Here is a 57671-nt window from a genome sequence, read left to right as displayed (position 1 = left end):
ATGTAGAAGTTGACGAATAAGATTATAATCAAAAATATAAGTATATAGAATATGGCAGTAACAATGGCGGATATCCAGCATCTACGCAAAATGACCGGTGCGGGGATGATGGATTGCAAAAATGCACTGAATGAAGCGAACGGGGATTTCGATGGAGCCATGGAAATAATCCGTAAAAAAGGACAGGCTGTAGCTGCAAAACGTGAAGATCGCGAAGCATCTGAAGGTTGCGTATTGGCAAAGACAGAAGGTGATTTCGCTGCGGTAGTGGCGTTACAGTGTGAAACAGACTTTGTGGCAAAGAATGAAGAATTCATCGCTTTGACACAGCAGATACTTGATGCGGCCATCGCCCACAAACCGGAGAGTCTTGAACAACTGCTTGCAGTGGAACTTTCCAACGGTACGGTGTCACAACTGATTACCGATAAGATCGGGGCTACAGGTGAAAAAATGGAATTGGGTTTCTACGAATACATTACTGCTCCCTATGTTACCTCTTATATCCATATGGGTAACAAGCTGGCGACCATCGTCGGTTTTAATAAGGCTGATGTGGATGAGCACGTAGCGAAAGATGTGGCAATGCAGGTCGCTGCCATGAATCCGATTTCTGTTACACCCGAAGGTATTCCTGCCGAAGTGAAGGAAAAGGAGTTGGGAATTGCACGAGACAAAGCACGCGAAGCCGGTAAACCGGAAAACCTGCTCGACAGGATTGCGGAAGGAGCATTGCAGAAGTTCTACAAGGAATCGACTCTTCTTCAACAGGAATATGTGAAAGACTCCAAGAAGACCATTGAACAGTTTCTGAAAGAAAGCGATAAAGAGTTATCTGTTACTACATTCAAACGTGTATCGTTGAACGTGTAAGATATATTTTTGCGATTTAATAAATAGAGCGCTCCGGAAGTTTTTTCGGGGCGTTTTTGGTAATTACCGGTTAAGAGTGAAAAATTAAAAGTGAAAAGTGAAGAACTTCTAAATCTGAAATCTGAAATCTTCAATCTTGAATTTTGAATCTTGAATCTTGAAGTCATCCTGCGACCCATGTAAGCACATAGTCGGGATGTACTTCATAGTGTATATTGAAAGTACGGTTAAGGTCGGTTTTGGTTTCCGTGGCTGTTATAATTCCTTTGGATACGGGAGTGAACGGCTGGATATGGAGATGGTGCTTGAAATGGATCTCATTCTCTTCCATCAGCTTGAACATACTCTCTTTGGCAGACCAATGCAATAGTTGATGTACTGTTTTCTGTGAAGGATCTATGTACTCAGTATCCCCGATAAATTTGTCGGCTACCTTTCTGACCCGTTCCGACCGGATCTCGATATCAATTCCTATTAGATGGGTCTTATGTAGATAAATGGCCGCATAATCTTTTGTGTGGGATATGCTGATATGGTGGGTCCCGTCTTCCAAATAAGGTTTACCGTCCGGATGGTTAAGAATGGTTTTTTCCTCGTTTAACAGCATGAACAACAGGATACGGGTGGAGAGCCATTCGGTGGTGCGTCTTTCGGAACGAATGGTCTTTATATGTTCAACCGCGTCGGATCTCATATGTTCCGGAAGAAGTTGTAAAAGTTCTGCACGAGATTCATCCATCTTCCAAATCCCCAACAATCCTCCGTTATCGGTATGTTCTCTTCTGATCAGCATTTATTCCTCATTATTTACTGTTGGAGGGATGTAACGCACTTTGGTAATCCGTTTCTTGCTCAGGTCTTCTGCCTGGAAAGTATGCTTTTTGTAAATGAAACTCTCTTTCCGTTTCGGAAAATCGCCTTTCAATTCCAACAGTAACCCGGCAAGGGTGTCCACCTCTTCCGACATCTCCTCGAAATCTTTTGCCGGTAATTGGGTGATCTTGATAAAATCCTCTAACTGGGTTTTTCCTTCGAAAATATAAGAGCCATCTGCTTCAATAGTGTAAAAAGGCAGTTCCTCATCATATTCATCACTGATATCGCCGACAATTTCCTCAAGGATATCTTCCATCGTGACCAATCCCGACGTGCCTCCATATTCATCCACTACGATAGCCATATGGATCTTCTGGGTGCGGAACTCTTCCAGCAGGTCGTCGATACGTTTTGTCCTCGGCACAAAATAAGCCGGTCGGATCAACGTTTGCCATTTAAAAGAGGGTGTTTTCCCCAAGTGCGGTAGTAGATCTTTTACATAGAGGATTCCTTTAATATTATCAGCATTTTCCTCAAATACAGGAATACGTGAAAAACCGGCATCTACGATAAAATCAATCAGTTCTGTAAAAGGTTTTTGTAACTCAATAGCCACTATATCGCTTCTGGAGACTAATACATCATCTACCAGTTTATCCTTGAAACGGATAATTCCCTCTAACATCTCTTTTTCCTGTTCATGCGTAATCTCGTTAGACCTGATTTCAAGCGCCTTGGATAGGTCATTTGCCGAGATCTCATGCTGCCGTTGCGATGGAGTACGGTTAAAGGCGGCGGCATTTTTTGCGAGCAACGAAGAGAAGGGGCTTGCCAGTGCATTTATTAATCTGATAAATAGGATATTGTTTTCTACGAAACGGAGGGGATATTGAGAAGCATAGAGCTTGGGAAGGATATTGCTAAATAAAAGAATAAGAGAGATAATGACAATTATTCCCGCTACAGAGAGATCAATGCTGTTCCCTCCGAAAAGGGTCGGACGGCTCAGCAGCCAAATGAGCAGCGCGGTGATGGAGACTTGCAGGAATAACTGGGCAACCACAAGGGATGCCAATAATTTTTCCGGTTTTTTGAGTAGGTTTGAAATGCGGATATTTTTTGGTTCTTCAGACGTGTGGAGGTCGTCGGCAAATTTCTTTTCCAGTGTAGTAAAAGCTACTTCAGCACCTGAAGCAATTGCATTTGAGATAATAAGCAGGAGAAGCAGTACCGCAATGATATAATCGGGCAATGCATGCAGGCTTGCCGTCAGGTATACGTTTAATAACGATAAAGGGTCAGGGTCCAAGTGGCAATTTTTTAGTGAAACAAAGAGAGAATGTTTTAGCGCTTGATTTCCAGAAGGGAAGCGATAAAACATTCTCCCGCAAAATTACAATGTTTTATTTAAAATGGCAAATCATCTGCGTCTGAGATTTCGTCCTGCTCGTCGCTAAGGGCACTGCCCGACGAAGCGGCGTGATTTTGTTCATTTTCATTTTCCCTATTTCCAAATCCCTCGTCACTACCTCCCCTGCGGCCCAGAAGTTCCAGATTATCTGCCACAATTTCGGTAATGTACCTTTTCACCCCATTCTGGTCATCGTATGAACGGGAGCGGATTTTTCCTTCCACATACACCAATGTACCTTTCTTTACAAATTTTTCAGCAACTTGCGCCAATCCTCTCCAACATACAATGTTATGCCATTCCGTACGTTCAGGCACCTGCGTGCCGCCAGAAGTTGTGTAACCTCTTTCGCTGGTTGCCAGCGAGAAGTTCGCTTTAGCAACATCATTGTCAAAATACTTCATTTCCGGGTCTCTTCCCACATTCCCTACTAAGATTACTTTGTTTACCGACATAATTTAAAAATTTTTGGGTTTAGAATAGCTATCACTGTAAAAACAAAATTAAGCATTTATTTGTAATTAGCAACAATAAATATTCATTAAAATAGTCATTTTAAGTCACCTTTACTCCTCCATTTTTAATTCTCACAATGATAAAGTTCAACTCATATTGCTTAACTGATTAATTTAAATTGTCTCGAGATATTTGTGGGTTAATCTTGATACCGGATATTCCAAAAGTTGTTCATCATCAATTCTAAATATCTCCTTGGGAGGATTGAATGGAATCTCATCGGGAATAATTATCCGGTAAAAGTGAGTGTGTATGGCCTGGTGGGTAAGTTGATGTTTGATTGCCAGCCGGTGGTCGACTGAAAAAGTGGATATCCCGGCGAAGAGCTTCCTGAAGGGTTCTCTCTTTTCCAATTCTGTAAAATCGGATGGCAAAGTTGTTTCAATCAAAGGGAATTCGAACAGGTTTTTCCAGATATCCGAACCGTTACGTTTTTGCAGAAACGTGCTGCCGTTGTGTAATATATGGAAGTAGTGGAAATACCGGTTCCTGATGGAGATTTTCCGATCATTCACCGGAAGTTCACCCACCCGGTTCCCAGCAAAAGCGGTGCAGTAATCCTGAAGTACACAAGCTATGCATTTGGGCTGGGCAGGGGTACAGATCAAAGCTCCGAAGTCCATCACTGCCTGATTATATCTTCCGGGATCTTGTGTGTCAAGCAGTGACTGGGCAATCTCTCTGATCACTTTTTTTCCTTCCGAGCTATGTATCGACAATGAAATGCCGAATAGACGGGCAATTACCCGGAATACGTTACCGTCCACTACGGCATAAGGCTCGTTGAATGCAATCGATGCAACAGCCGCCGCTGTGTATTCACCTACACCTCTCAGTGAAATGATATTAGAGTAAGTCGAAGGAAATACACCGTTAAAGATGCTCTTCACCTGTTTTGCTGCGGCATGTACATTGCGGGCACGGGTATAATAACCCAGACCTTGCCATAGTTTCAATACTTCATCTTCTTTGGCGGCAGCCAGTGATTCCACAGTAGGGAATCGCTCGATGAACCGAAAATAGTAATCCCTTCCCTGTACGACCCTTGTTTGTTGTAAAATTATTTCCGAGATCCATATTTTATATGGGTCAGTAGTTTCCCGCCACGGTAGATCACGTCCTTCTTTTTCGTACCAGCTCAGTAAAAGCGATGTAATCAATGAGTTCCTGTTCTTCTCTTTCATTTCTTCTCCGTTCTGTTCTTCTTTGTTCCGGCAAAGCTAATGAAAAAAGTGGAAAGGTGGAAAAAGGTGGATAATGGGAAGGTACCTGAGTACCTGGGTGGTTAAGTGCCTGGGGGTGACTGGGGGGATTGGGGAAAGTAGCTGGCTGGGAAACGGGATGATTGGAGGTGAAGAATTGAAAATAGAAAGAGGGATAGAGGGAAAGTTGATTTTAATCTTGAATTTTTTAGATATTAAATCACAAATCTGAGGAAATTCGGAAAAATTCCATGCATTTATTTTTCGTGTTGAAAAAAAAGCTATATATTTGCAATCCAAAATTTTACTATTCAATTACCCCAAGGTATTATTATTAATATTAAAATATAGATAAAATGACTAAAGCAGACATTGTAAATGAAATTGCGAAAAAGACCGGCGTAGATAAGGCATCGGTATTGGCAACAGTGGAGTCTTTCATGGAAGTGGTAAAAGACTCTTTGGCAAATAACGAAAACGTATACCTCAGAGGTTTCGGAAGTTTCATTGTGAAAAAAAGAGCACAAAAAACAGCTCGTAACATTTCCAAAAATACAACTATCATCATCCCCGAACATAATATCCCCGCTTTTAAGCCTGCCAAAACTTTTGTAGGCCAGGTAAAAGGTGATAAATAACATATAATAAAAATAGGAGAAAAAGCATATGCCAAGCGGAAAAAAAAGAAAAAGGCATAAAATGTCTGTACACAAACGTAAAAAAAGACTTAGAAAGAATAGGCATAAGAAGAAGAAATAGCCGTCTTACTTTTTTTACTCACTAATAGAGGAACAAACTTAAAAGAACCAATTGGCTATTAAGTTTGTTCTTTGTGTATAAAACAGGGTGAAGGTTCTGGCGAGAGCCTCCTTTCTGTTGTGACGACAGAAGCCTAAAGTATTGAAAATTAATTTATAAAACGAACAATTGTGACAAGCGAACTTGTTGTGGATGTTCAATCCAAAGAAATTACCATCGCGGTTCTCGAAGACAAGAAACTGGTAGAATTGCAACAGGAGAGCCAGGATGGTTCATTTGCGGTTGGAAACATCTACTTGGGCAAAGTTAAGAAACTGATGCCCGCCCTCAACGCTGCATTTGTGAATGTGGGACATAAAAAGGACGCTTTTCTTCACTACTTGGATTTAGGGGTTGAATTCAACTCTGTTCTCTATTTTCAGAAACAGGTTGAAGACAAAAAGAAGATACCGCAGCTCCAGAAGATGAAGCTGCAGCCCGAGATCGAGAAAGAAGGGTCAATCGCGGATATATTGAAAGTAGGGCAGGAAATATTAGTGCAAGTAGCCAAAGAACCTATTTCAACGAAGGGTCCGAGATTGACGGCCGAAATCTCCTTCGCAGGACGATTTATGGTGTTAATACCATTTATCAACAGGGTATCGGTATCACAAAAGATTAAATCGCGCGAGGAGCGTGCCCGGCTGAGACAGTTGATGCAGAGTATCAAACCGAAAAATTTCGGAGTGATCATACGCACCAATGCTGAAGGTAAACGGGTAGCCGACCTCGATGCGGAACTCAAGGTGCTGCTAAAGAGATGGGAAGATAATATCGGCAAGATACAGAAAGCCAAGGCCCCCTCTTTGATTTATGAGGAAACGGGACGTACAGTAGCACTGTTACGCGATATTTTTAGTCCCTCTTTCGAGCAGATCCATGTCAATGACCAGGAAGTAGCCCGGCAGATTGCCGATTATGTGAGTGTGATTGCCCCCGACCGTAAGAATGTGGTCAAGGAATATAAAGGAGCACTCCCCATTTTAGATAACTTCGGCATTACCAAACAGATTAAATCGCTCTTTGGAAAAACTGTTACGTTTAAAAACGGTGCTTATCTCATTATTGAGCATACCGAAGCATTGCATGTGATTGATGTGAATAGCGGAAACCGTAACAAATCAAAACTCGGTCAGGAAGAGAGTGCTTACGAAGTAAATGTGGCTGCCGCCGAAGAGATTGCCCGCCAGTTGCGTTTGCGGGATATGGGAGGTATTATCGTCATCGACTTTATTGACATGAATAAAGGGGAGCATCGTAATAAGTTGCTCGCCAAGATGCAGGAGTTGATGGCTAAAGACAGGGCCAAGCATAATATCCTGCCATTGAGCAAATTCGGATTAATGCAGATTACGCGTCAGCGTGTCCGCCCCGAAATGGAAGTTGCCACAAGCGAGGTTTGCCCCACCTGCTTTGGTAAAGGAAAGATAAAGTCGTCGATTCTTTTCACAGACACATTGGAAGGAAAGATCGATTATCTAGCGACCAAGCTAAAAGTGAAGAAATTCAGTCTGCATATACATCCCTATGTTGCAGCTTATGTTCAGCAGGGTCTCTTTTCGTTGAAGTACAAATGGAGAAAAAAATTCAATGTAGGTATGAAAATTATCCCCGACCAGAAGCTCGGGTTCCTGCAATATGAATTTTATGACAAAGAAGGAAACGAAATAGATCTGAAAGAAGAAATTGAAATGAAATAATATCCCGTACTAACGGGACGAAAAACTAATAAAAACCGGTATTCTGTATTGAGTACCGGTTTTTTGCGTTTTTACACCCAGTCCACATTATAATATAGAAGTATTTGTTTGAGATCGCCATTCCCCTTGAGGCGGGATTCTGCTGTTTTGATCAATTCCCTTACTTGGGAGGGAGAGAAGTGATGGTCGATTTTCAGTAGGACTTCACGAATATGTTGTTGTTGAATACGGCTGATTATAGGTTTGTTGGGACCTAACACTCTGTTCCCGAGTGATTGTCTTAGTTGTTGACAAATAAATGCTGCTCCGGATTCCACTTTCCGCTCATCCTTATGTTTTAGGGTAATGGAGATCAGACGGGTGAATGGAGGATATTTAAACAGTTTCCTCTCTGTGATTTGGGACTGATAAAAACTTTCGTAATCGTTACGGATGATAAACCTGTAAATCGGTTGTTGGGGGTCGACAGTCTGGATAATGACCACTCCCTGCTTGTCTCTTCGTCCTGCCCTACCTGCCGCTTGGGTAATCAACTGGAAACCGCGCTCGTGTGAACGGAAATCAGGGTAGTTCAACATCGAGTCTGTTGCAACAATACCTACCACACGCACATTCCCGAAATCCAACCCTTTTGAGATCATCTGTGTGCCGACCAGTATCTGAATCCGGTTCTCCTGAAAATCGTTGATGATACGCTCGAATGAATCCTTGCCGCGTGTAGTATCACTGTCCATTCGGGCCACTACTGCGTCGGGAAAGAGTTGTGCTACCTCCTCTTCGAGCCGTTCAGTACCGGTTCCGAGCGATTTCAACTCTCCTTCGTGGCATGAAGGGCATCCGGATGGCAAAGGGTAGGAGGTATTGCAATAGTGGCATATCAGGCTGTTAGCTTTCTTGTGGTAGGTAAGAGTGACATCACAGTGGTTGCATTTCGGTGTCCAGGCACATGATTTACATTCAACCATTGGAGCAAAACCGCGACGGTTACGGAAAAGGATGGCTTGTTCCCCGTTTTCCAGCGCCTTATTGATCTCGTCCATCAATACAGGGGCAAGTAAGTTCTTCATTTTCTTCCGACGACGCAGATCTTTAGTATTTTGCAGGCTGACCAGGGGTGCCTCTATATTGCCGAAGCGCTTATTCAGGGTCACCAGTCCATATTTACCTGTTTGGGCATTGTAATAGGACTCAATGGCAGGAGTTGCCGATCCCAACAATGTTTTTGCACCTGACATATGTGCCAGCATGATGGCCGTATCGCGTGCATGATAACGGGGTGAAGGCTCCTGTTGCTTGTAGCTGGTTTCATGTTCTTCATCCACAATCACCAACCCTAACCGCCGGAACGGAAGGAAAAGGGAGGAACGTACACCCAATATAATTTCATAGGGTGTCTCTGACAACATCTTTTGCCAGATTTCTGTCCGCTCCTGGTCGTCAATCCCGGAGTGGTAAATACCTATTTTATCACCGAAAACAGCCTGCAGCCGTTGGGTGAGTTGTGTGGTCAGGGCGATTTCCGGCAGGAGGTAAAGTATCTGTTTGCCTTCGGTAAGAAGTTGATGGATAAGATGGATATAGATTTCTGTTTTTCCGCTGGAAGTGGCTCCGTGTAAAAGGACAGTCTGTTTATCGGAAAAACTGCTTTGAATAGTGTCTAATGCTTTCTGTTGTTCTTCGCTCAGAGGGTAGGGGGTACGGGTCGGTGCTGTTTTTGGGTGGAGGCGGCTTCTCCCTACGGAAAAAAGGTGTAGTATCTCTTTCCGGAGTAGTCCGTTCAGTACTGCCGGGGAGTAGCCGGTCAGCTCTTTTACCTCTCTCTTGCTGATACTTTCCCTACCGGTTTCGGTGAGAAACCACATAATTTCGTCCAGCAGTAACTGCTGTTTGCGCGCCTTTCCAATGGATGCGCTAATAGCAATATCATCCAGTGTAGGATTGATCCGTAGATGTGTTTCACTTTTCGGGATGAAGCCGGGTTGTAGGTCGGCCGGCATCATCGGGGAGGGAAGTGCTGCTTTGAACACATCTCCTTGTGCGGAGAGATAATAAAAAGAGATCCATTCCCACAATTCCAACTGTTGTTCGGTTACAACAGGGGTCGAATCGAGAAGGGACTGGATCTCCTTGACGGTGAAATTTTCAGGCGATTGCCGGTGTATTTTTGTGACGATGGCTGTGTAATATTTTCGCCTTCCGAAGGGTACGGTTACCCTGAATCCTCTCCCGATCTTGTGTTGCATTTCCGCCGGAATGGCGTATGTGAACAGGCCGGAAAGCGGAAGTGGCAATATTACATCAGCATACATGCATTAAAAGTATACAGCTGCCGTCAGTGACCAGGTGCCTTTTTTCCCGTTGAACGCGTCGGTCCATTCCGGTTTGTCCACCGAATAGTTGTCGGTCATTCGTATCCCGTAGTTCACCCCTACCGCCAACCGGCTGAATAGTTCGGCGCCTAATCCGAGGTTAACTCCCGCTTCAAAGCTTTTCGCCTCCACTTCGCCTTTTATCGTCTCCCACGTGAAATCATCACTTGCAATCAGGAAACGCGCATAGGGACCACCCGCCAGATAGGCTTTTACGGGAAGAAGGAACCCTATCTTGTATTTCAGGTTCACCGGTACATCCAGATAGTGGTTGGATACTTTCTGTACTATGCTTTGGGCTCCCTCTTCTGAAACGTCTTTTACGTTCATCCGGTCGTTGCTGTACAAGATGGCTCCTTCCACTCCAAGGTTCACCACCGGCAGCATAAATTCAGCCGTAGGCCCTATCTTGAATGAATTCAGGTTCTCCACTTCGAATACTTCTTCCGAAAAAGATGGTTTGTTGAGGCCTACTTCACCCCTTAACCCGAAGCGTAATTGTGCGTTGGCTGTTGCTCCTATTAGGAGGAAAGCGGCCAGTGCACTTAAGAATAATGTTTTTGTTTTCATATCTAGTCTGTTTAGTAAAACATTGTGTTAGTTTGTCCAATTAGAAGGCAAATGTACACATATGATATTGGTAAAACAAAAAAGATTAGCGATAGGTTGTTAAATAAACCATAAAATGAAATAACAGTTCCTATGAATGAGATGCGGTTGTATATGTGAAAAAGCGTTTAACTCCCTTTACTACAGGAGAAAACGCTTTTTTGCAGTTATAAATTATAAGTTATGAATTATCACTCCTTGTCCCGATTTATCGGGATTGGCATATTAAAATCACTTCTTATTTCTAAGTTCTAACGTCAATCCGCAAACTTTGCTCTCAGGAACTCGCGGTTCAACCGTGCGATGTTGGTGATAGAGATGTTCTTCGGACATTCTACTTCACAAGCACCGGTGTTGGTGCAGTTTCCGAAGCCTAGTTCGTCCATCTTGGCCACCATAGCTTTGGCACGTTGTTTCCTTTCCACACGTCCTTGCGGCAGTAAAGCGAACTGGCTTACTTTGGCAGATACGAAAAGCATGGCCGAACCGTTCTTGCAGGCTGCAACACAAGCACCGCAACCGATACATGCCGCGGCATCCATTGCCATTTCTGCGTCGTCGCGTGGGATAGGGATCGCATTGGCATCAGGCACACCACCGGTATTGACCGATACATAACCACCTGCCTGGATGATCTTATCGAAAGCCGAACGGTCTACCATAAGGTCTTTGATAATGGGGAAACCGGCAGAGCGCCAAGGCTCTACAGTGATGGTGTCGCCATCGTTAAAGCGGCGCATATGGAGCTGGCAGGTAGTGATCCCTTGGTCTGGGCCATGCGGATGTCCATTGATATATAGGCTACACATACCGCAGATACCTTCGCGGCAATCGTGGTCGAAAACCACCGGCTCTTTACCTTCATTGATCAGTTGTTCATTCAGGATATCGAGCATCTCCAGGAATGAGCTTCCCTGTGAGATATTTTCCAATGGGTAAGTTTCGAAGTGCCCTTTGTCTTTCGGTCCGTTCTGGCGCCAAACTTTTACTTTTATGTTGATATCTTTATCCATGATCGTTTTGTTGTTTTAAAGTTTACCCGTTATTCATCAACAGTCTAAGATTTGTAATTCCTTTGCTGGCGAACCACAAACTCATAATTAAGCGGTTCCTTGTACATCACCGGATCTTTGTCTTCTCCCTGGTATTCCCAGCAGGAAACATAAGAGAACTGATCGTCGTGGCGTAAAGCTTCACCTTCGGGCGTTTGATGCTCCAGGCGGAAATGTCCTCCGCAGGACTCTTCGCGGTCGAGTGCATCGTGTGCCATCAGCTCGCCGATCTCGATAAAGTCAGCCAGGCGCAACGCCTTTTCGAGTTCCACGTTGAGCGTATCTTTGTTGCCGGGAATGCGTAAGTTGGTCCAGAAATCCTTTTTCACCTTTTTCAGTTTTTCGATCGCTGTCTTCAATCCTTCCGCGTCGCGGCCCATACCTACGAAGTCCCACATGATATGGCCCAACTCCTTGTGGATATGGTCAACAGAGTGTTTCCCTTTGATATTCATCAGACGGTCGATCCTCTCGTTGATCTCTTTTTCGACCTTCTCAAATTCAGGTGCGTCGGTCTTGAAGCGCGGCACGTTGATCTGGTCGGCCAAATAGTTTTGTATGGTGTAGGGAAGTACGAAGTAGCCGTCGGCCAATCCCTGCATCAGTGCAGATGCTCCCAGACGGTTGGCACCGTGATCGGAGAAGTTGGCTTCACCGATGGCAAACAATCCGGGAATGCTGGTCATCAATTCATAATCTACCCAGATACCTCCCATGGTGTAGTGGATGGCGGGATAAATCATCATGGGCGTCTCATAAGGATTATCATCCACGATCTTTTCATACATCTGGAAGAGGTTGCCGTAACGGGCTTCCACCACATCCTTGCCCAGGCGGTTGATCGCTTCGGCAAAGTCGAGGTAAACAGCCAGACCGGTATTACCTACACCATAACCTGCGTCGCAACGTTCTTTGGCGGCACGGGATGCCACGTCACGTGGAACAAGGTTCCCGAATGCCGGGTAACGGCGCTCCAGATAGTAGTCGCGGTCTTCTTCCTTGATATCGGTCGGTTTCAGTTTTCCCTCACGGATAGCTTTTGCATCTTCCAGTTTTTTCGGTACCCAGATACGCCCGTCGTTACGTAACGACTCCGACATAAGGGTCAGCTTCGACTGGAATTCCCCGTGTACCGGAATGCAAGTCGGGTGAATTTGTGCCATACAGGGATTGGCAAAGTATGCACCCCTTTTGTAGCACTGCCATGCAGCTGAACCGTTGGAGGTCATCGCATTGGTAGACAGGAAGAAAGTATTTCCATATCCTCCTGTACCAATAACTACGGCATGGGCGGCAAAACGCTCTAATTTACCTGTGACTAAGTTGCGGGCGATAATACCTCTTGCCCTGCCGTCGATGATGACCAGGTCGACCATCTCGTAACGGGTATAGAGTTTCACCTGTTTTTTGTGTATGGCACGGCTCAAGGCTGAGTATGCGCCCAAAAGGAGCTGCTGTCCCGTCTGTCCGCGGGCGTAGAAAGTACGGGATACCTGTGCACCCCCGAATGAACGGTTGTCGAGCAAACCTCCGTATTCGCGTGCAAAAGGAACACCCTGTGCCACACACTGGTCGATAATGCTATTTGATACTTCTGCCAGGCGGTGCACGTTGGCTTCGCGTGCACGGTAGTCACCCCCCTTGATCGTATCATAAAACAGACGGTAGACGGAGTCACCGTCGTTCGGATAGTTCTTGGCTGCATTGATGCCTCCCTGCGCTGCGATAGAGTGTGCACGGCGGGGAGAATCCTGGATGCAGAAATTCAGTACATTGAACCCCATCTCACCTAATGAGGCGGCTGCCGATGCGCCGGCCAGACCGGTACCTACCACAATGATATCGAGGCGGCGTTTATTGGCCGGGTTCACCAACTTTTGATGGTTTTTGTAATTGGTCCATTTCTCGGCGAGAGGTCCTTCGGGGATTTTGGAATTTATCTTGTTCATAATATTCAATTGCTTTTAGTTATCCTAATAGGTTAGAGTATCCGAGGTATATTGCTATGGGTACAATAAAAAATCCCAGACAGATAATGGTTGAAATTACATTCCCTAGCACTTTGAGGCGTTTCATCCATACGCCGTTGTTTACTCCAGCAGAATGAAGTGCGCTCCAGAAACCGTGCATCAGATGGAACCAGAGAGCAATGAAAGCTAGTTCATAAAAAATTACAACCCAAATGTTGGAGAATACTTCTGCCACCAACTGGGCGCTGTCATGCCGTGCCCCTTCAATCATGAATAGTTCCTTGAACTGCATCTGATACCAGAATTGAAAAAGATGTGCGATTAGGAACAGCAGTAAAAACAGTCCTAGGACGAACATGTTCTGCGATGACCAGGTGGTCTTGGTCTTGCTCGAAGACTCATACCTTTCTTTCCCGCGAGCTTTCCGGTTCTGTATCGTGAGGATAATCCCCCAGATAATGTGGATCACGAAACCTGCCGCGATAACTCCCGTCCCGACAATAGCCCACCAGTTCGCACCAAGGATTTCATTGGCGAGAAAGTCGTACGTCTCATAGTTGAAGAGCAGTACCAGATTCATCGACATGTGGAATAACAGGAACAGAATCAGAAAGAGGCCGGAAATACTTTGGACAAATTTCCGCCCGATAGATGATTTGATTAACCAACTCATAAAGTTCTCTTTTTTAAATTATTTTGATGTATTAATTTTTTTATGTCCCGCTTTTACTGTTACCGAAATAAGATATTCTGTTCAGCACTGCAAAAGTACAACTTTTTATCTGTTTACCCAGAACTATTTGAGGAAGTTTTTCTTTAATTGGATTGGATGATGACTTCCCAAATTCTGCTGTGATGCTGTCTTCTCAGTGTGGGTGCAGGGTATCTGTCTTTTTTGCAGTCCTCCTCTGTTTTTTGGATTGTTTTGGTGAGAGGCCGGTCACTTTGTTGAATGCACGGGTGAAGTTGATACGATTGGAGAACCCAATGGCAGAGGCTATCGCACTTATATTCAACAGATCGTTTGCCGGATCGGAAAGAATGTTGACAGCCGGATGATTTCTTTGTAATCATATAATTGTGACCGTCGAGATTGATTCTCGGTTTGGAAAAAAAGGGTTATCTTTGTACTTTTAAAAAAGAATTGTAACGGATTATGGATATAGTATTAAGTGGTATTCGCTCTACCGGAAAATTACATTTAGGAAACTATTACGGTGCTTTACGCAACTTCATCAGGATGCAGGAGGAAAACAGGTGTTATTTCTTTATTGCCGACATACACTCCCTCACCACGCATCCCGACCCGAAGATGCTTCATGAGAATGTGAAGAACGTATTGGTGGATTACCTGGCTGCGGGGATTGACCCCGAGAAGTCGGTGATCTATGTGCAGAGCGACCTGCCTGAAACAGTAGAACTATATCTTTACCTCAATATGCATGCTTATCTGGGAGAACTCTCCAAAACCTCTTCATTCAAGGAAAAAGCACGAAAACAACCTGAGAACGTGAACGCGGGATTGCTTACCTATCCTACGCTGATGGCTGCCGATATCCTTATCCATCGTGCCGACAAAGTGCCTGTGGGAAAAGACCAGGAGCAGCATCTCGAAATGACGCGCCGCTTTGCCCGCCGCTTTAATCATTTCTATGGAGTGGAATACTTCAAGGAGCCGGTGGCCTATAATTTTGGGGAAGAACTGGTGAAGATACCCGGACTGGACGGTAGTGGAAAGATGGGGAAATCGGAAGGTAATGCCATCTACCTGGGTGAAAGCCCGAAAGAGATAGAGAAAAAGGTGAAAAGGGCGCTTACTGACTCAGGGCCGACCGAACCCAATTCCGTGAAACCAGATTATATTGAGAATCTTTTTATCCTCCTTCGTGTGGTCTCTACCCCCGAAGTGGTGCAGCATTATGAAATGCAATGGAATACCTGTGCCATCCGTTACGGTGACCTGAAAAAGCAACTGGCCGAAGATATTATTAAAGTTACAACTCCCATCCGTGAGCGGATCCAGGAGATTGAAAAAGATGATGCTTACCTGCGTAAAGTAACCCTTGAGGGTGCGGAGAGAGCAAGGGAAAGTGCCCGGAAAACCATTGAAGGTGTAAGGGAGATAGTCGGGTTCAAGCCTTTTTAAGAACTGTAGTTCCTTTTCAACAGATTCCTTTTTAAACTTTTCAGTCGATCGGTTGTTCACCCAAAGTAACAGGAAAAAGAAAAGTATGTCCTTATGCTGACATTTAAATCGCTTGAATTAAAAGACAAAGATATCATCAATTCCTATCTGCGGCATCAAAACTATAGGGCTTCAGACCTTTGTTTTACCAATTTGTATTGCTGGGGAAAAAAATTCGATACGCAATTTGCGATAACGTGCGATTGGTTGTTTATCAGGTTTAAAGATAATAATGTCCGGAATTCCTATCTTAAACCGGTAGGGAGAGGCAACCTGAAAGAGGCTATTGATCTCATCCTGGAAGATCATTCGTCATACAGCACCCCTTTTCAGATGAGAGGGTTGACAGAAGAGATGATCGGCGAGATTGAGGCAGTGATGCCCGGTCAGTTCGACTACAAACTCAACAGGTCGGTCTCTGACTATATCTATACGACCGAAAAACTGATTCATTTGAAAGGCAAGAAACTGCAGAGTAAACGAAATCATATCAACCGGTTCAAACGGGAGAATGTCTGGAAATACCATTCTCTAACCGGCAACCCGGCATTGGTGGAAGAGTGTAAGAATATGCTCGACAAGTGGATGGAAATGAATAAGGAGGAGAAAGACCCCTCGCTGATTTATGATGATTATGCCACTACCCTGATGCTTGATAATTTTGAATACTTTGGTTTGAAAGGTGGGTTGATTTGTGTGGATAACGAGATTGCCGCTTTCACTATAGGCGAACCACTTACCGAAGATACTATCGTGGTGCATGTGGAAAAAGCGTTTACCGCCATTCATGGTGCCTATACCATCATCAACCAGCAGTTTGTAGAAAACGAGGCATCTCAGTTTCTTTATGTGAACAGGGAAGAGGATATGGGGATAGAGAATCTCCGACAGGCCAAGCTCTCTTACCACCCTGATATCCTGCTCGAAAAATACAACGCGAGATTTAAATAATTCGTGCTTTGTACGTTATTCGCTTTGCGTTATTCAGCTTTGCTGTTATTCACTTCGTGTCATTATTTGTAACAACTGAACAGTAATTGGACAACAACCGAACAACAACTGGAAATCTATTGAATAGCAATGATCCAATTTGCCGACGAAACGATAAGGCCACAGGTCCGGGAGATATGGAAGACCGTCTTCGGCGATCCTGACAACTATATGGATGTCTATTTTCGACACAAGTACCGTGACGAAAACACCCTGGTATACGTGGTAGAGGGTAAAGCTATCGCATCACTGCAGATGTTGCCTTATCTTTTTACCTTTTGTGGAACGGAAATTCCCATCCTTTATATTGCCGGTGTTTCTACTCTTCCGGAATATCGAAGGAGGGGATATATAAATCAACTGCTGGTCAGAAGTTTTGAAGAGGCGGCCCGTAGAGATATATCGTTGATGCTGCTCGTTCCGCAGGAGGAGTGGTTGCTGGAATTTTATGACCGGTATGGTTTCGCACAAACATTTGATGCCGGAATAACGGAGTTACCTTCATTGAAGGCGTTAGTGGAAAAATATCCCGGCGACCTGCATGCGGCCTTCCGGGAATTCGATACCCTGTTCAGGCGGAAAGATATGACCGTACAGAAATCATTCGATGATTTCCGTGCTATCGTGGAGGAAGCGGCACTTTATGATTTTCCACCTGTGAAGAATTTAATGGGGATGGCGCGTGTGATTGATGCGGAAAAAATAGTTCGTCTTTTTTCTGAACGCCACAGCCGGAATTCTTTTTCAATTACGGTTAATGACGAGCTATTAAAAGAAAATAATACCCTATTCACGATTGAAAACGGAAAAGTGAAGAGGGGGGCTCCTATCGTTGAACCTCTACTTACAATTGATATAAGGGAGTTGGCTCAGTTACTACTTGGATACCATACCTCAAAAAAAGAAGAACCCTTTAACAAACTCTTCCCCGAAAAACAACCCCAAATGCATTTTATGTTGGAGTAACAATTCAATGTGCCAATGATAATAATATGCTGAATGCTAATAAATTTGAATGATATAATGCTTTAATGATTCAATTAACACATTACCATATTCGTAAATTAGCACATTCATTATAACCACTTCTTCTTTTTAAAGAAAATCAGCAGACCCACTACCGGAAGAACCATCAGCGCAATGGAAAAAGGATAACCTAGTACCCACTCATACTCGGGCATATTGGTAAAATTCATTCCGTAAATACTGGCAACAAGCGTCGGCGGCAGAAAGATGACATTAAAGATGGTGAATATCTTGATGATTTTGTTCTGTTCGATGTTTACATACCCGAGGAAGGTGTCCTGCAGATAGTCGAGGCGGTCGAAACTGAACTTGATATGCTCTACCAGCGAGTTGATGTCCTTGATGATAATGGTGAGCTTGGGTTGCAGTTCGGCCGGGATAAATTCACTCCGCAACATGCTGGATACGGTACGTTGCTTGTCGATGATATTTTCGCGGAGCATCATTGTCTTTTCCTGCAGGTTCTTGATTTCCGACAGTAACTCCTCATCGGCTTCTTGTAAGGTAAGCGTATTACTCAACTGGGTAATCTTCTGGGTCATATTCTCAATCATGTCGGCATCGAATTCCACGCGGGTTTCCAGGAGCGCCACCAGCACATGTGCTCCGGTGGGGTAGTTCCGCGGGTTGGCCGATATCTTCTTTACCGTCTCGTGGAAAGAGATCAGCTCTTGACTCCTGACAGTTACCAGAATGTTGTTTTTGAGGATAAATGATACGGGGTCGGTTTCGAAATTAGACAACAGGAAATTGGAGTTGACGACTAGCGTGTCGTTGGTTTCAATGTAACGCGACGACATCTCGATCTCAATCATCTCTTCCTCTTCCTGGATATATATCTTGAGAAAATCCTCGAGTTCGTTTTCAACCTCCTCATCCACGTCGTTGAGGTCGATCCATAAAAAATTGCCGATTGGGTTTGACTTTAGGAAATCGAGGCTGCGGCTCAATCTCACGATGCCGTCTTTATGATAAAAAAGTTTTACTTCCGCCATGGTGTCTCTTTTTTAATCGTGATTCAAATTAGTTCAAAAATGGTCTATTTCTCTTCCGGTTGGGCTCGGCTGATGAACGGTTCCAGTAAATTGGTCAGCTCTTCGAATTGCTCGATCGACAGTTGCTCCGGTCGTTTCATGAGCATCGGGTCGTCGGGCAAAGGATCCTCTCCGGACAGTAGTGACTTGACTGAGTTGCGGAGCATCTTTCGCCGCTGGTTGAATCCTGTCTTCACTACCATTTTGAATAACTTTTCATTGCAGTTGAGCCGCTTTCGCTTGTTACGGGTAAGCCGTATAACTGCCGATTTGACCTTGGGCGGAGGAACAAATGCCTGTTCACTCACCGTGAAAAGGTACTCTATATCGTACCATGCCTGCAGCAAGACAGTGAGAATACCATAAGTTTTGCTGCCCGGTGAAGCGACCATGCGTTCCGCAACCTCCTTTTGAATCATACCCGAACAACAAGGGACGGAGTCCTTGTTATCGAGCACTTTAAAGAAAATCTGTGATGAGATATGATAGGGATAATTGCCAATAATGCAGAAAGGGGTGTCGAAGTGGTTGGCAAAATCCATCCGCAGAAAATCCTGCTCCAGAATTTTACCATTCAGTGTAGGATAATGCTCTTTGAGGTAGGCGACCGATTCGCGGTCGATCTCTATCACGGTAAGTTCTCTCCGGTTCTCCAGCAGGAATTCCGTAAGCACACCTGTCCCCGGCCCCACCTCCAACACAGGTAGCGAGGGAAACTGATCGAGGGTGGCTGCGATACGGCGCGCTATTTCCTTGTCTTTAAGGAAATGCTGGCCCAGGTTTTTTTTTGCTTTTACCGGAAACATTGCAATATGGCGATTATTCCTTATCTTTACCGCCGCAAAGGTAACATTTTATTACGTAAAACAGGATAAATGCGTTCATAAAAAAAGAGATATGGCCGTCGGACGGCTTATGTCCGCATGCCTTTGCATTGAGGTGATAATCATGGTTGTATAAGACAATAACGGATTACAGGTGAAAATAAATAAGGATTCGTTCAAGAGCCTGTTAAAGATACTGTTTTCCTTGTCGCTCGGATTACTGATTTTTTGGGCGATGTATAGGAATACTGATATAAAGGAGTTATGGGCCATTATTAAATCGGCCAATATAGGTATCATTATACTCTCACTTATCTTTGGCCTGATAGGTAACACCATCAGGGGTTTGAGGTGGGAGTTGTTTTTGCATTCGCTCGGGTATCATCCCCCCAGGGCCAGTATAATCTATGCTACGTGGGGGAATTTTGCCGTCAACTTTGTATTGCCTCGGGCAGGAGATGTGTGGCGTTGCGGTGTGGTGAGCCGGTACGATAAGATCCCTTTCTCCAAAACTCTTGAGACCTTTTTGATCGATAAGATGATGGAGGTGGTCACGGGACTGGTTATTATTTTTGTCAGCGTATTGCTCTATATCGATTTCTTTGTCTCCTATCTGCGTGATAACCCCCAGTTTGCCGAAGGTTTTACAAATCTGTTTGCTTCAGCCTGGATCTATATGGGGTTGGCTGTTGTAGTGCTGTTTATAGTGCTTATGCTTACGGTTTTCAGGAAAACCGCACTAATGGTGAAGATTGATAAATTCATTAGTACGCTTAAGTATGATCTGAAACTGATCATGCAGATGAAAGAGAAAAAACGTATAATAATTTACACGATACTGGTCTGGTTATGTTTTTATTTGTATTTTTACATTTGCTTTTATGCGTTTGATTTCACGAAAGATCTTGGCCCTTTGGCCGGTTTGATCGTCTTCGCAATGACTATTATCGGTATTTCTGTCCCTGTACAGGGTGGAATAGGGCCGTGGCACTTTACAGTAATCTCTTCTCTCCTTATCCTGGGAGTGGCAGAGAATCATGCACTTGCGTTTGCCGGAGCAGTGTTTACCGTCCAATCGGTATGGCAGATACTCTACGGACTTTTTGGCGTACTCGCCATGCCGTATGTGAAAAGAGAACAAAAATTATAATGATATGGCTGCAGTAGAAATTTTGAATTTAGACCCGCAAAGAGTTTGGAAACATTTTTATTCACTTACACAGATACCCCGTCCCACCGGACAGATGGAAGAGGTGACCCGTTTCGTGACGGATTTTGGGAAATCGCTCAATTTGGAAACAAAACAGGATGGCGTGGGTAATGTGGTGATAAGAAAACCGGCTTCAAAAGGGTATGAAAGTAGTAAAGGAGTGATCCTGCAATCACACCTTGATATGGTACCTCAAAAAAATGCGGGTGTGGAACATGATTTTACTACAGATCCCATAGAAACATATATCGACGGAGAATGGGTAAAAGCCCGTTCTACTACGTTGGGTTCCGACAACGGCATCGGTTGTGCCATGATGATGGCTGTGCTGGAAGATGATTCCCTGCAGCATCCTCCGCTTGAAGCACTTTTTACTATCGACGAGGAAGTCGGGATGGATGGTGCGAATGGTCTGGAGAAAGGATTCCTGGAAGGTTCAATAATGCTCAACCTCGACACCGAAGAGGATGGTGAACTCTGTATCGGCTGTGCCGGAGGCAGGGATGTGAATGTCTCCTTCCGTTTTCAACCCGATAAAGAGGTTGAAGAAGGTGATGTGGCCTATAAAGTGAGTTTGCAGGGATTGAAGGGAGGACACTCCGGAGTACAGATACATCTGGGACGTGCCAATGCCAACAAACTGATGAACCGATTCCTGAAAGATGTCGTGGCCAATTACGAAGCCCGTATTGCCAGCATACAGGGTGGGTCGCTGCGTAACGCTATCCCACGTGAATCATTTGTGGTACTGACTATCCCCGGGCAGCTTTCCGACGACCTGATCGATCTGGTGGGTGAATATGAGGAACTCTTCAGGGAAGACTTTGCCGGTATTGAAGAGAATATCTCATTCAAAGCCGAGAAGATCGATATGCCTGAAGCCCTCTTCCCCGAAGAGGTGCAGGATGATATTATTAATGCGGTAGAAGCTTGTCCTAATGGTGTGGTCAGCTATCTGGCCGATTTTCCGGGGGTAGTGGAGAGTTCGCTGAACCTTGCACTAGTCCACTCTTCAGGTGATAGTGTCGATATAAAATTGTTGGTGCGTAGCTCTTCTGAAAGCCGTAAGGATTGGATCTGCTCTTCAGTAGAGAGCCTTTTCCATCTGGCCGGAGCAAAAGTTGATTTCGGTGGTGATTATCCGGGTTGGCAGCCTAATGCCGGTTCCGAATTGCTGCACACCATGGAGAAGATCTATCTGGAGAAATATGGTGAAAGACCTAAAGTGGTAGTGATCCATGCCGGACTGGAATGCGGTATCATCCAGTCGAACGTGGAACAAAAATTGGATATTGTCTCTTTCGGGCCGACTATCACCGGGGCGCACTCGCCCGATGAAGCGGTTCAGATATCTACTGTGGGGAAATGCTACGATTATCTTGTTGAAACGTTGGAGAATTTGAAATAGCCACCCATGGACAATACGCTGATTGTCTTTGCATCCAATCACGGCACGGTAGAAAAATGTGTACGGGAGTTGTTTAGGCGGATAGACGGTAAGGTGGATATCTGTAACCTGAACAGAAGGGATTTTCTGCCCGATCTCTCAGGCTATGAAGCCGTCATCGTGGGAGGATCCATCCATAGTGGAAAGATACAACAAGAGATATCATCTTTTTGCAACGACAATCTTGAATTACTCGCCACAAAACGGCTCGGCCTGTTTATCAACTGCATCTATTCGGGTGAGAGAGCACAACAGCAACTCGATGACGCTTTCCCGGAAATCCTTAACCATAAAGCTGTAGTACGCGATTACTTTGGTGGAGAGATTGACAAATTGAAACTGAGTTTCTGGGAACGTGTAGTCACTAGCCGGATGATAGAGAAGGGAGACCTGGTCGTTGCGATCTCGAAAGAGAAAATTGAACGTTTTGCGAATGTAATGTCGTCAGTCAATGAGCCGAAAGATTAAAAGACATATACTCTTCCCGATGGTCTTGCTGGCCTATTTTGCCATTATGGCCGTGATGGCTTATCCCCGATATAAGGCATCCGGAAACTGGAGCGAGTACTTCGGGATTATCGGGATCTGTTTGTTGATGGTAATACTGCTCTTCTTTATCCTTAAGAGGAGACAAAAAATAAGAGATCGATTCTCCTCCAAAAAAGATTTGAATCAATGAGGTATTTGTTCCTGTTTTTTTTATCCCTTTTTACACTCCTCGCTTCCGGGCAGACGCCGTACCATCCGCAATATTATAAATTCCGTGTCTATCTGAAAGACAAAGGAAATATTCCCCATTCCCCCGATAAGCCTGAAACCTTTCTCTCCCGACGCGCAATCGAAAGGAAAAAGAAAGAAAAAGTGGCGATTGATAAGTCGGATCTGCCTATCTCATCCGACTATTTTACACTGGTAGAGAAAGCCGGTGGAAAAGTTATCACATATAGTAAGTGGTTCAGTACCCTTGTAGTGGAGGTTAGCGACAGTGTTAGGATCGGAAATATCGAGTCTCTCTCGTTTGTCGATTCGGTGAAATATATCTGGCGGGGAACCGGTTTGCCTGCCGGAGAAAGGGCTCGTCCCCGTTTGTTGCCGGTGGATTGTGATGAATATGTGGTGGCTGATACCGAATATGGGGTTACCGATGCACAGTTCAGGATGCATAATGCTGTTGTAATGGCCGACGCCGGATTTAAAGGTAAAGATATGCTGGTAGGTGTGATCGATGCGGGATTTACCAATTTTGATGTGATCCCTCGCTTTGAGTCAGTCAGGTTGGGAGGTTATATGGATTTTGTGCCATCCGGAAGTATATTTGCCTCCAGTGACCATGGTACCAAAGTGTTATCCACAATGGCGACCGATCTGCCGGGAGTAATGATGGGTTCTGCACCGCAAGCGACCTATTGGTTGCTGCGGTCTGAGGATACTACGAGTGAGTTCCCGGTAGAGGAGGATTATTGGGTGCGTGCTGTTGAATTTGCGGACAGCCTGGGAGTGGATATTATCAATACATCACTGGGATACAATTCTTTTGACGACAAGTTATTAAATTATACGCATGCCGAACTGGATGGAAGTGTGTCGATTATGTCGCAGGCTGCCGATATAGCCTACGAAAAAGGAATATTAATAGTAGTAAGCGCCGGCAACGAAGGAAATAAGTCATGGCAAAAGATTACCCCGCCGGCTGATGCAAAAAATGTACTCGCAGTGGGAGCTGTAGGTACGGACAGTATTATTGCCTCTTTCAGTTCCCACGGGTTGACGGCTGATAACCGTATCAAGCCGGATCTGGTTTCCGTGGGGAGAGAAACCATTACCATTGGCCGGGATGGGGCAATAGTACACACGAACGGTACTTCCCTCTCATCTCCTTTTTTGACCGGGCTGATAACATCACTATGGTCGGTGAACCCTGCCCTGCACCGTTCGGAGTTGATAGATATTGTGAAGCGCTCCTCCGACAGGTATCTCACCCCTGATTCCATATATGGACATGGCATTCCTGATTTTCATCGGGCAATGAAAGAGGTATTGGGGAAATTGGAGATCTATCCCCAGAAAGTGGCCGACAACGGATGGGATATTCGTCCGGAGTTATCCGGCAATTATGTAGTGAGTCTGTCTGATCCGGTGTTTTCACCTTCTTCCTACTCCTTCAGGGTTCTCGATGAATCGGGCTATTTGATTTCTGCACATAGATTCAAAGATGAGAATACACTCCTTGTTCCACTTCAGGAAGGGATTCTCAAAAATAACCGATTCCTCTATTTCGTGACGGAAGAGCCGTTTAAGCAACGTATATATAAGGTGGAGATCTGATTATGAACGAATCTTCTCTTACATTATCTGAACTCAACCGTCAGGTGAAGGATGCTATCCGCGATCATCTGCCGGGAACCTACTGGATGCGGGCGGAGACAAGTGATGTGCGCCGTAACCGCAACGGGCATTGTTATCTCGAATTTATAGAAAAAGATGCTGTAACACAATCCATCATTGCAAAAGCAAGGGGGGTGATCTGGGCGAACGTCTTCCAGATGCTGTCTGCCTATTTCGAAGATGAGACCGGTCAGCAGTTCACGTCGGGGATCAGTGTATTGGTGCGTGTTTCGGTTGAGTTCCATGAACTTTACGGGTATTCACTTACCGTAGTAGATATCGATCCTTCATTCACCCTCGGAGAAATAGCACGTAACAGGCAACTCATATTAAAGCAACTGGAGCAAGAAGGGGTTTTAACACTTAACAGGGAGTTGGAGTTACCGGAATTGGCAAACCGGATCGCGGTCATTTCGTCGCCTACTGCCGCAGGTTATGAGGATTTTTGTGATCAGTTGGCAAACAATCCGGGGGGACTAGTTTTCTATACCAGATTGTTCCCGGCGATTATGCAGGGCGACAGGAGCGAGGCTTCTATTATAGCAGCCCTGGAAAAAGTCTTTCAATACAGGGATTTGTTCGATGCAGTGGCCATTATCCGGGGTGGGGGTGCGTCGTCAGACCTGAGCTGTTTCGACTCTTACCTTCTGGCGACCAACGTAGCGCAGTTCCCTCTTCCGGTGATAAGCGGTATAGGCCATGAACGGGATATCACTGTATTGGATATAGTGGCGCATACCCGTGCGAAGACGCCCACAGCGGTAGCCGAGTTTTTTATAGCTCGTCTGAACCGTGTGGCGACAGAACTTCTCGACCTGGAAGAGAGGATAGTATCTGAAAGTGAATCGAGGTTATTGAAAGAGCAAACGGATCTTTTTTCGTTGTCCAAAGAACTGGTGCATCAATCCTCCCTTATGATACAAAGAGAAGTATCTGTAATACAGCAGCTTTCAGGAAAGATGAAATATGGGGTGAAGCACTTGTTGCAGCATCAATCCCATCTGTTGGAAAACAGGGAGCAATTCATTCAGATGGTTTCTCCCGTGAATATCCTCAAACGCGGCTATACCCTCACACTAAAGAACGGAAGAATTGTGACTTCGTTGAATGACCTCTCCGTGGAAGATGTTATAGAAACCCGTTTTAGGGATGGTTTTTCTACCTCTGTTATCACGCAGGTTGTTCCCCGGAAGCCTCATGAGAAAGATTGAATGAGATTGAGCGAGATTGAAAAAGAGAGGCACAAATCAATTTGAGAGTAGTAATATTTTAATGAGAGCATGAAAAAAATCACTTATACAGAAGCCAAAAAAGAACTCGAAGCAATTGTCTTTGCTATTGAGTCGGGTGAATTGGATGTAGATGCCCTTACCGAGAAAGTAAAAAGGGCATCGGAACTGATCGCTTTTTGTAAGGAAAAGCTGACCAAAACCGATAAAGAACTACAGAAAATTTTAGATGATATCGCATGATCCCTGAAAAGAAGCAGAGCGTCATTATTGTAGCCGGAGGTAAAGGACTACGGGCAGGAGGGGAGTTGCCTAAACAGTTCCAACCCATCGGGGGTGAACCCATGTTGACACATACCATCAAAGCTTTTTATGATTATGACTACAGGATACGTATTGTCGTGGTGCTTCCGGAGGAAGCGCAGTTGTTGTGGTCGCAATTGTGCGAGGAACATCGATTCTCTGTCCCGCATACAGTCGTGCCTGGTGGAGAAACACGATTCCATTCCGTGAAAAACGGGTTAGAAGAAATTTCGGCAGATGAGATAGTGGGAGTCCATGACGGCGCACGTCCTTTTGTAACATCCGGACTGATAGGACGATGTTTTGATACTGCTTTCGAAAATCAATGCGGAGTGATCCCCGTGGTGGATGAAGTAAACAGTGTGCGTCAGCTCACCGGAACAGGAAGCCGGATGGTCGACCGGAAACAGTTGAAACTCGTTCAGACACCACAGGTCTTTCCGGCGGGGGAATTGAAAAAATCTTATGAGGCCGGTTTTGATCCTTCTTTTACCGACGATGCATCGGTAGCGGAGAAATGGGGTATGGGTATTCAACTGGTTGAGGGGGAGGTGACCAATATCAAAATCACCACCCCTTTCGATATGGCACTTGCCGATTATTACTACCAGTTGATGGCAAATCGATAGGTTTTCGGTATTTTCTTCAGTAAATGGTATAGAAAAGTGGGCTAATTCAAAAAATATCATTCCATTTTGTCAAAATATCATAGAAATTTATTACTTTTGAAGGATCAATCAAAAGCAGACACCTATGGAAAAAATAGACAAGTTAGATCGGCAGATTCTGGAGATCATTTCCCAAAATGCCCGGATTCCTTTCAGAGATGTGGCGGAGCAGTGCGGTGTGTCGCGTGCCGCTATCCATCAACGTGTGCAACGGATGATCGAAAATGATGTGATTACCGGTTCCGGATACCATGTAAACCCAAAAGTGCTTGGTTATGCCTCCAGTGCTTATATCGGGGTAAAACTCGAAAAAGGATCGATGTATAAGAATGTGATCCCCGAGTTCGATAAGATACCTGAAGTGACCGAATGCCATTTTACCACCGGCCCCTATACCCTTCTGGTGAAGATATTTGCACGTGACAATGAGCATCTGATGGATCTGCTGAATAACCGCATCCAGGAGATACCGGGTGTAGTAGCCACAGAGACGATGATCTCACTCAGCCAGAGCGTGAAGCGCGGAATTCCAATTATGAAAGATACGAATGGGGAATAAGATTTCACAACCGCAATTCATTTTTCTCACTCCTTAACCAGTATCATCAGATCCGAAAGGCATTTGTCTCCGGATTAATTTCCGACTTTAAATTTTTCTGTAATGTCGATGAGGTTTTTTGTTGAATTGTAATCCATTCCTCTGATTGTGGTTTTATCACTAACCCCTCTACATTCATACATTTTTCAGGCAATACGGCATAATACAAAAGAGGATCAGTCGCATCAAGAAGTATAATCCTGTTATCGATCTCTACCAATACAATGACATAATTAAAAAAATGTTGAAACGGATGGGAAAAACTGATGGTACCATTGCCCCGGGTACTTAATATGACGGGGTATGCCTCTATCCCTTCTGATTTTAATAGTCCTGCAAGCAGTAAATTGATGTTTCCGGTATTTCCGCTTTGCTGTTTTAAAAAATCTTTCAGATTCACATCTGCAAATTTTCCTGAGAACCCGTTCCATCTGTATTTCGATTTAACAAATTCGGTGATGATTTCAATCTTTTCCTGTGCAGATTTATCTTTAAGTTCGATTCCGGACATAATTTTAGAGGCTTGCTTCTCTACATCTTTGATATATTTTCCGAAATAATCGTTCTTTAGGAATTCATCGCACATGGCCGGCCATGTGGTCATGATATCTCTGCTTCCTCCGTTGGGGTGATGAAACTTTGAAAGCTGGAAATTGATATTAATCATATAATCGTCGATGGAAGAAATAAATTCTTCATCTTTAAAGGCAGGAAGATTATTCATCCCGAAGTTATAAATTACTTCCCGGTATCTGAGATTCCTGAATTGGATTTCACTGCTGGGTGTAGTGGCGGTGAAAATATCTAATTTATCGGTTCCCTTAAGTATATATACATATTCATAATATGGAATTGCTTTGTATTTTAAGTGGCTGAAAATAACCGGTATCTTTTGCTGGAAATACCATCGTCGCATATTGAAAAAATAAGGGGTTACAATGGTATAGCTTAGTTCGATGACCGAGCCGGGACGTACATCTGAGAGAGCGATTTTTTTGACGCGGACATCATCGTCCACTTTCTCTTCGAATATGTTCCTTGTTTCTAATTTTGTTTGAGTAAAGCCTTGGTCTATGTTATATGTGGTGCCTTCAATACTTTCGATGGATTCCCACCCCGAATTTCCATTAAATATCGGAATTTCGAAATTGGCATACTGTACGCCCGACTGCTTGAGAATTTTAATCTTAATCTGCTTTTTCATGCGGAGCAGGAAACCGTCCTGCTCGTAGTTTCCCGAATAAAAGTATTCTCCCTGATTGTAAAGTATGACGGCATCCGCATCGGGATCATTTTCATACTCTTTCATAACCATTTCGTACTGGGTTACTCTTCCGAAATCGAGTGAATATTTCTCTTCCTGGGCAAATCCCATTATGGCCAAAAAGAAGAAAAGAGACAGGATAGCATTTTTTTCATCATATACATTAGTTGGGTATGTTTCATTAAAGAATTTCGATATGGATATTTTTCAATTCGTTGTTCTTCATCGTTTGAATGAACCGGAAGAATTCGTCATATCTTTCAATAGGATACTTACCTGGGTATAATAGAAAAGTTTTGTAACAAACCAATGTGTGATTTTTTAGGTCAAAAGAGATTTCATATTTCCCGAAATCAGTCTCAACAAATACCTTTTCCGGGATTTTGATAATTTCTTTGTCGGGTATCTCGTAAATAATTGTATCCTGGTAAAATTCAGGATAATTGATTTGTACACCGGTTGTCCTTTGGTCGGGAGTTTCAAAGTCTTTAAAATCCATCGGGAAGGGTGAAAGAATTATATTCTTACCGTATTCTTTATATATATTTTCAGCTTTGAATCGGGCGGTCAGACTGATCTCAGGAGATTGTCTGTTGTTGGAGTTTAATTCATAATCAATAAGTTCCGCTTTGCCTGAAAAAATCTGACTACGGATAATATTATCTACTCTATCTTTACCCAATTCTTTGGCTGCATAATTAAAAAATTCATATTTATGACCTTTCTGAACTTCCGATAGATGGATTTGCTGTATATCCGTTTTTACCTCTATAGTCCGGGAACAGAGCACATCGTCCGGCTGTAGTGCCGGAATCGGAATCAGCCGGCTGTCATTCTCATCGACCAAAAGCGCTTTCCTGCCTTGTATAAAAGTACCGATGTATCCGAACGGAATATTTTTATCGGTGCATTCCAGGAAAACGGTATCTTCTTCAAGCGGTACGGTCAGTATGACATGGTTAAATGCTTGAGAAGGAAAGTTAACATCCAATTCAGAGATTTTTGTGCCGGCTTCGATAAGTGTATAATATGATGGTATACCTGCATATTTCAACATGGATTGCAAATAATTGGTAAGGGCTTTACAATCGCCATACTTATTATTACAAACATAGCTGGCCGGATAAGTTTGAAGACCTCCTAATTTAATACTCACATTGATATATCTCGTATAATCCTGAAGATACCGGTAAAGAATTTCAACTTTTTGCTTTTGGCTGTGAGTATTCCTGAGTAAGTTGTCAATTCGTTGACACTCTTCTGCCGGTAGTTTGTCTTTATTTTTATTCAGGCGGAATATCCAATTTCCAAAGGATTTCCAGGACTCAAAGCTTCCGGCCTCACCGTATTTGAAATGCAAGGGAACAATGTGGATGGACGGGGCTTTCAGATCCTTGTCCAGGCGATAGATGTCAGCAGATGACGGCGGTATGTAACCATATTTCCAGATATATTTCCTGAACCGGTTCTGTACAGCTGTTTTGGGACTTTCCACATTTTCATATTTGTATCTTATGGAATCTTTTATCGGTACTTCTACGATTAAAGTGCTCGAATGGACAGGTGTTTTAGATCTGGCATGATCTATATCGACAATATTCAGTGATTTTGCATAGTGGATCCAGGAGACGTAGAAGATACGGTAAGGAAATTTATCGTGCTTCAGATCGAAATATTTCACAAAATCATCTTCGTATAACGATACCGCAGAAATAAAACTACGGTCTTTAATTTCGTTTTTCTTCAACTTCCGGATAATATTTCCGTCCTGATCTTCAAGCCGGACAATATCTACACTTATCTTATCTCCTTTGGAATAGGGTATGATGATCTCTGTATCCGCATTCCTGTCGTTTATTTGCATTAATACGGTGTCAATCTGTACCATTCCGTTACTATTAAATATGAAATGGGAGGTTCGGTTTATTATCTCGCTGGAAGATGACTGCGAAAGACAGGTGAGTGACTGAAAAATGACAAATAGAACTGCGATGTTTCTCATAGTGCAAATCTTCAAAGAGATAAAAGTTACGACACAAATGTAGATGTTTTTTATTATTTTATTCAATTTTCTTACGATTTATTTGGTTTATATTATAAACTGATTTATATTTGTAGTATGATTATAGTTTAAAATATAAACCGATTTGAATATTAAAAATAAAAACAATGGAAGAGAGACAATTAAATGAGAAAGAGAGTTTAGAACTTATCGCTCGAATGATTCAAAACACGCAACGGAAATTGGAGAAAAGCAACGGAATGCCATTTCTTGTCTGGGGATATACTACGATTGTGGTGTCTTTGCTGATATGGTATTTTTTATCAACAACAGGGGATTACCGGATACATTATTTGTGGTTTCTGATCCCGGTGATAGCCGGTCCTATGATGTTCGTTCTTATCAGGAAATATGAAAAAGGCGTCAAAACCTATATCGACAGGGTAGTTGGGTATGTCTGGATAGTGATAGGGGTGACCGGTTTTATGATATCGATAACAGCTATGTTTTTCTGGAATTTACCGATACTGTTCATCGTTATTCTGCTGATGGGGAGTGGTACCGCAATCACCGGGCTGGTTATACGCTTTACCCCGATAGCGGTTGCCGGGTTTGTGGGAATTGTGTTATCACTTGCCTGCCTGTTTACGCAAGGTACAGATCAGATATTGGTTTTTGCCGGCTTATTTCTTGTGATGATGGTCATTCCCGGTCATATTCTCTATGCAAAAGGAAGGGGATAGTTATGTTTGCATCGCTCGATCCTTTATTACATTCCGAACTTCGTCTCGCTGTGATGTCCATCCTTATTTCGGTGGAAGAGGCAGATTTCGTTTATCTCCGCGAGAAGACCGGTGCTACTGCCGGTAACCTCAGCGTGCAGATCGACAAACTGAACGAAGCAGGGTATATTGATGTGGAACGGGGATTCGCCGGTAAGCGTACACGTACTGTCTGCCGCATTACGCAAAAAGGCATGCATGCTTTTCAACTGTACGTGCAAGCTTTGCAGAGTTACCTGAATCCGCCGAAAGAGGAATAAAAAAAGGCTGACATTCAGCCTTTTTAATGTCGGGATGAGGTGACTCGAACACCCGACCTCCACGTCCCGAACGTGGCGCGCTAGCCAACTGTGCTACATCCCGGTCAATTGTGGGTGCAAAGGTAAATAATTTTTTCCTATTCCGAGAGGAATTATATGAAAATTGATTATTTTTGCATCTGTAATGCGGCAATAGCTCAGTCGGTAGAGCATTAGCTTCCCAAGCTGGGGGTCGCGAGTTCGAGTCTCGTTTGCCGCTCGTTCAGTATTAAGCACTTATCGATTTATTTCGGTAGGTGCTTTTTCTTTATAACAAACATACACCAAGAAAAACAACGTTATCGACTGAAATCGAAGAATAAATAGTATGTTTGCTTTTCAATGAAAGAGTTGCTTCCCTGAATTCAGCGTGCGATAAGTTCTGATTTTTGGAAGAGAGGAATCTTTTTATTCAATATATTTCCTCACTACTGACCGACTAAAATAATTAAAGAAGAATCGGGCTACTCCCGTTTTCCGGTTTCACCCGAATGTCGTATTTTTATTGTCGCAAAAAAATAAAATCGACATGGACAAAGTTAACAAAAAGAATTTAGTCGGTCAGCCGGTGTTCAAACAAATTATCAATATAATCCCCAAGGAGAAGTTTGATGAGTTGGTGATAAGAATGAAAACAGACAGGTATTATAAGACCTTTTTTTCATGGGAGCAGTTAATGGTAATGCTCTTTGGCATATTTTCCCGTTGTGACTCGATGGGGGAGGTTTGTGATGGAATGCGGGCTTTGGCGGGTAAGCTGAATTATCTTGGGATGGAAAGTTCACCTGCCAAAAGTACGGCCGGAGACGCGTTACGTGATAGGGACGAAGAATTGTTCCGACTGTTCTATTTCGCATTGATAGCCCATTTTTCTCCATTTTTGTCGGTCAGCCGCAAAAGGAAACGCCGCAAAGAAGGCATTAGTTTTGAAGAATTTTATGCATTTGACTCAAGTACAATAACCCTGTTCTCGGACATAATGAAAGGAGTGGGTCGTAATCCTAAAGGCGAAGGGAAAAAGAAAGGCGGATTGAAAGTCCACATGCTGACCGATATCCATGCCGACACGCCACAATTTGTGAAGATAAGCGAGGCAAAGATGCATGACAAGAACTTTTTGCAATATCTGAATTTGGCTCCGGGCAGCATGATAGTCTTTGACAAGGCGTACAACTATTACCTGCAATATGCCAAATGGACCCAAACGGGTGTAAATTACGTTTGCCGGCTAAAAGACAATGCAAAATATGAAGTTCAGGAAGTCCTGTTTGAAAAGAAGTTGGAGAAAGGTGAATATGGCGTTTTTAAAACGGAGCATATCCACATAAACTATAAGGAAACCGTTGAAATCGAAGTCGAGGGAAAAAAAAGAAGAAGAAATCCAAACAGGTGAAAACTTTATGCTTGCGTTTAGTCTGGTATAAAGATGAGGAAGGCAGAAAATACAAGTTCATAACCAATAATTGGGAAATAACGGATGAGGAAGTTGCCTTGGCTTATAAAAACAGGTGGTTAATCGAGACGACCTTCAAAAGTTTAAAACAGAACTTCCAACTCACCTATTTTTATTCCGACACGGAAAACGGTATAAAAACACAAGTTTGGTGTACATTGATCGCCTTTTTGCTTTTGCAGGTGATTCAAACCAAATCTGAAAGCAAAAAGGCATTTTCAACCATAGCCGCATTGTTGCGAATGCATTTGATAAGCCATTTGGATTTGACTTGGGTTGTGACCGAAGGCAGGCGTGCATATCCCAAACGGATGAAGAGTCGGAACAAAAGCCCATCGGCCGCACAGCTATCATTGTTCTGAGGAATGGGGAGGGTATCTTTTTGGAAAATGAATTTTCATTTTCCAAAACACTATGTATCATCGTAATAAAAATAGAATTTAAAGGATTTAGAATTTAGTCGGTTAATAGTGATATTTCCTTATATTTGTTCCTGATAAATAGATGATAATGAGTATGAAATATGATATTATAGTCTGAAATTTATGATGGAAGGAGTGATATTCTCTAAGTATTTGGGAATGAAATTGGAAAAAGTTTGAATAAGATAAACAAAAAATGATGAATAATATGACCTATGAGTCTGCTCTGAAAACCCCATTTTTTCAAATTGCTGAAAAATGAAGTTTAACCGGACAAATGTGATTGTTTTTATTAATTGAAAGTATGTTTACAATAATATACATATTGAAACATAAATTAATTATATATTGTGGCAGTTTTTGCCAAAAAAGCGCTCTTTGACTTATTCGCGTCATATAATTCACTATCCTGACGAAGTTTATCCACAACGAGCGGGAGTATGCCCATAGTTTGTGCTTGGCAAGTGACCTGTAACGGCTCTTGTCATTCGGGTAATGGTATCCTAACTGGAAAATGCTTGCTTCGACATTGTTCCTGATATTTTTTTCATCTATCGGGATATCGTCCAATTTCTTCCTCAGAGCGGCAGCCCTGAGGTTATCCTCATCGAAGTAGCGGTATTTTCCTTCTTCAGTCTTGATCCTCCATTTCCTCTGTGTTTTGTCTTTGCGGAGTTTTACCCGTTGTGCCTGTATTGTTGTTCCTGTTTTGTTGTCGGTTACTATTAAATTGATTTCATTCTGTTCGTCCAAACGGATGTCATATCTCGGTGCGGGGCCTTGCATGCCTGTGAGTATCAGCTCGATGCCATTTTTATCGCTTTGGCAATACTCCTGATTATCAGCACTGTGGTAAGCCCCGTCGGCATATACTTTCTCTATTTTGTCGGATATTATTTCCTGTGTCCGATCCAGGGCTTGTTCAAGGAAGCCGTTGTCCGGAGCCGATGCCACCGTTACCTCGGTATCGGTTATCAGGTTCAATGCCGTATCTTTGTCATCTCCCGGTTGGTCGCATGTCTCGGTGACGTTCACCGAATACCCTTTGACCTTGTTGCCGTCTTTGTCACGGTAATGGCAGTCGGTGTCATGGGGTGACTGTATGGATTTGGCGCTGACTTTCTCCTTTTCCAGAGGAACGACAGTTTTGTCCCTGCCAACCGAGTATTGTTGTTCGAAAACCGCTTTAAGGGTCTGGTAATGACCATAGTCATGCTTCTTGAAGAGCCCTATAAAACGGTACATCAGTTTGCCCAGTTCAACGAACCTGGCATCAACCTCGGCCTTTGTACTGCGGTACACCACCTTGTTGCCCGTTTCACCCTGTATGCTTTCGATAAGGGAAAACATCTCTTTGGACAGGCTCTTATTGAAGATATGTTCCTCCCTTTCATTGATAAACAGACGCAGGGTTTCATGAATCAACTCGTAACGGGAGTACCAGGCGATATTGCTGCCGACCAGTTTACTGTCCATGCGCACCTGCTTGCCGCTCACCTCAAACTCCAATAGCTGGTCACGGGTGATTTGCCCCTGGCACTTTTTGAACAGGTCTTCGCCGTGTTCCCTTGCATAGTCAACCAGATGGCGACGGAAAAGGTAGTAAGTGGATGAAACAGGCTCAGCGTCCTCTAACGACATCAGACCCAGAGCACTGCGAACAAGTAAATTGTATGCGCAGTTCTCAAACAATTGTGCGTCGCTCCATCCCTGGCCTTCCTTGAGGATCATCATACCGACCAAAATACGGATAGAGGCATTAGGAGCCCCCGTTCCATTAGAATAAAGTGGTCTGAAAATAGACTCATCCACACGCATTACAACATGGTTTCGGAACCGGTTATGCCAGGAGTCATTTTTTAGGTATTCTTTCTTCTTAGAGTCTCTGAAGTACTCCGTCGGTGATGAAAAAATGCCCAATTGAGGGTTTTCGTCCGATTTTTTGAACATATTATACAGTTTTAAGCCCTACTAAGGTAGTGAATAATAGCTATATACGCAAATATTTCAAAGAACTTTTCAGGTGAAATTTACCTGATTTATAAAATTTATTGTACAAAAAATTTTAAACTAAATTATCACTCCGACTTTTCGGAGCGGACTCATTATTGCATCTATCAACTCATTCAGATAGGGCTGGAAAGATTCGTACACTCCTGCAAGCTCTGATACCTGTTGAATCACGATAATATCCCAGGCTTTATCAGCAACAGCTTCTACAAATCCGCATGGCTCCTTTACCTTTTCCCAGGCATTCTTTCCGGGGTATGACTTCTCATAGCGTGGATAACCGGCTTCTCCGGATGTATAAATCTTATGGTGTTGTTCAAGGGAGCACCCCCCACGCACCAATCTCCCCAGCATAACATTATCTATGCCTGCGTGTTTCAACAGATCGGGCAGGTATTGCATTCCGTCATCCGTAAAACTATTACCAATACCCAGTATTTTTAACGAAGTGGGATTTTTTGGTAGAGGGTTGTTTTTGAAATTCGTAACTGAGACCGATTGCTGGCTCCATGCAAAAAAAGGGAATACTCCCAACAAGCAGATTACAATTGAGATTTTTAATAAAAGCTTATTCATTGTTCGTTATTATTTAGTTATTCTTAATCCTCTGTTTTAATCTATATTCCCCACTTTTCCAGTAACCATTTGGCTGCGCTCAGGTTGTACTGTAGTTTATACTTTTCAGCGATCTCGGAGACTTTGTCCTTTACAGCCTTGCTGTCAATACCCAATACATCAACTGAGTTCAAGGCAAATGTACAGGTATGATCGTCATTTTTCAGTTTGTCCAGGAGTATCTGTTCAGCCAACTCCTTTCTCCCCAGGGAATACAAGGCTTCCGCTGCGACGGTTGCCACATTCGGGAAATCATCTGCGGATGCCTTTTCCAAAGCCGGAACGGCCGGCCGTGCCTTTTCACCCAGGATCAGGAGTCCCATGGCTCCCCAGTAACGAATAGCGCTGTCGTCACTCTCCAGGAATTTGACCAGCAGCGGCAGATTTTCCGGGTTGCCCTCACTTGCTATTTCCGCAGCATTGACTATCTCTTCAAGAGGAATATTTTCTTCCCTCATATAGTCATATATAGCGCGGTTCTTTGTCCTTGTCGACCGGTCTGCTTCAGGGATAAACCCTGCATCCCTGATTTCCAGTAGCCACTCCCTGTTTGCCCTGCGCATACGTTCGAGGACTTCCCCGTATTCCGGCTTACCCGCAAGGTTTACCACTTCCCAGGGGTCATTTTCTGTGTCGTATAACTCTTCCGCCGGTTTATATTGCCAGAACCTGCCTTGCACCTCATTGCATTCCCCGTTCAGGTACGCCTGTTCCCACGATGCAAGGGAAGGTGCCTTCCAAAGATAGTCTATATGTTGGCCGTAGATCCTGTGGGGCATATAGTTTCTAATGTACCTGTATTTCCTGTCGCGCACAGCCCTGGAGAGGTCGTATCTTTCATCCATCCTGCCCCTGAACATATACACGTACTCCGGGTCTTCTGTCGTGTCGGGTCCAAGAAAAGCATTCCCCTGCATATATGCCGGTTTGGGTATACCTGTAATGCTTAACAGGGTCGGAGCCAGGTCTACAAGGCTGATTAACCTGTCGACTTTTGTCCCCTTTTCACTATTGGGAAACAGATGCTTGTATTTATCGGGAATGCGGACGATAAGTGGGACCCGTGTCCCCGACTCATAAATGTAGCGCTTGCTCCTGCCCAGGATACCGCCGTGGTCTGCATAATAGAATACGATTGTATTTTCCAGCAGTCCATTATCTTCCAGTTCCTTGAGTTGCTCACCTATCCAGGCATCCATCCTCTCAATATAATCATAATATTGTGCCCAGTCATGTTCCATTTCGGGAGTACGGGGGTGGTAGGGAGGCAGGGACATCTTCCTTGGATCATGCCTTAGTTCACTGTCAGGTATTGACTCGTGTATCACATGTTCGTGGGAGAGGGTGGTGTTGAATATGGCAAAGAAGGGTTGCCCCGGTTTCCGGTTCTTGTAATGGGCCTGGTCGGACGACTCATCCCATATACCGGAGAGCTGTTTCCCGAGGATATTGTAATCTTCCTTTTTATTGTTGGTACAATAATACCCCAGTTCCCTTAAGAATTGGGGATAAAACCTTACCTCATCGCTTTTTGCGTAGGTACTGCGCATATTCTCATTCCCGGCCGAGTTGGCATATACCCCTGTGATGATCGTATTCCTTGAAGGTGCGCTGACCGGCGCGTTTGCATAGGCATGGGTATAGAGGAAGCCTTGCGAGGCCAGTTTGTCGAGGTGGGGTGTTGTGGCAAGGGTGTCGCCGTAACAACCCAGGAATGGGCTGTTGTCTTCCGAGGTTAACCAGAGGATATTCGGTAGTTCCTGTTCCTGCGGTTGTTTTTGCTGGCAGGACAAGGGTGTAAGGAAGATAAGCGGTGTAATCTTTATAATACTTTTCATAAACAAAGATAATAATTTTAAAAATTTCTTGTCACAAAATAAACCTATTCTCGCCTTCAGTCAATATTCTTTCTGCTCCTTTAAATCTGAATGAGCCCGACATACCCTGAGGCAAAACAATAAGGGTCTGCAATCCTTTTTTTGTGAGTTGATACTCCACTTTGATACGACCGGTTGGATGAGGCATATCGGCTTTTAAACTTTTGAGTTCCCCCAGATGTGGTTCGATTTTTACTGTTTTAAAACCAATATCGGCCGGTTTTATCCCGCACACTGAACTCAGTAGGAAGTAGGCCGGATGGGCGCTCCAGGCATGGCAATCGGAGCGGTCGTGTGAAGCAAACCCGGTTTCGCCACAGGTTGTATGACCCCGATCGATAAAATTATACCAGAAATCCAGGTTATCGAGATAAAGATGTTCGTTCCCGGTTTTTTCCATGGCTTTAAACAGGAAAAAGGAGAAATAGGAACTGGCCATCTCTTCGAAACTTTCAAACTGTAAAATACGGTGTAGCAACTCAGTTTGCGCTGATGGCGGTACTAAATCGCATAAAATAGCCATAATGTTGGTATGTTGCGAGAAAATCTCCTTATCAGCATAATCGCGGAAGAGTTGCTTCTGTTCATCCCAGCAATTGGTGTACACTGCTGCCTTTATTTTTCCGGAAAGCTCTTTCCAATGCGCCGAACGGCTTGTCAATCCTGTTTCCTGATAAAGTCTGGAGACACAGTCGAGCGTATGGGCATAATAAAGGGTGAGCAAACCAGACTGTCTTGCTTCACCATTTTCATTACGGCGTACTAAACTCCCTTTTGTAATACTCCAGTCGACGAAGTTTTGATTTTTTACTACGCCGATCAATCCGGTACGTTCGTCGAGGTGACGTTCATAAAACCGCAATACCCCTTCTATGTTATCGGTAAACTGCAGGACAAAAGCAGAATCACCCCGCATCAGGTAATAATCAAGCAGTGTTTGCACCCATCCCATAGACCATGTTCCCATATCAAAATCGAAGCGGGAAGGATAAGCCGACTTGAACAAACCAGTTTCTTTGTTTTCCGACTGAGGGTAAAGCCTTAAAACTTCACGTAGAAGCCGGTCATCGGTAGAATTGTAGGTTGAAATGGCTGCAATAGGCCGGTTGTCCCCTCCATAACTCAACTGTTCGTAAAACGGTGTATCGTAATAAGTTTCTCCCGAACACATACGCAACGTACGTTGGCTCATCTCAAAAATTTCGTTCAGCTTTTCATTGTCACTTTCAAAGGTTGCCATTTCTGGATAGGGATACCCTGAATATTCAAGAATATATGAACCGATTTCTAACGGTTCGTTTTTGGTTTCCACATTGAACTGGACGTAGCGAAAGCATCGCTTCCACAACGGCCGGAACATACATTCTCCTCCATCTGCATGAAAAATATCCCATACGCCAAACATATTCAGATTATTCACCGAGTCACGATGGGCCTTCAGGTGAACCGCTTCATATAGCGCCTCTGCATATTTTACCTGAATGCGGCTACCCGCACCACCATGTACAGTCAGTTCGGGATATCCCATAGTCAGCACCTCAAAATCGATTAAAATGTTGGCACTGGTATTGGCAGGAATGGTTAAACTTGATGTTCCGTCCCATTTACCAACAGGGATATTGACGTTGTTCACCTTTCGGATTTTGGCGGGATAGGCCAAATGGTCATCCATAAATGCGATGTTTCTTGGAACAAGGTTCCAGGGCGGTTGCTTGTCAAACAGCAATGGTTCAGCAGCAATCCAACCGCTGTCGTCAAATCCTGTTGTTTCCCAACCCCATGGATATTTTTCGGCAAAGATCTCGTCACCGCCGCCACAGGCATAAAACCCATAAAACCACCGTTCTTTAAATAACATCTCATGATAGGAAATCACCCGATACGCAGGATTTTTATAGACTTTCCAGTTACTGTTAGTATTCAATTCACTAAAATTGCTGTTTTCCACACGCAACATAAAAGCCGTTTGTACCGAAATAAATGCCATAGGTTTATCATCGCCTCCATTAAAAACAAGTGCTGCCAGAAGGTTTTCGCCGATATGTAGGAATGGAGCGATATCAATTATATCGTACTTATAAGTCTTAAGATCACCTTTTGCCGGTCCGTAACAAACCCGTTTGCCATTCACAAAAAGATTATACCTGTTATCGGCTGAAACGTGGATAACCATTTTGTCGGGGACTTTATCCAGTTCAAAGCTTTTTCGGAAATGGTATACTCCGTATGCTGTTTGATTGGCAGAAGGGTAGGATACCCAATGCGACGCTGGTTGAGCGAAACTCACCGGGAATAAGGATAAAAACAGGAAACTACATAGAAATATTTGATTTACCTGATTAATCATTATTTTTTTATTTTAATACTTCGGTAAATATTCAATTAACCAATTAAAATTCAATGATTTACATAACATAGTTTAACATAAAAAAGATGGTTAAGTAGCTGATTATCAGTATCTTTATAGCTGATCAAAACCTAATAAAGATGGATAGAACCAGCATACTTAACCAATATAGAGGTATCTGTAGTGATGTTCCTGGTGAACTAACTACGAAGTTAAACAAAAGTTTCAAATCATTCCTTATGGAGACGCTTATTTTGTATCTGGTCATTCCCGGCAGGATTAATTTCCTACAATTGGGGAGATATGGCAAGTCGTGTGAACAGCGATTTCGCCAGAACTTCTCGAAGGATTTTGATTGGCTGGAGTTTAACTTGTCCTTGTCTGATAGGGTATTAACCGGAGATCGCAAGGCAATTGCCATTGATCCCAGTTATATAACCAAATCAGGAAAGAATACCCCTTGGATTGGTTACTTCTGGTCGGGTGCAGCCGGTCAGGCGAAAAGAGGATTGGAAATCCTGGGAGTGGGCCTTATAGACGTCGACAACAAGGATTGCATCAGTCTACAGGCCGTTCAGACTCCGGACCGTCAAACCCTGGAGAGTCGTGATGCCAACCTGATTGACTGGTACCTGCTGGTCATTAAATCGATGCGGGAGAAACTCTATCGGGCAAGCCGTCACGTGGTTGCCGATGCCTACTTCGCAAAGAACAACTTCGTTACGGGTCTGCAAGAGATGAAGTTTGATCTGGTCAGCCGCTTCAGGGATGACGCCGCACTTTATTATCCAACACTGCAGAAACCGACAGGCAAGAAAGGCAGGCCTAAACTCTACGACGGAAAGATTGACATGGCCAACCTGGATACAACCAGAGTGCAAAAGATCAATATTGATAACGGTGATCTCTACACCTTGGTAGCCTATTCCAAATCACTTAAACGGATGGTCAGGCTTGTCGTCTGGTATTCCAAGGATGGGAAAAAACCAAAACTGTTCTTCTCTACCAATCCTGAGATGAGTGGAAAAGATGTTATAGAATTTTACCGCACCCGTTTTCAGATCGAGTTTTGCTTCAGGGATGCCAAAGGCTTCACAGGACTGATGCAATCGCAGGCAAGGGACGTAGCAAAGCTATCGTTCAACTTTAATGCGTCTCTTACCTCAATAAACCTGGCAAAGGTGCTGGCAAAGGAGAAAGGCATCCCCTTTTCGATGGCATCATGTAAAACAATGATACACAATGCCTACCTGCTTGAGCGATTTATTTGCGTGTCTGGCATAAAACCGAACAGAAGATTAAATGATAAACTTGTTAAAGAACTCGTGGAGTTTGCAGCCATTGCTGCATGACTCATATAGTAAATTTTTAACGGACTATTGTTATTTGAGTCCATTTAAATAATCAGTAGCTCGTTAGAATTATATAATTTTATTCCTTACCGGATCCCATTCAACCCTTCTTTTTTCCACATACGATTTATGTGCCATCAATACGGTTATACCTTCTTCATATGCACGTTCGATATTGCTGCTGGTCTCTCCGCCGTTGCGGATACAATCGATCCACTCCTTGAGATGCAGGTGTGTGACATCAATTTCCTTTCCGTTTATTTTGGTGGTGGTGAGGCCTCTTGAGGCATAATACTTTTCGGTTGCGGTTGATATAGCATCAATTTCTCCCGATCCTGGACTCACGTGAATCATGGGACTGTTTGCATTGAAAAGTCCGGCTTCAAGTTGTTTTTTATATTTTACAGAGTCGTTGTCTGCTGTAATGGTTAATGTTCCACTTAACTCCATGGATGCGTCGGGTCCCATAAAATAACGTCCCCGCTGTCGGCTGTTAGCAAGGCAACCGCTGTACATTAAAGTCAGCTCTTTATCGGGATATTCAAAAACGGACTGGATTTGATCGGGTATTTCCCGGTTATCCTTCCAAAAATAAATACCGCCGGAGGAAACCGCCGATTTTGGGATTCCAATATTAAGCAACTGGTTTACTGCATCGAATTCATGTGTAAAAAGTTGTCCTAACATCCCGGTGTCGTAATCAAAAAACTTTGTCCAATTATAAAACCGATCAATTGTAAAAGGGACTTTCGGACAGTCACCCAACCATTGTTCCCAGTCAATTGTCTTTAGGCTTCCCGGTTTCGGGTTGCCATATTCGTCCAGGTGTCTGATCCAGGCTCCCTCGGCACTATTTCGGTTTGTAGTGGTCTCAACCAAAGCAATTTTCCCGAGAATTCCTCTTTTGATAATCTCCTTCGCTTGCTGAAAAACAACATTCTTGGTAATCTGGTGGCCAAGCTGGAATACGCGGTCGCTGTTTTTTACCGTATGATATACTTCCTGTAATTCATCTTCGTGTAATGCAATACTTTTTTCACAAAAGACATGTTTTCCTGCCTTTACCGCATCCGTGGTCATGCGGGCATGATGATGGTCGGGTGTGGCAATAACCACTGCATCGATAGAATCATCATCCAACATCTCCCGGTAAGTCCGGTATCGTTTGACCTTTAATCCCGACGGTTTGGCTCCGCCTGCTAAAAGTTCGTTTCCGGCTGTAACCAATCCTCTTTCTGCATTCATATCAAACACATCGCAGATTCCGGTGATTGCCACATTTAAATTTTCCTGTTCCAGCCAGTTTTTTAACCTGCCGCTTTTTGTATAGCTTTCCACTGTTTCGGGATGCATAAACCCGAGTCCGTTGGCAAGTGCATTCGCCCTGTTTCCAAAGCCTATTATTCCAATCCGGATCAGATCACCTTTTGAAACGGCAGGGACTTTTTGTTGGATATGGATGTCTTCAAGTCCCAATTCTTTAATTAACCGGGACTGTTTTTTTTTGTCCCAGCTTATTTTATCAAACAGTTCATATCCGAATAATCCCAAAACCGGTATCCCTGCCAATGCTTTCAATGCACTTCTGCGCGAGAGGATGTTTTTATCTTCATCGGGATGAGGTTTCTCTTTTCTTGTATTCATTTTCTAATTTTTAAACGATTAATAAAGACATCCAGGCCAATAATTGAACCGGTAGGAAAAACGGCCAGAACAAAAAGTGACATGGCTTCAATGAGGGTTTTGTTGACAAGAAGATTATTTCCTTCTGAGGGAATCGTGTATTCTATACCAACGATTGGGGCATTATTGAAGTAATATATGAACAAAAGGATTGCTCCCGAAAATGCGGCAAAACTTGTGAACAATCCCAGGATCAATCCCAATCCGATCGCGATAAGCCCCCATGTATTTAAAAAATCTACCGCATTCAATACATTGTTATTCGAGACAATCCAATTGGAAATTCCAGACATGATCCATTGAGATTCCCCGAGAAAGCCAGCAGCGGACCAGCCGGGATTAAGCAGTTTAGAGACTCCTTCATAAAGTAAGTGCCAGCCAGCGAGAAATCGTAAAATAACCAATGCGCTTAATTGTAGATTTGTAAATGGTTGTACTTTTGCCATTTGGACAATATTATTTATTTAATAAACTTAAAATCAGATAGGTCATCAATCCAATACCGAGTTCGATGGAATCCTCATTGATATCGAACAACGGATTATGCAGCGAGGGATTTTCGGTTCCTTCATATCCCACTCCCAATGCATAGAAACAGGCATCCGTCACCCGGGCATAATAAGCAAAATCCTCGGAAGCCATCCAAACGGGCAGATCTATAATATTCTCCGCTCCCAAATAATCACGCATCAGTTCTTTAATCCTTTTCGTTAATGTAATATCGTTATGAAGCGAGGGGTATCCCTTTCTTATATCGATGACGGATTGGCATCCATATCCTTCCGCGACCGAATGGACTATGGATTCAATTCTTTTACACGCCTCGTTTCTCCACTGCTCGTCCACGGTACGAAAAGTTCCTTCAATCAAAACCTCGTCGGGGATAATATTTATGGATCCGTTCGCCTGGACTTTCCCAAAAGAGAGAACCGACGGGGTGTTGGGGTTATTCAGCCGGCTCACAACCTGCTGCAATGCAAGTATAACTGCCGAAGCTGCCACTATCGGATCGCTGTTTTTATGGGGTTCTGCGCCATGTCCTCCCCTACCTGAAATCTTTATTCTTATCTCATCCATGGATGCCATAAATTCTCCCGGTTTAATACCCACTTTCCCTGTCGGTATGGAGGGCATTACATGCTGTCCGATCATCGCGTTTACTTTGGGGTTATCCAGGGCATTCTCTTGAATGACCCGCATTGCTCCCCCGGGCAATATCTCTTCGGCAGGCTGAAAAATCAGCTTTACTGTCCCGCTGAAGTTATTGTCCAGTTTTGTGAGTATCTCCGCTACTCCTAAAAGTGAAGAAACATGAACATCATGTCCACAGGCATGCATAACGCCATCATTTAAAGATATGTAACTCAGATCTGTTTTTTCTGAAACAGGCAACGCATCCATGTCGGCTCTTGCAGCGACTACCTGATCAGAATCATATCGTCCTTGAATCGTAGCCACAACGCCGGTGCCCACTATAGGCTCCCATGTAATACCCAAGGCATTCAAGGAGTCTTTTATAAATGCCGAGGTGTTATACTCCTGAAAAGATAATTCCGGGTTTTGGTGCAGATATCTTCTTTTAGAAATAATGTCATTTTTTATTTCAGAAGCAAGACGCTTAATATCATCCTTTTTGTTCATAGACGTTTCGTTGTTATCACCTGTCAACCTTTATCGTTGACAATAAACAGCTTTACATATTCATCATCCGTCCACCGCGCATATTGGGAGGTGACACGGTCAAGCTCCTCTGATTGTCCCTTTGACAATTGTTCGCGCGGGTTCAAACACCAGGTACCCTTCATCAACCCCTGCCTTCTTAAAATTTCATGGATTCCGGAGATAGAACCTTTAAAATTGTTGGCCACATCAAAGAGCGCCCCGTTCATGTCGGTAATCTCACCAGCAATTTTAAGTATCTCTTCATGGTTGAGACTGTTCTCTCTCAGTCCCTCTTTGATAAAATGAAACAGTTCGACCGACTTTTTGGTCCAGACCGCGAAATGCCCCAGCAATCCCCCAGCGAATCTTTTTTCAACCAAACGGTTGTCCGCCTTAATTGAATAGGGCGTGATCAAATCGAGAACAATGTTGTCATCATTTCCCGTATATAGCGCGATCTCATTGTTCCTGGGAGAGTTGCACACAGCCCTGATCACATCCAAGGTATAATACCTGTTGAAAGGAGCTGCTTTTATCGCGTATATATGATCGATCTTGCAGAACTCTTCCCAGAAAGAGTAACTGAATACTCTTCCTCCCACGGATGGTTGGAGGTAAAATCCAAAAACGGGTATTACCCGGGCCACAGCCTTTGCGCGGGCGATCAGCTCATCCTCAGAGAGATTATCCAATCCTCCCATGCTTAACAGACCCAGATCATACCCGAGGCTTACAGCGATTTCAGCCTCTTTGACTGCCTGTTGGACCGGCCCGCAGATGCCTGCCACTTTAATAAAGGAAGATCCTGCCCCGGAGCGTGCGATTTCATCAGCAGCAATCGCCAGCACTCTTTCAAAATAACTGTATTCCGGATCCCTTATCTCGAACTGGGTGGTATGCACCCCGATGGCTATTCCATCCACACCACAGGAAATATAATAGCGCGTTAATCTTCTCTGGGACGCTTCATCTATAGTTAAATCCTCGTTTAATGCCAAGGGGTGCGCAGGAATGAATCCGCCCTCTTTTAACCTGGTTAACACCTCTTTTTTTATCGTTTCTGCCATAGCCGCTTCCGTTTAGAATTCACCTTTCCTCTCCTGGAAATGGGTGGGTTTATTTATTGTCTTTCCACCTTCCGCCACCCAGCATCCAATCAGCTCAACCATCTGTTTCAGGCTGACATTCGGATAGCCAAAGAGTTTGAAACATTCGGCGGCATTGCTCAGCAGGGCATCAGATGATTCAATGCCTGAAAATTTTGGGGATTTACCGAATATCTTACCAAATTCATTGGCCAGCCATCTTACGGAAATCATCTCCGGACCGGTCACATTTACTACTCTTGGGGGTGTTGAGCAATGTAGCAGCGCTCTTATGGCGATTTCGTTGGCGTCACCCTGCCAAATAACATTCACGTTCCCCATGCTCAAGTCAATCTCTCCTTCCTCCTTGACGGATTTGGCAATTTCCAATAAAACGCCATACGCTACATCATTCGCATAATTGAGGCGGTAAATAAACATAGGCGTGCTGTTTTTACGGGAAAAATATGCGAAAACGCGCTCTCTTCCCAAACAGGACTGAGCATACTCGCCTACTGGCGAAGCCTGCATATCCTCTGTCATTCCCCCGTTCACGACGGGTGATAAGGGATACACGTTTCCGGAAGAGAAAACGACTATATTAGACTTGTGAAATTTTTCGGCTACTTTCCCGGGCAAATAGGAGTTCATTGTCCAGGTATAAGACTCGTTCCCGGACGTACCGAATTTGTGTCCTGCAAGATAAATTATATTCGGAATCTGGGGCAGTTTATCCAGATCATTGTCGTTTAACAGATCAGCCTTAATTGTCTCTATCCCCTGACTATTTAATCTTTCGAAAACGGAATCTTCGGAGAAGCGGGATACAGCAATAATTTTTTTCTCAATTCCAGCCTCATTGATGGCATCCTGAGCCAGCTTTGCCATTGCCGGGCCCATTTTTCCCCCGGCACCCAGGATAAGGATATCACCCTCTATTTTGGCAATGTCATTGGCCAACCTCCGTGAAGGTTTTAGATAATCGCTTAGCACATCTTCTTTTGTCATATTGAACAGAATGTTATTTCAAAAATAAACAGGTTATCGTTTCAGAAACAGCAAATTATTTTAGGAAAATATCGATGAAATTCACCACAGCCAGCAAAACAATCACAATTAACCCGAGCGCTCCCGATATCTTTAAAAAGGGGTTGATCTTATTTTCACCCATGTACTTTTTATCATTTGCAATGAAGAACATGGTAACGCCGATTAAAGGGACGATAAATATTGTAATACTTTGAGCAAAAACAATTAACTCTAAAGGTGCTCCACCGAATAAGATTGAAATGATTGCACCGACGATCATAACCAATGCGATGTAAACGCGCGTTTTACTTGAGCTGAAGGCTCCCCCGCCGCCAAATGCATCACTTAGAAGCGTGCCGCCCACCGTAGCGTTGCCAACAATGGAAGAGAAGCCTGCAGCAAAGAGCCCTATCAGGAACACCGCGGATGCGTATACCCCGAAGGCAGGCTCTAAAGCCATGGACATATCCGTTGCGGTTTTCACCTCGATACCCTGGGGAAAGAGAATTGCGCCGGCACAAATCATCACTATCGCGCTGAGTAACCCAAGAATAATAATTCCGGTCAGGCTGCTGTTTTTTGATCTGCTTTCAAGTCCCTTCGCCGCTTTTTTACGTTCCTGTACCAGGTAAGAGGTATAAAATGCGCCGACAATTGAGAAACAGGATGCCATAAATGCAATGATTAATCCCATTGATCCTTCCGGTATATGTGGAATAATAAAACCTTTAGCCACTCCTGTGACATTAGGCTTCACTTCAAAGAGAGTGATTAAAAATGCCAGCAACATAAGCCCCACCAGAAACATCATCACCTTCTCGAGGACATTGTAGAATTTTCTAAAAAAAAGGAGCCCGATACCAATACAATTGAACACAATAATCCAAATAACATTGCTTGTACCGGTCAATTCACCTATTGCAATACCCACACCCACGGAATTACCTGCCTGAAATGAGGTGCAAACTAAAAAAATCGCGATTCCTATCAGCATAGAGAATCCTTTTCCCCATCTTTCCCCTATCATGGCCAATAGCGTTTTTTCTGAAGCGATCCCGATCCGTTCGGCAATCACAGTATAGACTGCCATGAAAAAGATCGCCACAGCGATAACCCACAATAGTCCATATTCATGGTTTGCGCCAATTTTTGAAGTGATGGTAAGTTTACTGGGCCCAAAAACAAGAGCGGCAACGATCAGCCCAGGACCGATACCATGAATCCAGCTGTTTTTTTCATTGGTTGCGGACATAACACAAAGATGCATTTATCAATAACTTCATGTTACAGAATAGAGAATAGTAACTTTTTCTAATACACTTGCATTCCAATTTCGAATGATACATTAAATATCCTTTAAAATAAGTTGTTCCGTTCAATGATGACATTTGATTTTAATGTGTTGACTTCCAGTTCACCCTGTCTCTGTTTATTGCGTATGGATGGTTGTAGATCTGTTGAATAGTAAGCTCTGTGTTTTCTTTTGTCAGGTGGGTCCACCAACACAAAAACCATACAATCTCAGGGCGTTCGTTCTTCATCCACTCCATCTCGGGTAACCATCCCACTTCTGTCAATGCGATAATTTTGTTTTTGCTTAATTTCTTCATTTCGTCCAGTTCATTTTTCAACGTTTCATCGCTGTCCCAATTTCGCACATCTCTCGGATACCCGTCAAAACCAACAATGTCAACATAGTCATCACCGGGATAATACTCAACTATCGGGTTAGAAATGTTTGGCGACCATACCCAGATCAGGTTGTTCAGTCCATGATGAATTGTATATCTATCATACATTAATTTCCATAATCTTTTAAAATCCTGTTTAGCTCCCCACCAAAACCAACCTCCGTTCATTTCGTGATAAGGTCGCCACAAAACAACTACACCTGAGTCTCTTAGTGTTTTCAGATAAGTTGCGATAGTATCAATATGGGCAATATATTTGTCATGGATTACCGTTTTCTCCTGCAAAAGTTCTCGGAAACGTTCCTTTGTCATTGCTACCTGAGTATCGCTGAATTCTCCTTCATTTGCCGATCCATCCCATTTGTCTGGGCTAACCTGATGCCACGATATGGTAACCAATCCTCCCAGTTTCCACTGTTCAATGGCTGCGTTTGTAATATTCATTCGCTTTTTGAAAGCTTCTTTGCCGTAACTGAAATCTTGACCCAGTAAAGCCGGATATTTGCCAGTAATCCCGAATACCTTGTTTGTCCATTTAGTCACACTGTCAGCCAAATTCTGTTGTCCGGTCAAAACACCATTTCCCTTCAGATCAATAATGTATTTCAATACTTTTTTTACATCCTGAGTGGCTGCAGGATTGACAGGCTCAGTTGAAAATGCAACTGAAGAAATAAAGATGAACAAAATGAAAAAATAAGTCCTTTGCATATTGAATGTTTATGAATATTATATGACTGTTTTGTTAATCAGTGATTAGGCCGATTCACCCGATTATATTCATAATCGGATAATGTGGTGAGAAAAATTACGGTGATTAAATTTTCATTATGGGAAAGAGTTGATAAATACAACTCTTTCCTCAATGAAAATGTACAATGGGCGATTTGAAAACGCTGTCTGAGATACTGATGATCTATTTCTCCATCTGTAAAACAGATATAACAGAAATGAATCAACCTAGACCGGACAAATTTGTTTTATCGTCTTCAAAACATCATTGGTTGAAACCATATGTTCACAATGACTTTAGTATCCGGGGTTTTGAGTCAGATTCTGATTCAAGTCAATGTCCCGCTGCATGATTGGCAACAAATATTGGTTGTCATTAAAATTAGGATGAGGTTCCAGGGAGTTGGGCCCTTTGAAAACATCATCTCCCATTTTCCGACGCTTGATATCCCACCAGCGTTTAAATTCAAAGCTGAGTTCGAGCCTCCTTTCCTCCAGGACAAGGGTCCTGAAATCATCTTTGGAAATTCCGGTATTCACGTCTGCAGGAAAATCGGTTGCTTTTCCTGCCCAGTTCCGTGCTCTGGCACGCACTTGGTTTACATATCCCTGTGCTTCTGCAGTAGGGCCGCTTACCTCATTCAATGCTTCTGCTGCTGTGAGTAAAACCTCTGCAAATCGGTAGATGGCGTAATTATTTTCAGTATCAGTAACCAGGTCACGCGGAACTCCCATTCGCCGCCAGTATTTGGCAATATGCGGGCGTTGTGTACCCTGAAACTTAGTATATGGCACAAGCAGGCCATTATAATGTGCGCTATCGGCAAGAGCCACTTTTTTTCGATAGTCTCTGCTATCCCAGGTGGAATAAACTGCCAACGAAGGGACAGCAACATCAAAGCCTGCGACTTCATCACTACCTGACATTCCCGTAAATGCGGCGTGACTATCATAATCGTAAGGCCATGCTGATCCTCTTTTGTATTCAATAGCAAAAATATGTTCCGGCATACCGTCTTGTTTGCCCGAATCAAAAAGATCTTGATAATCTGCTTCTAGTGAATAGTTTAGACTTCCTGCATTGTCAATTACCCATTTTGCATGATTGTAAGCTTCTTGCCAGTTCCCTATAGTCAGATATACATCAGCCAACATGGTATATGCAGTACCTCTTGATGGCCTGCTACGGATATCATCCAATGGATGTCCCATGGGGAGATTTTCTTTGGCGTAGTTTAGATCACCAATAATATTTTGATAGACAGTTGACTCCGACGTTCTGGAAATAGTCGCTACAGCTTCCGGATCTCTTACGGGTTCATCTATATAAGGGATGTCTCCAAAAAGGCGTACAAGATTAAAATAGGTAAAAGCCCGTACAAATTTTGCTTCCCCAATAAGGGCTTTTATGCCGTCTGTAGGTTCGAGCGCCTCCGCACCATCGATCGCTGTATTAACTGCATCTATAGATTGGTATGCCATTGGCCAGAATGTCCCTATCATAGCATTTGTAGAGTTTGCATTGAAGTCGTTGATTTGAATTCTTGCCGCTACTGTTGAACGATTCCCAATATCAACCATGTCACTGCGCAGCATAATCGCTGCTGCCATTTCTCTTCCCCAATAATTATCCGAGGCAATTTTTCCGTATGCTCCGTAGATTGCCGTCTGCACATCTTTCTCAGATTTGATAAACCCATCAGGAATCAGTCTTCCAACCGGATTTTCCACTAAATCAGTACAACCCAACACGAAAAGTGTTAATAGTGGTAATATATATAATTTTGATAATTTCATTTTTATTGTTTTAAATTGAATTAATCAGACTACATTAAAATTTTACCTGTACTCCAACAGTAACGGATTTCGCACTTGGATAACTTCCATAATCATAACCTAAGTTAACATTACTTGTAGTTCCCATACCGGTAGATCCCAAATAATTCACCTCCGGGTCAAAACCTGGATAATCAGTAAGGGTTATTAGATTCTGACCACTCAGATAAATTCTTGCATAGCTGATACCAGAGCCACGAAGTAACGACTGTGGCAACTGGTAGCCTAAGGATACATTTTTCAACCGGGCATAGCTTCCATCATAAACAAAACGATTTGACGAAATTCTTGAGCGGGAAGCTGTTGCTTTTGGAACATCGGTGTTGGTATTTGTTGGTGTCCAACGGTCAAGCGCCCTGGTAGTAGAATTGTTGAATCCCTGCATTAATTCCAGTTCAAACAAAGTAAAACTATAAATATCATTTCCTTGGGATGCCTGAACAAAAACATTCAAATCAAATCCTTTATATTCAAAGGTATTATTTAAACCCCAAATGAAATCAGGATTGGGGTCACCGATAATCGTCCTGTCATCGCTGTTCAACTGACCGTCAGGCTGACCTGTAAGTACACCATCCTGCTTTCCGTTTATGTCTCGGAATTTTTCACCGCCTGCAACCTGTTCAAAGCCACCGCCGGGAAGAAAAGTATCACCCTCCTGGTAAACCCCATCATAAATATACCCAAAGAACGACCCCATGGGATAACCTTCTCTCAACACATTGGTAGTACCGATTCCAACCATGTGCCCTGGAAATACGCTTCTTAAGACGTCGGCGCCATTAGGTAATTCCAGTACTTTATTCCGGTTTCTAGAGAAATTAAAATCGGTATTCCACTTAAAGTCTCCGTTAAAGTTTACGGTCGACAGGGTAAATTCAAATCCTTTATTTTCGACCGCACCAAAGTTTTTCCACATATTATCGTAACCGGAGTATGAAACCAGGGGAACCTGGAACAGTTGATCGGTGGTTTTCATATAATAATAGTCAGCAACAATTGAAATACGTTGATTAAATAACCCCAAATCAATACCGATATCCTGCTGAGCTGTTTTTTCCCAGGTAAGATTATTATTAGCTACTGTATTGGGCGTGACGGCATTTACAACTTCGTTACCAATTGTAACACTGGGTATTGTTCTCATCAGTGCCAAAGATCCGTAGGCAGCAATCGATTGGTTTCCTGTTATACCATAGCTGCCGCGCAACTTTAGCTGGCTGATCTGAGGTATCTCATCCATAAAACTTTCTTCTGCAATATTCCACGCAATAGCGCCTGATGGAAAAAAGCCCCATTTATTGTTTTTAGCAAATTTTGATGATCCGTCATAGCGGCCTGTGAAAGTAAGCAGGTAACGGTCAAATAATTTATAATGAAGCCTTCCGTAGAAAGACGATAACTCTGATTCTGTTAAAGAGGAAACAGGAGCTCTGTAGTTGGATCCTGCAGATAAGTTCCAAAAATCAAAAGCGTCTGAAAGAAAATTTTCGCTCTGGGCGCGCCAAAATTCAGATTTAGATGACTCGTAAGTATAACCGGCCATTAAAGATATATCATGAATTTCGCTGAACTTTTCACTGAAGGTGAAATAGTTTTCATTGGATAAGTTTGTAACCCTGTTCCCGTCAATGGTACCACGACCATTGATACTTCTGCCGCCATACATGGTTGTGGGTAAGTAGTTTCCGTAGCGGTTAGACCAGGTCTGCGCTCCAAAAGTTGACCGGAATTTTAAATTCTTTGTTATTTGATACTCTCCAAAGAAGTTGGCCTGCAGGTTGTCGCCTTCGCTTTCAATAGCCATTTCCCTCGCAATGGCAACGGGGTTGTCTCTTTCAAGACCAGTCATGAAAGAGCTGTGGTATGACCCGTCTGAATTATAAACAGGAATGGTAGGTTCGGTCAAAACTGTTGCCGACAGGACACCGGTCTGCCCGGCGCCACCGCTCCCTTCCATGTTCACTGTCCCATTTCTTTGCTCTCTTAATGCAAAAAGTTTAACGCCTACCTTGAGGTTCTTAAGCGCTTGTAAATCAAGGTTACTGGTGATCGAATAACGTTTGAATTTGGAATCAATCACAATCCCTTTCTGATCGTAAATAACGCCTGAAACATAATAGTGACTATCGTCGTTACCTCCCGAGATAGAAAGTTGATAATTTTGTATACCTCCCTGCCGGAATACTTCGTCCTGCCAGTCGGTATCTTCATAGTCTGTACCTGTCAGTTTCCCAGGCTCAATTTCATTTACATAATCGATATAATCAGCCGTTTTAAGTAAATCCAGTTTATTAAGCACGTTCTGTACAGAATAGGAGGAGTTAAATTCGATTTTGGCTTTTCCCACTCTACCACTTTTGGTTGTTACCAAAATAACACCGTTTGCTCCGCGTGAGCCGTAAATAGCAGTAGCAGAGGCATCTTTTAATACTTCGACAGACTGAATATCTTCACTCACCGGCATCGTAACGCCAGGGAAACCATCGACAACGATTAATGGGTCGCTTGACGAACTAATGGATTTTGCACCCCGGATACGCACTTTAAAGTCGGCTCCAGGTTCGCCGTTAGTGGCTTGGACATGTACACCTGATGCCCTTCCCTGTAAAGCCTGCATTGCCTGAATTGTTGGGAAGGCGGTTAAATCTTGTGATTTGACACTAGCTACTGAGCCAGTCAGATCTGATTTTCTCATAGTGCCATAACCGACTGCAACAATTTCTTCCAATGTTTTGGTATCTTCCTGTAAAATAATATCAAAGCTTGTTTTACCGGATGTGTTGATTGTCTGGCTTAAATATCCGATATATGATACACGAATATTTGCGTTCTCTTCCACACTGAGTGAAAAATGTCCATCTACGTCTGTCACTGTCCCGTTGGTAGTGCCTATTTCAATGATGTTGGCCCCGATCACGGTTTCACCGTTTTTATCAGTGATTTTTCCAGTGATTGCTTTTTTCTGTTGTGCAACCTCGTCTGTAACCAACTCGGATTTATCCCGGGATATAAGTTTTGTACTTTTATAAAGTGAAACTTGTCTTTCTACCAGGCTATAGTCCAGAGCAGTTTCGTCCAGGATAATATTCAGTATATTACTGATACTCTCTTTGTCTACATGGATAGAGGTTCTTTTATTAAGCTCCGTTTTTGCCTCATCTGTAATTAAAAAGAGGTAATCACTTGTTCTTTCAATCTCGGAGATCGCTTTTGAAATAGTCACATTTCTCAGCTCAAGAGTAAGCTCCTTTTGCTGAGGAAGTAAATTCTCTGCCATTGTGCTAAATAAGCAGACAAATAAAAAGAAAGTCGACAACTTCATGATCTTTAAGCATCGGTTGCATTTTTTATATGCAATTTGTTTAGATTTAATAAATTCTTCCATACATTTGTAATGAATTTAGTTTACTGATTAGGTTTATTTGTAAATTAAGTTTTTTATGATCGGGCAATGTGACAGCATTGTCCGATTTTTTCTGATATCTTATTAAGGGATTTATTTCATAGGCATCTCTTTTTTAATGATATGTATTGTATTATTTTCTCTTTTGTATAGCGTGGAGGAAAGTATAGAAACCGAAGTCATTACACTGTCCAGATTGTTCGAAAGGAATAACTTGCCAGTACAGGTTAGTTCATTTAGTTTCACATCCGTGTTTTCGTCGAATTGTACATTGTAGTAGCGTCCGATTTTCCTCAGAATTTCAGACATGGGTGTACTGTTAAATTCCAGCACACCCTTTCTCCAGCTGATATACTCTGATACATCGACAGTCTCTTTCAGAAAGTTGTTTTCAGTGATATCGATTTTCTCGTTTGGTAATAGCTCGGCTATATGTGTCGACCCTCTCCCTATTCTTACTTTCCCTTCGACCAACACAACGGTCTTACTGCTTTCATCGCTATAAGCAGAGATGTTAAATGAGGTTCCTTGAACTCGAATATCCATATCCTGTGCATGCACGATAAAAGGTACCTGCGCATTGTGGGCAACATCAATGAAAATCTCACCTTCAATGAAAATCTCACGTGTATTCCCATTAAATTCAGAAGGGAAATCAAGTTGTGTCCCCGAATTAAGCCATACTTCAGTCCCGTCAGAAAGTATCAGTTTTGATCTTTTACCGTAAGGAACAACTAATCTGTTTAATTCTGATTTGGCTAACGTCAGCACTTTTTTTGATGATGTACTGTCCGTGACCAAGGCATTTCCATCCTCAGTGAGACCAATTTGTACATTCTGAGCCAGGTTTATTTTTTTACCAGCTGAAATAAGATAAATTTCTTCCTCTGGCAATGTTTCCCCAACAATTATTTCATTTTTCTGCTCTGACATATACCCACTCTCTTTATTCATCTGATTCATAAATAAAAGTGACATAACACCCAGGAGCATAATGGCAGCAGCAGAACTTACCCATATTATCAGTCTGCGTCTCTTGTATTGGTTGATCTTTTGAAAGACCATATCATAAATATCCTTTTTGTCATGTTCTGACAGATGATACTTGTTGATTTCAATGGCATCAAACTGGCTGATGGCATTCTGTAGGGCAACTTCCAAATGTGGATTCTTTAACTTGAAATCTTTCCAGTAATCCTCTGATTCTTTCGTTTGAAATAGCCTCCACTTGATGAAATCTTCATTCTGAAGAAAGTGATCAGTCTGCTGAGATGTATGAATTATTTTATTCACAGCAATTCTTTTTTATATATTGACAATATTAAAATAAATTCGTGGACAAAATTTAATGTTAAAATTGCAATTTTAACATTATAGATATAGAGGTATCAAAAATGAAGATTTGAAAAGCTTCTATCGTATCAGATAGAGTAGAGTGAATAGGAATAAGCTCTCGGGGTGATTATCTTGGGAAGCATACTCGCGTAGTTTCTCCATGGCTCTGTACAGTAATTTTCTTGCAGACTCCTCATTGATATTCAAAACTTCTGCTATTTCCTTGTGCTGCAAACCGATCATATATTTCAGATAAACAGCTTCACGCTGATTTGGTGTTAACTTGCTTAACAATGATTCCACTTTTTTCTTAATCAATTCGGCTTTTTCATTGCTAATGATATCATCCAGTACTGTGACTTGAATGGAAAATGAGTTTGGAAAAGAGACAATTTTCTCCCTGTGCCTCTCCTTTTTATTCAAATTTATGAGGCAATTTTTGAAAGTCTTGAATATATAAGCGGTGATATTTTCTACATGATGAAGCTTCTCTCTGGTAATGTACAGTTTGTAAAAGGTATCCTGCAGGGCATCTTTACATATCTCAGTCGGAATTCCCAAGCTGATTCCATAAGAGAATAGCTCATCTATATGTTTTTTATAGATAAGAGAGAAAGAGAGATTATCTCCCTCTTCCAGGAATTTCTTCCATTGATTATCAATTGATTCCATTTATCTCCCATGTTTGGCGTAACCAACAGCAGAATACAAATTAACATCATTTTTTTTTTACTGGCAAATGTTTAGATATTTTTTCACTACTGACCGACTAAAATAATTAAAGAAGAATCGGGCTACTCCCGTTTTCCGGTTTCACCCGAATGTCGTATTTTTATTGTCGCAAAAAAATAAAATCGACATGGACAAAGTTAACAAAAAGAATTTAGTCGGTCAGCCGGTGTTCAAACAAATTATCAATATAATCCCCAAGGAGAAGTTTGATGAGTTGGTGATAAGAATGAAAACAGACAGGTATTATAAGACCTTTTTTTCATGGGAGCAGTTAATGGTAATGCTCTTTGGCATATTTTCCCGTTGTGACTCGATGGGGGAGGTTTGTGATGGAATGCGGGCTTTGGCGGGTAAGCTGAATTATCTTGGGATGGAAAGTTCACCTGCCAAAAGTACGGCCGGAGACGCGTTACGTGATAGGGACGAAGAATTGTTCCGACTGTTCTATTTCGCATTGATAGCCCATTTTTCTCCATTTTTGTCGGTCAGCCGCAAAAGGAAACGCCGCAAAGAAGGCATTAGTTTTGAAGAATTTTATGCATTTGACTCAAGTACAATAACCCTGTTCTCGGACATAATGAAAGGAGTGGGTCGTAATCCTAAAGGCGAAGGGAAAAAGAAAGGCGGATTGAAAGTCCACATGCTGACCGATATCCATGCCGACACGCCACAATTTGTGAAGATAAGCGAGGCAAAGATGCATGACAAGAACTTTTTGCAATATCTGAATTTGGCTCCGGGCAGCATGATAGTCTTTGACAAGGCGTACAACTATTACCTGCAATATGCCAAATGGACCCAAACGGGTGTAAATTACGTTTGCCGGCTAAAAGACAATGCAA

General features: G+C 43.1%; 51 protein-coding genes and 2 tRNA genes (2 of these 53 running past the window's edge). 24 read left to right on the top strand and 29 right to left on the bottom strand.

Annotation, left to right across the window (positions count from 1 at the left end):
- Together rpsB and tsf are read left to right on the top strand one after the other, a co-directional pair.
- A protein-coding gene (gene rpsB / locus PSM36_RS15960; RefSeq protein WP_076931755.1) for a 30S ribosomal protein S2 crosses the window boundary here: on the top strand, nt 1-20 show its final stretch. 838 nt of this gene lie to the left of the window's left edge; only the last 20 of its 858 coding nucleotides appear in the window; the start codon falls outside the window, past its left edge; it ends in the stop codon at nt 18-20.
- 31 nt (nt 21-51) lie between these two features.
- Nucleotides 52-873: a translation elongation factor Ts gene (gene tsf / locus PSM36_RS15955; protein WP_076931754.1), complete on the top strand. Its 822-nt coding sequence runs from the start codon at nt 52-54 to the stop codon at nt 871-873.
- A gap of 163 nt (nt 874-1036) precedes the next feature.
- On the opposite strand, the gene PSM36_RS15950 is transcribed toward tsf, so the two are convergent.
- The 4 genes from PSM36_RS15950 to mutY form a co-directional block, all read right to left on the bottom strand.
- Nucleotides 1037-1666 carry a 4'-phosphopantetheinyl transferase family protein gene (locus PSM36_RS15950; RefSeq protein WP_076931753.1) on the bottom strand — a complete coding sequence of 210 codons (630 nt, stop codon included), beginning with the start codon at nt 1664-1666 and terminating at the stop codon, nt 1037-1039.
- On the bottom strand, nt 1667-2998 hold the full coding sequence (gene gldE / locus PSM36_RS15945) for a gliding motility-associated protein GldE (protein WP_076931752.1): 1332 nt from the start codon (nt 2996-2998) through the stop codon (nt 1667-1669).
- A 98-nt stretch (nt 2999-3096) separates the two neighbouring features.
- Entirely contained in the window at nt 3097-3555 is a 459-nt protein-coding gene (locus PSM36_RS15940; protein WP_076931751.1) for a single-stranded DNA-binding protein, read from the bottom strand.
- A gap of 174 nt (nt 3556-3729) precedes the next feature.
- On the bottom strand, nt 3730-4800 hold the full coding sequence (mutY, locus tag PSM36_RS15935; protein ID WP_076931750.1) for an A/G-specific adenine glycosylase: 1071 nt from the start codon (nt 4798-4800) through the stop codon (nt 3730-3732).
- 73 nt (nt 4801-4873) lie between these two features.
- Between mutY and PSM36_RS17490 the strand changes: the two genes are divergently transcribed.
- The 3 genes from PSM36_RS17490 (at nt 4874) to PSM36_RS15925 (ending at nt 7316) form a co-directional block, all read left to right on the top strand.
- Complete coding sequence (locus PSM36_RS17490; RefSeq protein ID WP_161947586.1) at nt 4874-5050, top strand: hypothetical protein; 177 nt, start codon at nt 4874-4876, stop codon at nt 5048-5050.
- 124 nt (nt 5051-5174) lie between these two features.
- The gene (locus tag PSM36_RS15930) at nt 5175-5456 is read left to right on the top strand and encodes an HU family DNA-binding protein (protein ID WP_019538449.1); all 282 of its coding nucleotides are present in this window, start codon (nt 5175-5177) and stop codon (nt 5454-5456) included.
- Nucleotides 5457-5747: 291 nt separating this feature from the next.
- Nucleotides 5748-7316: an Rne/Rng family ribonuclease gene (locus PSM36_RS15925; RefSeq protein ID WP_076931749.1), complete on the top strand. Its 1569-nt coding sequence runs from the start codon at nt 5748-5750 to the stop codon at nt 7314-7316.
- Between the two features lie 71 nt (nt 7317-7387).
- Here PSM36_RS15925 and priA read toward each other — a convergent pair whose 3' ends face one another.
- The 5 genes from priA to PSM36_RS15900 form a co-directional block, all read right to left on the bottom strand.
- Nucleotides 7388-9625: a replication restart helicase PriA gene (gene priA / locus PSM36_RS15920; RefSeq protein WP_076931748.1), complete on the bottom strand. Its 2238-nt coding sequence runs from the start codon at nt 9623-9625 to the stop codon at nt 7388-7390.
- Nucleotides 9626-9628: 3 nt separating this feature from the next.
- Nucleotides 9629-10255: a porin family protein gene (locus tag PSM36_RS15915; protein WP_076931747.1), complete on the bottom strand. Its 627-nt coding sequence runs from the start codon at nt 10253-10255 to the stop codon at nt 9629-9631.
- Between the two features lie 296 nt (nt 10256-10551).
- Nucleotides 10552-11307, bottom strand: a complete 756-nt coding sequence (locus PSM36_RS15910; protein WP_076931746.1) for a succinate dehydrogenase/fumarate reductase iron-sulfur subunit — start codon at nt 11305-11307, stop codon at nt 10552-10554.
- Between the two features lie 44 nt (nt 11308-11351).
- A complete protein-coding gene (locus PSM36_RS15905) occupies nt 11352-13295 on the bottom strand; it encodes a fumarate reductase/succinate dehydrogenase flavoprotein subunit (RefSeq protein WP_076931745.1) in 1944 nt (647 codons plus the stop codon).
- A 19-nt stretch (nt 13296-13314) separates the two neighbouring features.
- Nucleotides 13315-13989 carry a succinate dehydrogenase/fumarate reductase cytochrome b subunit gene (locus tag PSM36_RS15900; protein ID WP_076931744.1) on the bottom strand — a complete coding sequence of 225 codons (675 nt, stop codon included), beginning with the start codon at nt 13987-13989 and terminating at the stop codon, nt 13315-13317.
- A gap of 483 nt (nt 13990-14472) precedes the next feature.
- Between PSM36_RS15900 and trpS the strand changes: the two genes are divergently transcribed.
- The 3 genes from trpS (at nt 14473) to PSM36_RS15880 (ending at nt 17457) form a co-directional block, all read left to right on the top strand.
- Nucleotides 14473-15462, top strand: coding sequence for a tryptophan--tRNA ligase (trpS, locus tag PSM36_RS15890; protein ID WP_076931743.1), 990 nt, complete (start codon nt 14473-14475; stop codon nt 15460-15462).
- Between the two features lie 93 nt (nt 15463-15555).
- Complete coding sequence (locus PSM36_RS15885; RefSeq protein WP_076931742.1) at nt 15556-16452, top strand: DUF2156 domain-containing protein; 897 nt, start codon at nt 15556-15558, stop codon at nt 16450-16452.
- A gap of 129 nt (nt 16453-16581) precedes the next feature.
- On the top strand, nt 16582-17457 hold the full coding sequence (locus PSM36_RS15880; RefSeq protein WP_076931741.1) for a GNAT family N-acetyltransferase: 876 nt from the start codon (nt 16582-16584) through the stop codon (nt 17455-17457).
- Between the two features lie 110 nt (nt 17458-17567).
- Here the strand turns inward: PSM36_RS15880 and corA are convergent, their stop codons facing one another.
- Together corA and rsmA are read right to left on the bottom strand one after the other, a co-directional pair.
- Nucleotides 17568-18512 (bottom strand): magnesium/cobalt transporter CorA, encoded by a 945-nt coding sequence (gene corA / locus PSM36_RS15875; RefSeq protein WP_076931740.1) that lies wholly within the window; start codon nt 18510-18512, stop codon nt 17568-17570.
- A gap of 44 nt (nt 18513-18556) precedes the next feature.
- Nucleotides 18557-19357, bottom strand: coding sequence for a 16S rRNA (adenine(1518)-N(6)/adenine(1519)-N(6))-dimethyltransferase RsmA (rsmA, locus tag PSM36_RS15870; RefSeq protein WP_076931739.1), 801 nt, complete (start codon nt 19355-19357; stop codon nt 18557-18559).
- Nucleotides 19358-19529: 172 nt separating this feature from the next.
- Between rsmA and PSM36_RS15865 the strand changes: the two genes are divergently transcribed.
- The 9 genes from PSM36_RS15865 (at nt 19530) to PSM36_RS15825 (ending at nt 27176) form a co-directional block, all read left to right on the top strand.
- On the top strand, nt 19530-20525 hold the full coding sequence (locus PSM36_RS15865) for a lysylphosphatidylglycerol synthase transmembrane domain-containing protein (RefSeq protein ID WP_083711100.1): 996 nt from the start codon (nt 19530-19532) through the stop codon (nt 20523-20525).
- 4 nt (nt 20526-20529) lie between these two features.
- Complete coding sequence (locus tag PSM36_RS15860; protein ID WP_076931738.1) at nt 20530-21993, top strand: aminoacyl-histidine dipeptidase; 1464 nt, start codon at nt 20530-20532, stop codon at nt 21991-21993.
- 6 nt (nt 21994-21999) lie between these two features.
- A complete protein-coding gene (locus PSM36_RS15855) occupies nt 22000-22500 on the top strand; it encodes a flavodoxin domain-containing protein (RefSeq protein ID WP_076931737.1) in 501 nt (166 codons plus the stop codon).
- Nucleotides 22484-22711: a DUF3309 family protein gene (locus tag PSM36_RS15850; RefSeq protein ID WP_076931736.1), complete on the top strand. Its 228-nt coding sequence runs from the start codon at nt 22484-22486 to the stop codon at nt 22709-22711. The genes PSM36_RS15855 and PSM36_RS15850 overlap by 17 nt, the downstream gene beginning before the upstream one ends.
- The gene (locus tag PSM36_RS15845; RefSeq protein ID WP_076931735.1) at nt 22708-24357 is read left to right on the top strand and encodes a S8 family serine peptidase; all 1650 of its coding nucleotides are present in this window, start codon (nt 22708-22710) and stop codon (nt 24355-24357) included. Before PSM36_RS15850 ends, PSM36_RS15845 begins: the two co-directional genes overlap by 4 nt.
- A gap of 2 nt (nt 24358-24359) precedes the next feature.
- A complete protein-coding gene (xseA, locus tag PSM36_RS15840) occupies nt 24360-25628 on the top strand; it encodes an exodeoxyribonuclease VII large subunit (protein WP_076931734.1) in 1269 nt (422 codons plus the stop codon).
- A 69-nt stretch (nt 25629-25697) separates the two neighbouring features.
- Nucleotides 25698-25889, top strand: a complete 192-nt coding sequence (gene xseB, locus PSM36_RS15835; RefSeq protein ID WP_076931733.1) for an exodeoxyribonuclease VII small subunit — start codon at nt 25698-25700, stop codon at nt 25887-25889.
- Nucleotides 25886-26578, top strand: a complete 693-nt coding sequence (locus tag PSM36_RS15830; protein WP_076931732.1) for a 2-C-methyl-D-erythritol 4-phosphate cytidylyltransferase — start codon at nt 25886-25888, stop codon at nt 26576-26578. The genes xseB and PSM36_RS15830 overlap by 4 nt, the downstream gene beginning before the upstream one ends.
- 124 nt (nt 26579-26702) lie before the next feature.
- A complete protein-coding gene (locus PSM36_RS15825; RefSeq protein ID WP_019538472.1) occupies nt 26703-27176 on the top strand; it encodes an Lrp/AsnC family transcriptional regulator in 474 nt (157 codons plus the stop codon).
- A gap of 46 nt (nt 27177-27222) precedes the next feature.
- On the opposite strand, the gene PSM36_RS15820 is transcribed toward PSM36_RS15825, so the two are convergent.
- Complete coding sequence (locus PSM36_RS15820) at nt 27223-28590, bottom strand: DUF3857 domain-containing protein (RefSeq protein WP_232001475.1); 1368 nt, start codon at nt 28588-28590, stop codon at nt 27223-27225.
- 70 nt (nt 28591-28660) lie between these two features.
- On the bottom strand, nt 28661-30367 hold the full coding sequence (locus PSM36_RS15815; RefSeq protein WP_083711099.1) for a DUF3857 domain-containing protein: 1707 nt from the start codon (nt 30365-30367) through the stop codon (nt 28661-28663).
- Nucleotides 30368-30648: 281 nt separating this feature from the next.
- On the opposite strand from PSM36_RS15815, the gene PSM36_RS15810 reads away from it, so the two are divergent.
- Nucleotides 30649-31224 (top strand): hypothetical protein, encoded by a 576-nt coding sequence (locus PSM36_RS15810; protein WP_076931730.1) that lies wholly within the window; start codon nt 30649-30651, stop codon nt 31222-31224.
- A gap of 2 nt (nt 31225-31226) precedes the next feature.
- Nucleotides 31227-31523 (top strand): winged helix-turn-helix domain-containing protein, encoded by a 297-nt coding sequence (locus PSM36_RS15805; protein ID WP_076931729.1) that lies wholly within the window; start codon nt 31227-31229, stop codon nt 31521-31523.
- A 29-nt stretch (nt 31524-31552) separates the two neighbouring features.
- Here PSM36_RS15805 and PSM36_RS15800 read toward each other — a convergent pair.
- Nucleotides 31553-31626, bottom strand: a tRNA-Pro gene (locus PSM36_RS15800).
- An 83-nt stretch (nt 31627-31709) separates the two neighbouring features.
- On the opposite strand from PSM36_RS15800, the gene PSM36_RS15795 reads away from it, so the two are divergent.
- From PSM36_RS15795 to PSM36_RS15785, 3 genes are all read left to right on the top strand, one after another.
- Nucleotides 31710-31782: transfer RNA gene (locus PSM36_RS15795), tRNA-Gly, on the top strand.
- Nucleotides 31783-32091: 309 nt separating this feature from the next.
- Nucleotides 32092-32955 carry an IS4 family transposase gene (locus PSM36_RS15790; RefSeq protein ID WP_076931714.1) on the top strand — a complete coding sequence of 288 codons (864 nt, stop codon included), beginning with the start codon at nt 32092-32094 and terminating at the stop codon, nt 32953-32955.
- Nucleotides 32952-33377, top strand: coding sequence for a transposase (locus tag PSM36_RS15785; RefSeq protein WP_076931713.1), 426 nt, complete (start codon nt 32952-32954; stop codon nt 33375-33377). Before PSM36_RS15790 ends, PSM36_RS15785 begins: the two co-directional genes overlap by 4 nt.
- Before the next feature lie 303 nt (nt 33378-33680).
- Here PSM36_RS15785 and PSM36_RS15780 read toward each other — a convergent pair whose 3' ends face one another.
- The 4 genes from PSM36_RS15780 to PSM36_RS15765 form a co-directional block, all read right to left on the bottom strand.
- Nucleotides 33681-35387, bottom strand: coding sequence for a transposase (locus tag PSM36_RS15780; RefSeq protein WP_076929013.1), 1707 nt, complete (start codon nt 35385-35387; stop codon nt 33681-33683).
- Between the two features lie 120 nt (nt 35388-35507).
- Nucleotides 35508-36023: a DUF4886 domain-containing protein gene (locus PSM36_RS15775; RefSeq protein WP_076931728.1), complete on the bottom strand. Its 516-nt coding sequence runs from the start codon at nt 36021-36023 to the stop codon at nt 35508-35510.
- 41 nt (nt 36024-36064) lie between these two features.
- Nucleotides 36065-37900, bottom strand: a complete 1836-nt coding sequence (locus tag PSM36_RS15770) for a sulfatase-like hydrolase/transferase (protein WP_076931727.1) — start codon at nt 37898-37900, stop codon at nt 36065-36067.
- Between the two features lie 31 nt (nt 37901-37931).
- Nucleotides 37932-40286 carry an alpha-L-rhamnosidase-related protein gene (locus PSM36_RS15765; RefSeq protein WP_076931726.1) on the bottom strand — a complete coding sequence of 785 codons (2355 nt, stop codon included), beginning with the start codon at nt 40284-40286 and terminating at the stop codon, nt 37932-37934.
- A gap of 140 nt (nt 40287-40426) precedes the next feature.
- On the opposite strand from PSM36_RS15765, the gene PSM36_RS15760 reads away from it, so the two are divergent.
- A complete protein-coding gene (locus PSM36_RS15760) occupies nt 40427-41638 on the top strand; it encodes a transposase (protein ID WP_076931725.1) in 1212 nt (403 codons plus the stop codon).
- Nucleotides 41639-41707: 69 nt separating this feature from the next.
- On the opposite strand, the gene PSM36_RS15755 is transcribed toward PSM36_RS15760, so the two are convergent.
- The 11 genes from PSM36_RS15755 to PSM36_RS15705 form a co-directional block, all read right to left on the bottom strand.
- Nucleotides 41708-43282, bottom strand: a complete 1575-nt coding sequence (locus PSM36_RS15755; protein WP_076931724.1) for a Gfo/Idh/MocA family protein — start codon at nt 43280-43282, stop codon at nt 41708-41710.
- Nucleotides 43279-43767 (bottom strand): DoxX family membrane protein, encoded by a 489-nt coding sequence (locus tag PSM36_RS15750; protein ID WP_076931723.1) that lies wholly within the window; start codon nt 43765-43767, stop codon nt 43279-43281. Before PSM36_RS15750 ends, PSM36_RS15755 begins: the two co-directional genes overlap by 4 nt.
- A gap of 10 nt (nt 43768-43777) precedes the next feature.
- Nucleotides 43778-44962 (bottom strand): M20 metallopeptidase family protein, encoded by a 1185-nt coding sequence (locus PSM36_RS15745; RefSeq protein WP_076931722.1) that lies wholly within the window; start codon nt 44960-44962, stop codon nt 43778-43780.
- A 23-nt stretch (nt 44963-44985) separates the two neighbouring features.
- Nucleotides 44986-46050 (bottom strand): dihydrodipicolinate synthase family protein, encoded by a 1065-nt coding sequence (locus PSM36_RS15740; RefSeq protein ID WP_076931721.1) that lies wholly within the window; start codon nt 46048-46050, stop codon nt 44986-44988.
- A 12-nt stretch (nt 46051-46062) separates the two neighbouring features.
- Entirely contained in the window at nt 46063-47076 is a 1014-nt protein-coding gene (locus PSM36_RS15735; RefSeq protein WP_076931720.1) for an NAD-dependent epimerase/dehydratase family protein, read from the bottom strand.
- 55 nt (nt 47077-47131) lie between these two features.
- Nucleotides 47132-48349, bottom strand: a complete 1218-nt coding sequence (locus tag PSM36_RS15730) for an Nramp family divalent metal transporter (protein WP_076931719.1) — start codon at nt 48347-48349, stop codon at nt 47132-47134.
- Nucleotides 48350-48491: 142 nt separating this feature from the next.
- Nucleotides 48492-49499, bottom strand: a complete 1008-nt coding sequence (locus tag PSM36_RS15725) for a glycosyl hydrolase (protein WP_076931718.1) — start codon at nt 49497-49499, stop codon at nt 48492-48494.
- 318 nt (nt 49500-49817) lie between these two features.
- On the bottom strand, nt 49818-51317 hold the full coding sequence (locus tag PSM36_RS15720; RefSeq protein ID WP_076931717.1) for a RagB/SusD family nutrient uptake outer membrane protein: 1500 nt from the start codon (nt 51315-51317) through the stop codon (nt 49818-49820).
- Nucleotides 51318-51351: 34 nt separating this feature from the next.
- Entirely contained in the window at nt 51352-54636 is a 3285-nt protein-coding gene (locus PSM36_RS15715) for a TonB-dependent receptor (protein WP_161947584.1), read from the bottom strand.
- A gap of 219 nt (nt 54637-54855) precedes the next feature.
- Nucleotides 54856-56055, bottom strand: coding sequence for a FecR family protein (locus PSM36_RS15710; RefSeq protein ID WP_083711098.1), 1200 nt, complete (start codon nt 56053-56055; stop codon nt 54856-54858).
- 120 nt (nt 56056-56175) lie between these two features.
- Complete coding sequence (locus PSM36_RS15705; protein WP_076931715.1) at nt 56176-56769, bottom strand: RNA polymerase sigma factor; 594 nt, start codon at nt 56767-56769, stop codon at nt 56176-56178.
- Between the two features lie 187 nt (nt 56770-56956).
- Here PSM36_RS15705 and PSM36_RS15700 point away from each other — a divergent pair, with 187 nt between their 5' ends.
- Nucleotides 56957-57671: the 5' portion of an IS4 family transposase gene (locus PSM36_RS15700; RefSeq protein ID WP_076931714.1), read on the top strand. 149 nt of this gene lie beyond the right edge of the window; only the first 715 of its 864 coding nucleotides appear in the window; the start codon lies at nt 56957-56959; the stop codon falls past the right edge of the window.

The sequence above is a fragment of the Proteiniphilum saccharofermentans genome (genome assembly GCF_900095135.1).
Taxonomy (GTDB): domain Bacteria; phylum Bacteroidota; class Bacteroidia; order Bacteroidales; family Dysgonomonadaceae; genus Proteiniphilum; species Proteiniphilum saccharofermentans.
This window is presented reverse-complemented; position numbering and strand designations above follow the sequence as displayed.

Coding starts and splice junctions, on each gene's coding strand:
- tsf (WP_076931754.1), top strand. CDS start 52: ATGGCAGTAACAATGGCGGATATCCAGCATCTACGCAAAATGACCGGT.
- PSM36_RS15950 (WP_076931753.1), bottom strand. CDS start 1,666: ATGCTGATCAGAAGAGAACATACCGATAACGGAGGATTGTTGGGGATT.
- PSM36_RS15940 (WP_076931751.1), bottom strand. CDS start 3,555: ATGTCGGTAAACAAAGTAATCTTAGTAGGGAATGTGGGAAGAGACCCG.
- mutY (WP_076931750.1), bottom strand. CDS start 4,800: ATGAAAGAGAAGAACAGGAACTCATTGATTACATCGCTTTTACTGAGC.
- PSM36_RS17490 (WP_161947586.1), top strand. CDS start 4,874: ATGGGAAGGTACCTGAGTACCTGGGTGGTTAAGTGCCTGGGGGTGACT.
- PSM36_RS15930 (WP_019538449.1), top strand. CDS start 5,175: ATGACTAAAGCAGACATTGTAAATGAAATTGCGAAAAAGACCGGCGTA.
- priA (WP_076931748.1), bottom strand. CDS start 9,625: ATGTATGCTGATGTAATATTGCCACTTCCGCTTTCCGGCCTGTTCACA.
- PSM36_RS15915 (WP_076931747.1), bottom strand. CDS start 10,255: ATGAAAACAAAAACATTATTCTTAAGTGCACTGGCCGCTTTCCTCCTA.
- PSM36_RS15910 (WP_076931746.1), bottom strand. CDS start 11,307: ATGGATAAAGATATCAACATAAAAGTAAAAGTTTGGCGCCAGAACGGA.
- PSM36_RS15905 (WP_076931745.1), bottom strand. CDS start 13,295: ATGAACAAGATAAATTCCAAAATCCCCGAAGGACCTCTCGCCGAGAAA.
- PSM36_RS15900 (WP_076931744.1), bottom strand. CDS start 13,989: ATGAGTTGGTTAATCAAATCATCTATCGGGCGGAAATTTGTCCAAAGT.
- trpS (WP_076931743.1), top strand. CDS start 14,473: ATGGATATAGTATTAAGTGGTATTCGCTCTACCGGAAAATTACATTTA.
- PSM36_RS15885 (WP_076931742.1), top strand. CDS start 15,556: ATGCTGACATTTAAATCGCTTGAATTAAAAGACAAAGATATCATCAAT.
- PSM36_RS15880 (WP_076931741.1), top strand. CDS start 16,582: ATGATCCAATTTGCCGACGAAACGATAAGGCCACAGGTCCGGGAGATA.
- corA (WP_076931740.1), bottom strand. CDS start 18,512: ATGGCGGAAGTAAAACTTTTTTATCATAAAGACGGCATCGTGAGATTG.
- rsmA (WP_076931739.1), bottom strand. CDS start 19,357: ATGTTTCCGGTAAAAGCAAAAAAAAACCTGGGCCAGCATTTCCTTAAA.
- PSM36_RS15860 (WP_076931738.1), top strand. CDS start 20,530: ATGGCTGCAGTAGAAATTTTGAATTTAGACCCGCAAAGAGTTTGGAAA.
- PSM36_RS15855 (WP_076931737.1), top strand. CDS start 22,000: ATGGACAATACGCTGATTGTCTTTGCATCCAATCACGGCACGGTAGAA.
- PSM36_RS15850 (WP_076931736.1), top strand. CDS start 22,484: ATGAGCCGAAAGATTAAAAGACATATACTCTTCCCGATGGTCTTGCTG.
- PSM36_RS15845 (WP_076931735.1), top strand. CDS start 22,708: ATGAGGTATTTGTTCCTGTTTTTTTTATCCCTTTTTACACTCCTCGCT.
- xseA (WP_076931734.1), top strand. CDS start 24,360: ATGAACGAATCTTCTCTTACATTATCTGAACTCAACCGTCAGGTGAAG.
- xseB (WP_076931733.1), top strand. CDS start 25,698: ATGAAAAAAATCACTTATACAGAAGCCAAAAAAGAACTCGAAGCAATT.
- PSM36_RS15830 (WP_076931732.1), top strand. CDS start 25,886: ATGATCCCTGAAAAGAAGCAGAGCGTCATTATTGTAGCCGGAGGTAAA.
- PSM36_RS15825 (WP_019538472.1), top strand. CDS start 26,703: ATGGAAAAAATAGACAAGTTAGATCGGCAGATTCTGGAGATCATTTCC.
- PSM36_RS15820 (WP_232001475.1), bottom strand. CDS start 28,590: ATGGGATTTGCCCAGGAAGAGAAATATTCACTCGATTTCGGAAGAGTA.
- PSM36_RS15815 (WP_083711099.1), bottom strand. CDS start 30,367: ATGGTACAGATTGACACCGTATTAATGCAAATAAACGACAGGAATGCG.
- PSM36_RS15810 (WP_076931730.1), top strand. CDS start 30,649: ATGGAAGAGAGACAATTAAATGAGAAAGAGAGTTTAGAACTTATCGCT.
- PSM36_RS15805 (WP_076931729.1), top strand. CDS start 31,227: ATGTTTGCATCGCTCGATCCTTTATTACATTCCGAACTTCGTCTCGCT.
- PSM36_RS15790 (WP_076931714.1), top strand. CDS start 32,092: ATGGACAAAGTTAACAAAAAGAATTTAGTCGGTCAGCCGGTGTTCAAA.
- PSM36_RS15780 (WP_076929013.1), bottom strand. CDS start 35,387: ATGTTCAAAAAATCGGACGAAAACCCTCAATTGGGCATTTTTTCATCA.
- PSM36_RS15775 (WP_076931728.1), bottom strand. CDS start 36,023: ATGAATAAGCTTTTATTAAAAATCTCAATTGTAATCTGCTTGTTGGGA.
- PSM36_RS15770 (WP_076931727.1), bottom strand. CDS start 37,900: ATGAAAAGTATTATAAAGATTACACCGCTTATCTTCCTTACACCCTTG.
- PSM36_RS15765 (WP_076931726.1), bottom strand. CDS start 40,286: ATGATTAATCAGGTAAATCAAATATTTCTATGTAGTTTCCTGTTTTTA.
- PSM36_RS15760 (WP_076931725.1), top strand. CDS start 40,427: ATGGATAGAACCAGCATACTTAACCAATATAGAGGTATCTGTAGTGAT.
- PSM36_RS15755 (WP_076931724.1), bottom strand. CDS start 43,282: ATGAATACAAGAAAAGAGAAACCTCATCCCGATGAAGATAAAAACATC.
- PSM36_RS15750 (WP_076931723.1), bottom strand. CDS start 43,767: ATGGCAAAAGTACAACCATTTACAAATCTACAATTAAGCGCATTGGTT.
- PSM36_RS15745 (WP_076931722.1), bottom strand. CDS start 44,962: ATGAACAAAAAGGATGATATTAAGCGTCTTGCTTCTGAAATAAAAAAT.
- PSM36_RS15740 (WP_076931721.1), bottom strand. CDS start 46,050: ATGGCAGAAACGATAAAAAAAGAGGTGTTAACCAGGTTAAAAGAGGGC.
- PSM36_RS15735 (WP_076931720.1), bottom strand. CDS start 47,076: ATGACAAAAGAAGATGTGCTAAGCGATTATCTAAAACCTTCACGGAGG.
- PSM36_RS15730 (WP_076931719.1), bottom strand. CDS start 48,349: ATGTCCGCAACCAATGAAAAAAACAGCTGGATTCATGGTATCGGTCCT.
- PSM36_RS15725 (WP_076931718.1), bottom strand. CDS start 49,499: ATGCAAAGGACTTATTTTTTCATTTTGTTCATCTTTATTTCTTCAGTT.
- PSM36_RS15720 (WP_076931717.1), bottom strand. CDS start 51,317: ATGAAATTATCAAAATTATATATATTACCACTATTAACACTTTTCGTG.
- PSM36_RS15715 (WP_161947584.1), bottom strand. CDS start 54,636: ATGGCAGAGAATTTACTTCCTCAGCAAAAGGAGCTTACTCTTGAGCTG.
- PSM36_RS15705 (WP_076931715.1), bottom strand. CDS start 56,769: ATGGAATCAATTGATAATCAATGGAAGAAATTCCTGGAAGAGGGAGAT.